At 64.3% G+C, this 56,449-nt stretch carries 57 protein-coding genes and 1 pseudogene (2 of these 58 only partly in view); 22 read left to right on the top strand and 36 right to left on the bottom strand.

Going from position 1 to position 56,449, the window contains the following annotated elements; translation table 11 throughout:
• Both SBP01_RS19535 and SBP01_RS19530 read left to right on the top strand, forming a co-directional pair.
• Positions 1-736, top strand: partial view of a glycosyltransferase family 39 protein gene (locus SBP01_RS19535; RefSeq protein ID WP_320536997.1) — the 3' portion only. 677 nt of this gene lie to the left of the window's left edge; only the last 736 of its 1,413 coding nucleotides appear in the window; its start codon lies off the left edge, out of view; it ends in the stop codon at positions 734-736.
• A gap of 79 nt (positions 737-815) precedes the next feature.
• Positions 816-2,228: a glycosyltransferase family 4 protein gene (locus tag SBP01_RS19530; protein WP_320536996.1), complete on the top strand. Its 1,413-nt coding sequence runs from the start codon at positions 816-818 to the stop codon at positions 2,226-2,228.
• A 48-nt stretch (positions 2,229-2,276) separates the two neighbouring features.
• Here SBP01_RS19530 and SBP01_RS19525 read toward each other — a convergent pair.
• From SBP01_RS19525 to SBP01_RS19450, 16 genes and pseudogenes are all read right to left on the bottom strand, one after another.
• Positions 2,277-2,922 (bottom strand): annotated as a pseudogene (locus SBP01_RS19525) (helix-turn-helix domain-containing protein); the annotation flags it as partial.
• Between the two features lie 128 nt (positions 2,923-3,050).
• Positions 3,051-4,328, bottom strand: a complete 1,278-nt coding sequence (locus SBP01_RS19520; protein ID WP_320536995.1) for a hypothetical protein — start codon at positions 4,326-4,328, stop codon at positions 3,051-3,053.
• A gap of 121 nt (positions 4,329-4,449) precedes the next feature.
• Positions 4,450-5,730, bottom strand: a complete 1,281-nt coding sequence (gene epsE, locus SBP01_RS19515) for an exopolysaccharide biosynthesis GT4 family glycosyltransferase EpsE (protein WP_320536994.1) — start codon at positions 5,728-5,730, stop codon at positions 4,450-4,452.
• On the bottom strand, positions 5,727-6,563 hold the full coding sequence (locus SBP01_RS19510; protein ID WP_320536993.1) for a chain-length determining protein: 837 nt from the start codon (positions 6,561-6,563) through the stop codon (positions 5,727-5,729). Before SBP01_RS19510 ends, epsE begins: the two co-directional genes overlap by 4 nt.
• Positions 6,551-7,885 carry an O-antigen ligase family protein gene (locus SBP01_RS19505; protein ID WP_320536992.1) on the bottom strand — a complete coding sequence of 445 codons (1,335 nt, stop codon included), beginning with the start codon at positions 7,883-7,885 and terminating at the stop codon, positions 6,551-6,553. The genes SBP01_RS19510 and SBP01_RS19505 overlap by 13 nt, the downstream gene beginning before the upstream one ends.
• A 95-nt stretch (positions 7,886-7,980) precedes the next feature.
• Positions 7,981-9,252: a glycosyltransferase family 1 protein gene (locus SBP01_RS19500; RefSeq protein WP_320536991.1), complete on the bottom strand. Its 1,272-nt coding sequence runs from the start codon at positions 9,250-9,252 to the stop codon at positions 7,981-7,983.
• On the bottom strand, positions 9,249-10,163 hold the full coding sequence (locus SBP01_RS19495; RefSeq protein WP_320536990.1) for a DUF6492 family protein: 915 nt from the start codon (positions 10,161-10,163) through the stop codon (positions 9,249-9,251). The genes SBP01_RS19500 and SBP01_RS19495 overlap by 4 nt, the downstream gene beginning before the upstream one ends.
• Positions 10,153-11,130 carry a glycosyltransferase family A protein gene (locus SBP01_RS19490; protein WP_320536989.1) on the bottom strand — a complete coding sequence of 326 codons (978 nt, stop codon included), beginning with the start codon at positions 11,128-11,130 and terminating at the stop codon, positions 10,153-10,155. The genes SBP01_RS19495 and SBP01_RS19490 overlap by 11 nt, the downstream gene beginning before the upstream one ends.
• A gap of 150 nt (positions 11,131-11,280) precedes the next feature.
• Positions 11,281-12,837: an oligosaccharide flippase family protein gene (locus SBP01_RS19485; RefSeq protein ID WP_320536988.1), complete on the bottom strand. Its 1,557-nt coding sequence runs from the start codon at positions 12,835-12,837 to the stop codon at positions 11,281-11,283.
• Positions 12,838-12,840: 3 nt separating this feature from the next.
• Positions 12,841-13,980: a DegT/DnrJ/EryC1/StrS family aminotransferase gene (locus SBP01_RS19480; RefSeq protein ID WP_320536987.1), complete on the bottom strand. Its 1,140-nt coding sequence runs from the start codon at positions 13,978-13,980 to the stop codon at positions 12,841-12,843.
• A complete protein-coding gene (locus tag SBP01_RS19475) occupies positions 13,977-14,636 on the bottom strand; it encodes a NeuD/PglB/VioB family sugar acetyltransferase (RefSeq protein ID WP_320536986.1) in 660 nt (219 codons plus the stop codon). Before SBP01_RS19475 ends, SBP01_RS19480 begins: the two co-directional genes overlap by 4 nt.
• Positions 14,633-15,799: a DegT/DnrJ/EryC1/StrS family aminotransferase gene (locus SBP01_RS19470; protein WP_320536985.1), complete on the bottom strand. Its 1,167-nt coding sequence runs from the start codon at positions 15,797-15,799 to the stop codon at positions 14,633-14,635. Before SBP01_RS19470 ends, SBP01_RS19475 begins: the two co-directional genes overlap by 4 nt.
• Entirely contained in the window at positions 15,796-16,791 is a 996-nt protein-coding gene (locus SBP01_RS19465) for an NAD-dependent epimerase/dehydratase family protein (protein WP_320536984.1), read from the bottom strand. Before SBP01_RS19465 ends, SBP01_RS19470 begins: the two co-directional genes overlap by 4 nt.
• Positions 16,788-17,912, bottom strand: coding sequence for a Gfo/Idh/MocA family oxidoreductase (locus SBP01_RS19460; protein WP_320536983.1), 1,125 nt, complete (start codon positions 17,910-17,912; stop codon positions 16,788-16,790). Before SBP01_RS19460 ends, SBP01_RS19465 begins: the two co-directional genes overlap by 4 nt.
• A gap of 24 nt (positions 17,913-17,936) precedes the next feature.
• Positions 17,937-19,520, bottom strand: a complete 1,584-nt coding sequence (locus SBP01_RS19455; RefSeq protein WP_320536982.1) for a sugar transferase — start codon at positions 19,518-19,520, stop codon at positions 17,937-17,939.
• A gap of 152 nt (positions 19,521-19,672) precedes the next feature.
• The gene (locus SBP01_RS19450) at positions 19,673-22,360 is read right to left on the bottom strand and encodes a helix-turn-helix transcriptional regulator (protein WP_320536981.1); all 2,688 of its coding nucleotides are present in this window, start codon (positions 22,358-22,360) and stop codon (positions 19,673-19,675) included.
• Positions 22,361-22,802: 442 nt separating this feature from the next.
• Here SBP01_RS19450 and rpsF point away from each other — a divergent pair, with 442 nt between their 5' ends.
• The 4 genes from rpsF to rplI all read left to right on the top strand — a co-directional run bounded on the left by rpsF (position 22,803) and on the right by rplI (position 24,608).
• Entirely contained in the window at positions 22,803-23,108 is a 306-nt protein-coding gene (gene rpsF, locus SBP01_RS19445) for a 30S ribosomal protein S6 (protein WP_078107099.1), read from the top strand.
• A gap of 73 nt (positions 23,109-23,181) precedes the next feature.
• Positions 23,182-23,772: a single-stranded DNA-binding protein gene (locus SBP01_RS19440; protein WP_320536980.1), complete on the top strand. Its 591-nt coding sequence runs from the start codon at positions 23,182-23,184 to the stop codon at positions 23,770-23,772.
• A 126-nt stretch (positions 23,773-23,898) separates the two neighbouring features.
• The gene (gene rpsR / locus SBP01_RS19435; protein ID WP_003800144.1) at positions 23,899-24,138 is read left to right on the top strand and encodes a 30S ribosomal protein S18; all 240 of its coding nucleotides are present in this window, start codon (positions 23,899-23,901) and stop codon (positions 24,136-24,138) included.
• 17 nt (positions 24,139-24,155) lie between these two features.
• Complete coding sequence (gene rplI / locus SBP01_RS19430; RefSeq protein ID WP_320536978.1) at positions 24,156-24,608, top strand: 50S ribosomal protein L9; 453 nt, start codon at positions 24,156-24,158, stop codon at positions 24,606-24,608.
• An 81-nt stretch (positions 24,609-24,689) separates the two neighbouring features.
• Here rplI and SBP01_RS19425 read toward each other — a convergent pair whose 3' ends face one another.
• Positions 24,690-25,112, bottom strand: coding sequence for a DUF1801 domain-containing protein (locus tag SBP01_RS19425; protein WP_320536977.1), 423 nt, complete (start codon positions 25,110-25,112; stop codon positions 24,690-24,692).
• A 65-nt stretch (positions 25,113-25,177) separates the two neighbouring features.
• Here SBP01_RS19425 and SBP01_RS19420 point away from each other — a divergent pair, with 65 nt between their 5' ends.
• Together SBP01_RS19420 and SBP01_RS19415 are read left to right on the top strand one after the other, a co-directional pair.
• On the top strand, positions 25,178-26,038 hold the full coding sequence (locus SBP01_RS19420) for a PhzF family phenazine biosynthesis protein (protein WP_320536976.1): 861 nt from the start codon (positions 25,178-25,180) through the stop codon (positions 26,036-26,038).
• An 89-nt stretch (positions 26,039-26,127) separates the two neighbouring features.
• Complete coding sequence (locus SBP01_RS19415) at positions 26,128-26,754, top strand: CE1759 family FMN reductase (RefSeq protein ID WP_320538391.1); 627 nt, start codon at positions 26,128-26,130, stop codon at positions 26,752-26,754.
• Positions 26,755-26,940: 186 nt separating this feature from the next.
• Here the strand turns inward: SBP01_RS19415 and SBP01_RS19410 are convergent, their stop codons facing one another.
• A complete protein-coding gene (locus SBP01_RS19410; protein WP_320536975.1) occupies positions 26,941-27,513 on the bottom strand; it encodes a hypothetical protein in 573 nt (190 codons plus the stop codon).
• A gap of 2 nt (positions 27,514-27,515) precedes the next feature.
• Positions 27,516-27,980: a hypothetical protein gene (locus SBP01_RS19405; RefSeq protein ID WP_320536974.1), complete on the bottom strand. Its 465-nt coding sequence runs from the start codon at positions 27,978-27,980 to the stop codon at positions 27,516-27,518.
• 674 nt (positions 27,981-28,654) lie between these two features.
• On the opposite strand from SBP01_RS19405, the gene dnaB reads away from it, so the two are divergent.
• Positions 28,655-30,037: a replicative DNA helicase gene (gene dnaB, locus SBP01_RS19400; protein WP_255769369.1), complete on the top strand. Its 1,383-nt coding sequence runs from the start codon at positions 28,655-28,657 to the stop codon at positions 30,035-30,037.
• Positions 30,038-30,064: 27 nt separating this feature from the next.
• Here dnaB and SBP01_RS19395 read toward each other — a convergent pair whose 3' ends face one another.
• Both SBP01_RS19395 and SBP01_RS19390 read right to left on the bottom strand, forming a co-directional pair.
• Positions 30,065-31,033, bottom strand: coding sequence for an acyl-CoA thioesterase (locus tag SBP01_RS19395; RefSeq protein WP_320536973.1), 969 nt, complete (start codon positions 31,031-31,033; stop codon positions 30,065-30,067).
• A gap of 238 nt (positions 31,034-31,271) precedes the next feature.
• Positions 31,272-31,706, bottom strand: a complete 435-nt coding sequence (locus SBP01_RS19390) for a DoxX family protein (protein WP_275213021.1) — start codon at positions 31,704-31,706, stop codon at positions 31,272-31,274.
• Between the two features lie 125 nt (positions 31,707-31,831).
• On the opposite strand from SBP01_RS19390, the gene SBP01_RS19385 reads away from it, so the two are divergent.
• From SBP01_RS19385 to SBP01_RS19375, 3 genes are all read left to right on the top strand, one after another.
• Positions 31,832-33,181, top strand: coding sequence for an MATE family efflux transporter (locus SBP01_RS19385; RefSeq protein WP_320536972.1), 1,350 nt, complete (start codon positions 31,832-31,834; stop codon positions 33,179-33,181).
• Positions 33,182-33,206: 25 nt separating this feature from the next.
• Positions 33,207-33,797 (top strand): hypothetical protein, encoded by a 591-nt coding sequence (locus SBP01_RS19380; protein WP_275213023.1) that lies wholly within the window; start codon positions 33,207-33,209, stop codon positions 33,795-33,797.
• A 106-nt stretch (positions 33,798-33,903) separates the two neighbouring features.
• Positions 33,904-34,275, top strand: a complete 372-nt coding sequence (locus tag SBP01_RS19375) for a hypothetical protein (RefSeq protein ID WP_275213025.1) — start codon at positions 33,904-33,906, stop codon at positions 34,273-34,275.
• A gap of 10 nt (positions 34,276-34,285) precedes the next feature.
• Here SBP01_RS19375 and SBP01_RS19370 read toward each other — a convergent pair whose 3' ends face one another.
• Positions 34,286-34,876, bottom strand: coding sequence for a CGNR zinc finger domain-containing protein (locus SBP01_RS19370; RefSeq protein ID WP_320536971.1), 591 nt, complete (start codon positions 34,874-34,876; stop codon positions 34,286-34,288).
• 71 nt (positions 34,877-34,947) lie between these two features.
• Between SBP01_RS19370 and SBP01_RS19365 the strand changes: the two genes are divergently transcribed.
• A complete protein-coding gene (locus tag SBP01_RS19365; protein ID WP_320536970.1) occupies positions 34,948-35,949 on the top strand; it encodes an EamA family transporter in 1,002 nt (333 codons plus the stop codon).
• A gap of 133 nt (positions 35,950-36,082) precedes the next feature.
• On the opposite strand, the gene SBP01_RS19360 is transcribed toward SBP01_RS19365, so the two are convergent.
• Positions 36,083-36,346, bottom strand: coding sequence for a WXG100 family type VII secretion target (locus SBP01_RS19360; RefSeq protein ID WP_320536969.1), 264 nt, complete (start codon positions 36,344-36,346; stop codon positions 36,083-36,085).
• A gap of 215 nt (positions 36,347-36,561) precedes the next feature.
• On the opposite strand from SBP01_RS19360, the gene SBP01_RS19355 reads away from it, so the two are divergent.
• Entirely contained in the window at positions 36,562-36,834 is a 273-nt protein-coding gene (locus SBP01_RS19355) for a DUF2277 domain-containing protein (protein ID WP_275213029.1), read from the top strand.
• 87 nt (positions 36,835-36,921) lie between these two features.
• Here the strand turns inward: SBP01_RS19355 and SBP01_RS19350 are convergent, their stop codons facing one another.
• The 6 genes from SBP01_RS19350 to SBP01_RS19325 form a co-directional block, all read right to left on the bottom strand.
• A complete protein-coding gene (locus tag SBP01_RS19350; RefSeq protein ID WP_320536968.1) occupies positions 36,922-39,336 on the bottom strand; it encodes a heavy metal translocating P-type ATPase in 2,415 nt (804 codons plus the stop codon).
• A gap of 43 nt (positions 39,337-39,379) precedes the next feature.
• Positions 39,380-39,610 (bottom strand): heavy-metal-associated domain-containing protein, encoded by a 231-nt coding sequence (locus SBP01_RS19345; protein ID WP_275213032.1) that lies wholly within the window; start codon positions 39,608-39,610, stop codon positions 39,380-39,382.
• Between the two features lie 77 nt (positions 39,611-39,687).
• Complete coding sequence (locus SBP01_RS19340; RefSeq protein WP_320536967.1) at positions 39,688-40,035, bottom strand: metal-sensitive transcriptional regulator; 348 nt, start codon at positions 40,033-40,035, stop codon at positions 39,688-39,690.
• Between the two features lie 248 nt (positions 40,036-40,283).
• Positions 40,284-40,802, bottom strand: a complete 519-nt coding sequence (locus SBP01_RS19335) for a universal stress protein (protein WP_320536966.1) — start codon at positions 40,800-40,802, stop codon at positions 40,284-40,286.
• A gap of 95 nt (positions 40,803-40,897) precedes the next feature.
• On the bottom strand, positions 40,898-41,665 hold the full coding sequence (locus SBP01_RS19330) for a class F sortase (RefSeq protein WP_320536965.1): 768 nt from the start codon (positions 41,663-41,665) through the stop codon (positions 40,898-40,900).
• 138 nt (positions 41,666-41,803) lie between these two features.
• A complete protein-coding gene (locus SBP01_RS19325; protein ID WP_320536964.1) occupies positions 41,804-42,568 on the bottom strand; it encodes a hypothetical protein in 765 nt (254 codons plus the stop codon).
• A 284-nt stretch (positions 42,569-42,852) separates the two neighbouring features.
• Between SBP01_RS19325 and SBP01_RS19320 the strand changes: the two genes are divergently transcribed.
• From SBP01_RS19320 to SBP01_RS19285, 8 genes are all read left to right on the top strand, one after another.
• A complete protein-coding gene (locus SBP01_RS19320) occupies positions 42,853-43,053 on the top strand; it encodes a hypothetical protein (protein ID WP_275213037.1) in 201 nt (66 codons plus the stop codon).
• A gap of 73 nt (positions 43,054-43,126) precedes the next feature.
• Complete coding sequence (locus tag SBP01_RS19315) at positions 43,127-44,269, top strand: exo-alpha-sialidase (protein WP_320536963.1); 1,143 nt, start codon at positions 43,127-43,129, stop codon at positions 44,267-44,269.
• A gap of 7 nt (positions 44,270-44,276) precedes the next feature.
• Positions 44,277-44,564 (top strand): MoaD/ThiS family protein, encoded by a 288-nt coding sequence (locus SBP01_RS19310; RefSeq protein WP_275213039.1) that lies wholly within the window; start codon positions 44,277-44,279, stop codon positions 44,562-44,564.
• A 187-nt stretch (positions 44,565-44,751) separates the two neighbouring features.
• A complete protein-coding gene (locus SBP01_RS19305) occupies positions 44,752-45,534 on the top strand; it encodes an ABC transporter ATP-binding protein (RefSeq protein WP_275213041.1) in 783 nt (260 codons plus the stop codon).
• The gene (locus tag SBP01_RS19300; protein ID WP_275213042.1) at positions 45,521-46,231 is read left to right on the top strand and encodes an ABC transporter ATP-binding protein; all 711 of its coding nucleotides are present in this window, start codon (positions 45,521-45,523) and stop codon (positions 46,229-46,231) included. Before SBP01_RS19305 ends, SBP01_RS19300 begins: the two co-directional genes overlap by 14 nt.
• 3 nt (positions 46,232-46,234) lie before the next feature.
• Positions 46,235-47,116, top strand: a complete 882-nt coding sequence (locus SBP01_RS19295) for a branched-chain amino acid ABC transporter permease (protein ID WP_275213043.1) — start codon at positions 46,235-46,237, stop codon at positions 47,114-47,116.
• Positions 47,116-48,192 (top strand): branched-chain amino acid ABC transporter permease, encoded by a 1,077-nt coding sequence (locus SBP01_RS19290; RefSeq protein ID WP_320536962.1) that lies wholly within the window; start codon positions 47,116-47,118, stop codon positions 48,190-48,192. Before SBP01_RS19295 ends, SBP01_RS19290 begins: the two co-directional genes overlap by 1 nt.
• The gene (locus SBP01_RS19285) at positions 48,189-49,445 is read left to right on the top strand and encodes an ABC transporter substrate-binding protein (protein WP_275213045.1); all 1,257 of its coding nucleotides are present in this window, start codon (positions 48,189-48,191) and stop codon (positions 49,443-49,445) included. The genes SBP01_RS19290 and SBP01_RS19285 overlap by 4 nt, the downstream gene beginning before the upstream one ends.
• Before the next feature lie 18 nt (positions 49,446-49,463).
• Here SBP01_RS19285 and SBP01_RS19280 read toward each other — a convergent pair whose 3' ends face one another.
• The 7 genes from SBP01_RS19280 to SBP01_RS19250 form a co-directional block, all read right to left on the bottom strand.
• Positions 49,464-50,087 (bottom strand): PadR family transcriptional regulator, encoded by a 624-nt coding sequence (locus tag SBP01_RS19280; RefSeq protein ID WP_320536961.1) that lies wholly within the window; start codon positions 50,085-50,087, stop codon positions 49,464-49,466.
• Positions 50,088-50,152: 65 nt separating this feature from the next.
• A complete protein-coding gene (ligM, locus tag SBP01_RS19275) occupies positions 50,153-51,565 on the bottom strand; it encodes a vanillate/3-O-methylgallate O-demethylase (RefSeq protein WP_275213047.1) in 1,413 nt (470 codons plus the stop codon).
• 95 nt (positions 51,566-51,660) lie between these two features.
• A complete protein-coding gene (gene purU, locus SBP01_RS19270) occupies positions 51,661-52,533 on the bottom strand; it encodes a formyltetrahydrofolate deformylase (protein WP_275213048.1) in 873 nt (290 codons plus the stop codon).
• A 10-nt stretch (positions 52,534-52,543) separates the two neighbouring features.
• Positions 52,544-53,431: a methylenetetrahydrofolate reductase gene (locus SBP01_RS19265; RefSeq protein WP_320536960.1), complete on the bottom strand. Its 888-nt coding sequence runs from the start codon at positions 53,429-53,431 to the stop codon at positions 52,544-52,546.
• A gap of 109 nt (positions 53,432-53,540) precedes the next feature.
• Positions 53,541-55,046, bottom strand: coding sequence for an aldehyde dehydrogenase family protein (locus tag SBP01_RS19260; protein ID WP_320536959.1), 1,506 nt, complete (start codon positions 55,044-55,046; stop codon positions 53,541-53,543).
• Positions 55,047-55,093: 47 nt separating this feature from the next.
• Positions 55,094-56,071, bottom strand: a complete 978-nt coding sequence (locus SBP01_RS19255; RefSeq protein ID WP_320536958.1) for a VOC family protein — start codon at positions 56,069-56,071, stop codon at positions 55,094-55,096.
• A 26-nt stretch (positions 56,072-56,097) separates the two neighbouring features.
• A protein-coding gene (locus tag SBP01_RS19250) for a 4-oxalomesaconate tautomerase (RefSeq protein WP_320536957.1) crosses the window boundary here: on the bottom strand, positions 56,098-56,449 show its final stretch. 728 nt of this gene lie beyond the right edge of the window; only the last 352 of its 1,080 coding nucleotides appear in the window; the start codon falls outside the window, past its right edge; the stop codon is at positions 56,098-56,100.

Raw genomic sequence — 56,449 nt, 5'->3', positions numbered from 1 at the left:
TAGCGTGGTCACACCACTCGAAGCATTGCGCGAGCTTGTAGGTCAGAGCAAGGCAATTTGGTACGTACCAATCGCTTTAGCCGCATGCGTTGGACTTGCGGCATACAGGTGGCTCCAGAGGGGTCGGAGCACGGGCCCCGCGGAGGTTGCGCTGTTTATCTCGTGGTGGGCGGGTCCGCCATTTTTGTTGTGGATCGCATCTGTCACCGTCACACCCGTTTATTCAGCCAGGTACGTGTTCTGGACGCTTCCAGCGATGATTTTACCGGCGGCCCTCTTGATCAGCAGGATGCTTGATCTTCCGAAACTAAGGATCCCCGTGCTCCTGACCGTAGCTTGTCTTATGGTCCTTGCCTTGCCTGGCCAGGTCAGTGCACGCGCCCCAAACGGACACGTGTGGGCACCGCAAGTGTTGACTTCGGTCATTATTGACCAGAGCCGGCCTGGCGACGCCTTGGTAGATCCAGGATTTTTGGCGCTAACAGTCAAGTATCACTTGAACGACCACCATCTGCCAGAACCGCTGGTCGAACGGACAGCCCAACTCGAGGGCAAATTCGTCGACCAACAGGTGCCCCTGGAACAGCAGGCGGAGCGACTCAAGAACTATGAGCGACTATGGGTGTTGGACGAGATCATTAGCGAGCGGCCGTTGCCCGTCGGGTTTTGCCGAAGGGACTCTTGGGAATCAGACTTTGCCATTGCACGGCTAACGCTGGCAGGCAGATGCGATTGACCAGTGTACCCACTGACGTTCGCGGAGTCGGAGGATTCTTATGAGGACTAGGTTCTGGCATACGGCCTGGCACGTGCTGATGGCACGGATATTCCTGCTCGCCCAGCGGAACTCCGACCACTTGCCTAGTTGGGTGAAACGGCGGGTGCGCGAGGTCATGGGTGGATCAATCACCATCGACCTTGATTCCATAGAGGACTGGTCCCGGCCACTTTTACAGGGGCCGAACATAGATCCGCTTAGTTGGCCTAAACCACAGTACGACGAGGCCGGCCCCATCGCCATCGGGCCGCATCGGCTTGATGATAAAGCCACTGACATTCGTTGCCTGCTCGCAACCGAATCTCTTGATGCTGGCGGGATGGACGAGGTCGTAGGATTTTTGGCCCGCGGCTTACCTAAGTTTGGATTTCGCGTCGCTGTCCTGCACACGCCAACTGATAGATTAAGCCCGCCGGGACGGCTCGGGCGACTTCTTCGAGACGAGGGAGTCGAAGTCGTCGATCTCGAGAAGGAAAACTGCGAAACCTGGATCCGCAACTGGGCCCCCGACGTACTGAGCGTTCACGGCGCACCCGAGTGGGTTCTTGAGGCGGCGGTGGCATGTTCAGTTCCGACCATCGAAACGCTCCATGGAATGCACAACCAATTCAACGTTGCCGCCTCTGAGGTTGCCGGACGGCGGGAGAAGCTGACTGGTCTAGTCAGCGTGAGCGAGATGGTCCGCCAGCAGTACCTGTCAATCGACGATAAATGCGACCCAGAGACCATCGTTACCATTCCAAATGGCATCATCGCTCAACACCAGCAAAGGATACCCAGGCAGGATGCGCGTAGGCTGCTGGGACTGGGCGACGAGTATCTTTTCGTCTCGCTATCAAGGCATTGCGTGCAAAAGAATACCTATGGTCTGGCAAGCGCGTTCTCCGAGGTTGCCGAGGCGGTACCGGGGGCGCACCTCCTCATTTCCGGACGACCGGACGACATCGCCTATGCCGGTCAGGTGGCGAGACTCAAGGGCAAAATGCGGCATGGCGCCAGACTGCATCTGCGCGATCACACCCCACATCCTGGCGTTCTGCTCTCGGCAGCCGACGGATTTGTCCTGGATTCCTTTTTCGAAGGGTGGGCGCTCTCCTCGATGGAGTCGCTAACAGCTGGCGTCCCGGTGATTATGAGCGACGTGGGGGGCGCCCGCGAACAGTTAGCCGGACGCCCCGATTGGGGTCTGCTCGTCTCGAACCCGCTGGGCAATCCATTGCGAGTGGATTGGGAGAGCATGACGGCGGCCAGGTTCCGCCGTCAGAGCAATCAGGAGGAACTTGCGGCGGCGATGATCTCCTTTACCCGGGACAACACCTGGGATTTGTCCGGACGAAGCATAAAGTCGCGGGCTGCTGAGAGGTTCGACGGTGATCTGTGCCTTCGGCGGCACGCTTTTGTGCTGAAGACGGCCGCAGCGGGTCAATTAATCGATCTAGGGGACTTGTGAGCGCGGGTGCGAGGTAAAAGCTTGCGCCTCGCCAGGTTCGGCAGCACCGCCGCAGGATTCGAAGTAGGCGTTGGCGTGTTCCCAGAAACCGGCGGCGGTTTCCTTCTTCTTATCGGAGAGGATTTCGGTGTAGGCGAGGCGGGACTGGTCATCGACTGCCTTGTGCAGGAAGGCGTAGCCCGGTCTCCGGTTAGCTTCCGTGGCGGTCGTGTTTTGGTTCCGGCGGCCCTGCCGATGCTCCGATGTCCGTCGCCGTCGGGGATCCGCCCGAGTTTCTTGATGTCCACATGGACCGGGTCGTGGGGGTTTCGGTGTTCGTAGCAGCGGATTACCCTGCGTGGCACGGTCGAGCCACGTGAGCCGGGCCAGTCCGGACCGATTCTGGACAGGACCCGGTGCACCGTGGAGGGCTGGATACCTAGGAGGTAACCGATTCTGGCGGGTCCCCACTGGCGATCCGGATCGCGATGATCCGTCGTTCCCGCCGCCGGGAGGCCCGTTGCGGGGGACTAAGTGGGCGCCTGGAACGGTCCTGCATCCCGTCTTCACCAGGGGCCCGATAACGGGCGGCCCAGCGTGAGGCGGTCGCGACCGACACCTGGAATCGTTCAACCGCGCGGCGAAGCCGCCACCCGTCATCGACCACGCGCTGGGCCAGCCGGAGCCTGCCCTTGGGCGTGAGGAGCGCGTTCATGGGACATTGAAGACCTCCTTGTGGATCGGACTCTAGACAAGCCCCACTCCACTCGGAGGTCTTCTTTGTCACCTATTCACGCCGAGCGTTCCTAACGTCCGTGGACAATACAACTAGCTAGCCGGCACCTACATGGCCACCTTGTAAGTGTGATGAGAGAACTCACTGGAGAAGGTGTCGGTAAAGGCGCCGTTAACAACAGGAAGGGTCCGGGCTTCACCAACTACTTCCACATTTGCACCGGTGATCCCCACCGGAAGCTTGAAGGACTTGACGCCGGGGACCTGCCCTAAACCGATGCCAGCGAAGATGTACGCTGAGCCCTCATAAGTCTTGAGCATGGTATCCGTGGTGGTGTTAAAGCTGTGCCGAAAAGACTGGGTGTTAATGACTGGCGCGAGATCCGTGATGCTTTTGTTGATGGCCCGAATCTTGCTGAGCCGTTCGGCGTCGCATTCCACCAGGGAGTAGAAACCGCAGGACGTGCCGTTGTTGTGCTGGAAGTAAGCCAAGCCCCTCGCCTCGTGAATGATGGCAGACCAAGCGGCCCCCTCCAACTGTTCCACGGAGATAGTCAATGAGCCTTCATCCAGCAGGAGCGGCATCGCCGACTCGACGAAAACCCAATTCGGATGGTTTCCAGCGGGAGCCTGGTAGGCCCGCATGCGTTCCACTAACCATCCGTACGCTGCGGAGGTTGCGGGCTTTGCACCCTGCGGCCAATGCGACGAATGAACTATCTGGTCGTCCACAAACGGGCTGGTGTACGCGTATTTGTCGACGCTGGCAACGTCGACTGCTTCAATCAGCCCTGCCATGGACCCCTGCGCCCAATAGGTGTCCAAGACACCGTTGGAGTAGTTGGCCATGGTGAAACGCCCGTCATTAAGGGCCCGGATTTTGGCCACCTTTGCCTTCTGGTCGGCCAGGTTGGCGGCGGCGTCTGAACCAGAGCAGCCGAGACCGATGTCGCATTCGTCGGAGACGAACCACCCCACTGCGCGGCCGTCATCTCCAACCTCAGCTGGGGACCATTCGCTTTGGGCGAGGACGAAAATTCCGTTTCGGGTGATTGTCGACAGTGCCGAGCCGTCATGTTCAGCGCCCATGTAGGTGTTAATGCCCATCGCCTTCAACTGCGGAGCATGCTCGGGTTTGCCCATAAAGACGGCGATCGGAAAAAACGAAGGGTTGTTCCAGCCGGTCGCAGCCGCTTTGGGAAACCGGTTGAAGTAGGCCGGTCCCCCTTCCCAAGGAATCCTTGGTAGCGCGGCTACGGAATTGTTGGAGCCGTCCACGGAACCCACATCGAGGGCATGGCAGGCGCTAAGCGTCGTCGACAGCACCAGGGCGAAGATGGCCGACTTTACTATGTTCCCGGATGGCTGCCGTTTGGTGGCGGTCATTCGCGGGGCGTGTGCGTGCATATTGTCTCCCTGCTGATATTTCGGACTCGACAAGTCTTCGTATTTGTAAAACAGGATCGAAACGCGAGGGATGGCCCGCCTGGACCCAGTCGGCGGACTCTTATGCGCTGGAAGTCAATTCTGAGCGGACCAACTGCGCCAGCACCTCTGCGCTCCGGTGGTGCCCGAAAGTCGTGCGTGCCCGCTCACGCCCGGCGACACCGAGGGCCGAGCACTTATCAGGGTCCAAGGCCAGCTTTAGGAGAGCACTTGCGAGTGCCGTCGGATCGCCGGGGCGAACAAGCACCCCCGTACCGTCAGGTACAAGCTCCGGAACGCCGCCGGCAGCAGTTGCCACTACTGGAACTGCCATGCTCATCGCCTCCATGATGGCAACTCCGAGCGGCTCGGAATGGCTCGCGAGGGCGAAGGCATGGCAACGCTCTAGTTCTTGCCGTATTCGTCCGGACGGCACGGCGCCGAGGAGGCGCACATGGTGTTCGAGCCCGTTGTCGTCAATCAGTCGCTGAAGTTTGCGATGGTATCCACCCCCGCCGAGCTCATCCTCCCCGGCGATTGTAAGTTCGATGTCGATCCCACCTTGGAGCATCGTAGCGATCGCTGTGAGAAGTACGTCATGTCCCTTGCTGGGATTGAGACGCCCGCACGAGAAGACACGAAAGGCTCCCACACCTGTCCATGCTCTATAGGTGGTTGTCCTGCAGAATTGGCTGGCGTCAACTCCCATTGGGGCAACTGCAACGCGCACAGGGATATCCGGTCCGAAGAACCGCTTAACCTCGCGGTTCAACTCGTCGGTGATAACTATCGAGAAAGCGGCGTTGGCCCATTTGGTTGACTGGTTAGGGCCGTAATCACTAAGGGGTCCATGCAGCGTCAGGCTATAGGGGAGTCCGGACAAAAGATGCGCGTACAAAGCAATGCTTGCGGCGTTGCCGCAGGAATGGACGTGGACATGATGCCAACCGCGCTCCCGCGCAACACCCGAAAGCCGGGCGCCGAGGGCCAGCCACGCCATCTGTCGGGCCATATTGCGGATGAACCGGGGGTGCAGAACCTGGCCGGGATTCTTCCCTGACATCTCTAAAGCAGCCCGGATGATTTCTGCCATGCGGAGGCTGCCTGGCGACCGCAGCTCCCGCGCCATGGCTACAAAATCCGGCAGTGACGAAGGCACGAGGTAGGTGGTTAACGGTTCGGCCTCCCCGCCCCATTCCTGGTTTATGGCATCCTGACGAGGGCGCCGGGTCGACACGACGTCCGGCTGGATGCGCAGTTGATTGAGGACAGCAACTTCACGCCAAAAAAACCCGTGCGTCTGCCCTGGGAATTCAGGGACGACATACCCAATACGGAGAGGATCCCTTGCTTTCTCTGTCATAGTTCAACCTTGGCCATGCGGTGGTTTTGAGGTACCTCTAGGTCTTTAGATTCGTCCGATATGGGTTCTCGATCCAAGTTCAGCGCCGGCAACGTGAGGTCCGGCGATCGTGCCCCGTCTTCCCTGTACGTGGCCACCTTTTGTCCCCGCCGTCGTTTGCTGGGTCGATCTGGTTCATCCGTCAAGAGCTTCCGTCGGTCCTTGTTTACGGCCATTGAACGGGCAATTGATACGGCACCGAACATCATGACGACACCTGCCAGGAAGACTACGATCAGTGCCCGGAGCCGGCTCGAAAACTGCTCCGTGGCCTTAACCGGAGTTGCCACAACGAGGGACGAGAAGAGATAAGCATCATCGGCGCCATTGACCTTTTGAGCGTCGTAAAGGTAGTCCTGCAAGATCTGCCCCAGCGCCTGAGTTGTGGCGATGGATTTAGCGGGTGTTTCGCCCTCCCCAGTGATGTCCACCAGGAAGCCATTGATACCGCCGACGCCCCGGCTGACCGTGTATTCGTCGCTCAAGCCTTGGGAGGTCAATAAGCCGGCAGTCGAGCTGTCATTCAACTTTGTCAGGAGCACCTGAACGATTAGGGAGGGATCTGATGAACGGAGATAAGGGTTCTTGGGATTGAGGTTCCCCAGTTGGGGGTTCTTAAGAACATCATGCTCGGATGGTATGTCCGGATTGATCATGGCGTACGTCGACGAAGACTCGTAGGAACGGGGCGCAAACTGATAGACGTAGACGGCTGCCAGGACTGTCAGCACGATGATCGGGAGCGCAACAATCCTGTGCAGCCATACGGTCCGGAGAACTGCTATCGGGTCCACGGGCCTCCTCCTTCGGGTGGTCGGCCAGCTCCTAGGCGCGGACCGGGTTTGGAAAGAAACTTTGCGTGCTTTTGGGATGCATCCATCCCATTCCTGATCATCAGCCATACAGCACCTCCGAGTCCCACGAAGACGGGGTAAGTGAGGGCGAAGACAGGGAACGACATTGAATCGAAGGTCAGTGAACAGACACCCGCCACCATGGCTCCGGCCCCTATGGCCCCGGCAAGCGACCTAAGCTGTGGATCACGGGTTGCGTGTGCAGCAGTTAAGGTGCTCACGCCAGGCAGGATGAGGTAGACCATTATGGCTGCCAAGCCCACTAATCCCTGGGTCACGGCTGCATTGAGGTATTGGTTGTCGAGGATATGGATTGCTGAATCAGCGATGTAATTTCCGGGTCCAAGCCCCAGCCAAGGACGGTCTGAAACCATCGCTTCCACCCGTGGGAAGTTGTTGGTCCTTGTGGTGATGGACGGGTCGGAATCCGACGACGCCACTGTGCCCGTTAGCGTGCTTACCAAGCCTGGCACGCCGAGAAAGAGAGCTGCCAGTGCAAGAGGAGCTGCCATCAGCGCCCACAGCCGGGGCGTCCGGGGAAGTAGGGGGATGAAGATGACTAGACCGGTCAAGAGCCCGAGTATCCCTGAACGGGAAACCGTCGACGCTATCGCGAAGACCAAGAGGGACGGGCTGAGTAGCCGGAGAAGGATGCTCCCGCGTCGATCGTAGATAACCCGCCAGATTGACAGAGGCAGAAGCATCGCTGAAACGACGGCGAGTTCGATGGAGTGGAACGTGCTCCCCGCAACTCGCAACAGAGCGCCACGGGATTGAAATGGTGTGTCACCTCCGTTGTAATCAAATCCGGGCATGGCGACTTGGAACCACTCCATGGGATTAATCCTGAAGAAGAACTGAACCACCGCAACCAGGCAGCAGAAACTAGCCCCCGCCAACAATGCCCGGACAAGGACCATTGCATCATCCAGAGTGCGAACAACCTCACCGAGCGCAATGATGATGCCTGAGCTTGCCAGAAGCAAAATCATCCAACGGTCCCCGGAAGCGCGGGCGATTTCCGTGCTCCCACCCGTGATGCCGGCGTAGAGGGCAACGTAGGAAGCGCTCGTGGCCAGGAAGAGAATGCCCACTGCCAGTCGGCCCGGGTGCCTCGCTTCAAGGGGATTATGCAGACCAAAAATGCCGCTGCACACCCATAGTCCGCAGACAATGACGGCCAGGATCATCGGAACAGTTCCGGCCGCACCAATGGGTTTGAACACCATCGAGGATGGAAAGACGAAGATGCAAACAGCCATGGCCCGGATAATGAAGGGAACCCCTGTGCTGACCTGGCTGGCGTCGGGTGAGCCGGAATGGCGTCCGCGAACTGACTGGCACGTGGCGTCCGTGCTCATTGTTGTGCCTCCAAAACGCGGTCTTCCGGCGGGCTGGCGGCCCGATTGGCGCAGACGGACTCGATAGTGTCGGTTACCAGCGCGGCCGTGGCAGTCCATCCACGGGCGCCCCGCGCACCCAGCAGGCTGGCGCGTCCTTCGATATCCGGTGCTGTAACGGCAGCCGACAAGGCCCGGGCAATCGCATCAGGGGTTGGTTTCGCCCAAATCACGTGTGGGGACGAAAGCACGGCACGGGAAAACTCGTGATCATTCACGACCGGGACGTTTCCCGCTGCCATCACCTCCTCTGGGATAAGGCTGATGTTGGTGAATGACAGCACCAAACTGGCGATCGTCCTGTTGTAGAGGACGTTGAGGTCGGTTGACGTTACGGAGCCGTGGTTGGTGATCGGAATCGACCAGTTGGAGACCCTGTCGCCCACTACGTGAATCTCGTGCTCCGGGTGTTGTTTGTGGAACTTTTCGAGCGCGAGCCGGGCGAGCAAGTATCCCCGGCGGTCAACCATGCGTTTGGCGTAGAAAACCACTCCTGAACGGGGCGCATCCTCCGAATTCCGGGGCAGCAGGGTGTATTGGACATCGTCACAACCAAAAGGCACGACGACATCGGGGTCAATTTTGATCTCCGCCCGAAGCCTGGCAGCAATCATGTTGCCTAGGGCAATGTTGGTGAAGCCGAACCGATAGGTGTCCTCCGCGAAGGCGTAAAGTGCCCCTCGTGGGTAGAAATATGGCTCGAAGTCCTGGATAAAGTAGAACCTGTTGGCAGTGGCAGGCGCGCGGGAGGCCACCACATGAGCGGCGCCCCATGAACTGGACACGATGGCGTCCATTCCGGCCATGCCGCTGGTAGCACTGCAGATAGTTGCCTTTAGGTTCTTCCAATGTTGTCGAATGACGGCTTCGTGCCGGCTCACATCGTCGGAGTTCTTGTCGTAGAGAAACAACGTACAGTTGTGACCTCGTTGTTCGGCCTCTTCCACCATCCGAAACAAGGTGGTGTGCCCGCCAGAACCGGCTGATGGTGGCGCACAAACCCACCCGATCTGTAATTTCCTACTTGATGTTGAACTCGGCGTCAGTTGGGACAAGGTACTCGAATCCGCCAAATCCTCGGGACGTACCGGCAATTCAGCGGCAGCGAGGTCCACGTACCCGTTGATTTTTCCCACCAATCGCCGGGCGACTGCCGTGGTGACGCCCGACGGGCCACGAGTGATTATTGTCCGCCAAAGGGCGCCGGCGCGGTTCCCGATCATCGTCATGGGGCACCTCCGACTTTGTCCTTGGGTCCTGCGCCGGACAAAGTGTCAGCGAATTCCTGCAAGGCCGTGGCCCGGACATGGTAGGGAATCCCGGATTTTGCTGAAATCATCACGGACTGAACTCCATGGGCCCTCATAAGCAGTTCGCTGATCTCTTTGAGTCCTAGCGGCATTTCTGCCGAGTAGGCAACACTGTTCATCGATGATGCCGTTGCCTGCGGCCCGCCAAGGACGCCGTCAACATAGGCGCCGTAAAGCATCATTTCGGAGAAGTGGAGTTGCGAAGTCAATGCGGTCTGCCAGGGGACCTGTTGGGTGCTCTCCACCCGACGGAGCAGGGACCTTACTATTCCCGGGTCCCATACGCACGGCCAGCAGATGTAGTCAGTGAGGTCTTCAGGCCCCGGCTGTTCCAAACCCAGCAGAGCGTGAGAAGTCTCTAGCCATTGCCGGTGACGGGGAAGGCCAGAATGAACGGCGCCGGGTTTTCGATACATCGCAAGCTTTCCGTCTTGCTGGAATGAAGACAAGTCAGTGGGAGCCACCAGAACCATGTCCGAATCCATGAGCAGTACAGCGTCCGCCTCCAAATTCGCTGCGGCGGCGAGCTTGACCAGCTGCTGCGTGATCCAGCCTCGCACGGGAAGCCAAGGCTGCCGCGTATTAACCCACATATTCACGTGCGGCAGTCTGCGGATGGTGGGGGGAAGGAACTCCCTGTCGTCGTGGATGATCGTCCGGTCATTGGCGAGCATGCGAAATACCGGAAGGTCCTGCCGGGGCACGATGATGTGGTGTCGGACGTCGGGCGGAGTCCACCGGAGGACAGAGCGATTCAGGTCACGGCAGAGTTCGCTATCCGGAGCATAGCTGGGAGTGATCACGGCGAAGTCGTGCATTTCAGATTCCATATCTCCTCCACAGATGCCACCGGAGGCGAGGTCCTAAACTACGTTGGATGGACCCCCGCCGAGCCGCCCAAGTGGTGCTCAAATTAGGGCCGACGGCGAACCCAGCACTGCTTTGGTAGTCCATGTAGGCAGGCGACCAGGCAACCGCCGGATGGAGCCTGAGGGCAAAGGAGACGGCTCTATCGATTTCGGCAGTTGAAACTGCATCGATCCGGCACGATGCCGCCGACCACTCAAGTGCTTCCTCCGCCATCCGACGGTTGGCGACAGCCCTCAATTGATTTATCCGCGCTTCATCGAGCGCACTTCCAGCAAAGAAAGAGTCGTAGGCCTTGACGCGCTCTTCTATATCGGCCAGCACCGTGCCGTAGCTGACCGCCATCATGCTGCTGGAGTGGACGCGGTGGTAAGCCTGATCCACCCCGTTCACCCTTCCCACTCCTGCCACATCCGCGATGCGAAGCCACATTTCCAAGTCTCCGGAATGAGGGAGCCCAGGATCGTAGTAGCCCACCTGGTGCTGGACAGAGGTACGGACTACGGCTTCAGGACTACTGATAATATTCAGCCCCCGCCGGCATTGGGCAGCGATCCAGCTTTCTCCTGGCCACACCGACCAGTTCCTAAGCCGGCCTTGCTCGGGTGCGGGTTCCCTCTCGAACGCCTGAGGATGGCCGTAAACCAGGCCAACGTAAGGGAATGCGTCCATCAGGGATGTTGCGCGGGCCAGCGCACCCGGTGCCAGCAAATCATCAGCCGAGAGCAGTACCACATAGTCTGAATCGACCGCTCGCAGGCCTTCGTTGTATGTGGCGATATGGCCGCGGTTGGTGGCATGCAGAGTGACCTGGACGCGCGGTTCACGTTCAGCGATCGCTTGCGCCACCAACTCACTGCCATCTGTCGAGGCATCATCGAGGATGTGGACGCGAACGGACACGCCTTCCTGCGATACGAGACTGTCCACGCAGGCCTCCAGGTAGCGACCATAGTTGTAGCACGGGACCACCACCAGGACTTCCGGGGTGCGATCGCCTTTGCCTTGCCGGATCCGCCTAAACACGGCCTTGGACTTTCTCTGTCAGCGGATTAGTCGTGGGAAGTGGGAGGATGGCGCTCATGTTGAACTCCTTTTGCCATTGCCCGTTCGTGACTCTGGCTTTTCTTGCCCCTTGTAGCCGCGGGGAAGAAGCCGGGCGGGAAGCAGCGCACCAATGCTGCGGCGGTTGAGGAACATGTACAAGCAAAGGCCAATGACACCGCCAACCGCGATCTTTTGGAAGGGCTCCGATAGACCTAAAGTGGCCGCCCAGGCGATCAGCCCAGTCAACGTCGACGCCAGGGCCGGAGGGGCCAGAGTAGCTAGGAGGGCTGAGACCGTCACACCCGTCAACCGTCGTAAGGCGATGATGTAAACCGGTGAGGTGACCGTGACTATAACCAGTAGGTGGGCGACAGCAGCACCCTCGATCCCGCCCAAGTTGATCCCTGCTGGTAGTCCGGGCAGGAGGACTGTAAGGGCACAGATCTGGACCGTTAGGAGGACCGCAGTGCGCCCAGCCGCGATGATGACGTTCGCAAGAAATAGGCCTATTACAGATGCTGCGCCATACACGGCGAGGATGGACAATGCAGGAGCCGCTGCCCGCCACGACGCACCGTATACGGTTTCCACAATAGGCAACGAGAAGGCGCACAGGAATGCCGCCAATGGAAACGCAACAAGCGCAACGGTCCGCAGACCAACCTTGACGGCCTCAGCCACATCGCCGCCGTCGCGACGAACGGTGGAGATGGCTGGAAGGACCAGCCCGTTCAACATTGAGCCGATGACAGCCGTGGGCCACATAGCGACGCTGAACGCAAGGAAATAGACGCCGAGCTCAGTCGCGCCCAGCATCCTGCCGATGAAGAGGTAGTCGGCGTTAAGCAGCACTTGGCTGAGGAGGTTTGCTCCGGCCAGGGGCAGTCCAAAAACGATCAGCGGCTTGAGTATTTTCAGGTCAAGCCGGGGCAATGCAGGGCGCCCCGTTGCCGACAGGATCACTGCCCCCATCACGACCTGACCCACTATCCGGGACCATGCGAAGGACTCCGGCCCGCTGCCCTGCAGGGCGAGCAACACCAAGGTAGCGCTTCCGGGCACGAAGGCGACCGCCGAAGCCCAAAAGATCACATTCTGCCGAAAGTCCCGGAGCAAGAGTGCCCCCGGCACAGCCAATGGGCCAATCAGGGCAACACCCAGTGCCATGATCTTCATCGAGGGGCCCGCCTCAGCGCTGCCCAAGAGGGTCGCGATGTCGTTAGCGAAGATGAATAACGGAACTGCCATCAGCACACTGCTGACGATCGAGACGGCGGCCACGGTAGGCGCAATCCGCTTGAGATCCAGGTCTGACCGTGCAATCGCGGACGCTGTCCCCAGTTCGGCGAGGCTGACGATTACCGTATGGACGGTCACGGCAAGGGTGAAAATTCCCAACTCGTTGGGTGAGACGATTCTGGCTACGACAGCCATGAGGGCGATGTTACCCAGCCGGAGCAGCACGGTGCTGCCCGCCGTCCACACGGCACCTTTCTTCACTGCCGAGCCCAGGGCGGCTGTGGAGGTGGGGGACGCTGAGACCTCTTGGGGGAGTTCTCGGTCTGCCGTCGTGTTGTATTCGCGGGTCATTTGCTAATCGCCAGCTACTGCGAGGGTCAGCGCCGCAACAACCCGTTCCTGCTGTGCCTCCGTGATGTGCGGAAACAGCGGCAGGGAAAGGATGCGGCCCGCGGCAGCTTCGGCCACGGGGAACGAGCCTGCGCGCATTCCCGCGCCGGCGTAGGCGCCACTGCGGTGCACCGGCACCGGATAGTGGACCCCGGCCTGGATACCCGCGGCGTGCAGGGCGGCGAGCACTGCGTCCCGGTCGGGAACCCGAACAACGTACAGATGCCAGGCATCCACATTGCCGGGAGCTTCCCTTGGAAGCTCAACGGACGGCATGTCCGCGAGCAGAAGCCTGTAGCGTTCAGCAGCTGCCCGCCGCTGACGGTTCCACTCCTGCAACCGTGCCAACTTCGCGCGAAGCACCACCGCCTGGACGGCGTCCAGGCGGGAGTTGAACCCCACCACGTCATGCTCGTACTTCCGCAGGCTCCCGTGGGAACTGAGCGTCCGCACGCGGGCTGCCACGCCGTCGTCGTCCGTTACCACTGCACCCGCGTCGCCGGCAGCCCCCAGGTTCTTCCCGGGGTAAAAGCTCGTTCCGGCCGCCAGCCCCAAGGTTCCCGCGGAACGGCCAAACCTGGTGGCCCCCTGCGACTGCGCGGCGTCCTCGACGATCACGGCGCCGCAGGCCGAGGCAATGGGAATGAGCCGCTCCACGAAAGCTGTCTGGCCGAAAAGGTGCACCGGAACAACGGCCCGCGTCCGCGCCGTGACAGCGGCGGCAACGGCCTCCGGGTCAATCAGCAGGTAGTCAGGATCGACGTCAACGGGCACGGGAACGGCGCCGATCCTGCTGGCCGCCTCCGCCGTGGCGATGAAGGTATTTGCGGGCAGGATGACCTCATCGCCGGCCTCAACACCGGCCGCGCGCAGCGCCAGTTCCAGCGCGTCGGTCCCGTTGGCCACGCCCACACAGTGGCGGGCTCCCAGGAACCCGGCGTACGCCGTCTCGAATTCCGCCACGGCCGGGCCGCCGACGAAGGCCGCCTGGCGGAAAATCTCCGCGAGCCCTGCCATGACCTCCGCGTTCACGTCAGCCTGCTGGGCCACCAAATCCACCAAGGGGACTGCGGCGTCCGTCCGGACCGGCATCCCCGCGCTCACTGCCTGCCCCCGATGCAGAAGGCTTCCCGGTCGATGGGGTGACCCGGGACGCCCACCCAGGTCTCGCCGTCGGGCACGTTGCTGAGCACGGCAGCGCCCATCCCCACGGTGGCGTAGGCACCCACCGAGGTCCGTTCGCGGATGCTCGAATTCATCCCCAGGTAAGCGGCCCGGCCAACCCGGACGCCGCCGCCCAAAGACACACCGGCGGCGAAGGTCGCGAAGTCCGCGACGTCGTCGTCGTGCGTGAAGGTCACGGACGGCATCGCCACCACGTGCGCGCCCAGGGTGACCGAGGCTGTCAGCGTGACATTGCGCAGCAGGATGCTGCCCCGGCCGATCCGGCACCCCTCCGGGTACTGCACGGACGGGTCGATCGCCGTGGCGTACCGGGCCTCGTGCAGGCCCATGATGCTGAGCCGGTCCACCACCATTTCCCGCGCCTTGCCGGAGCCCAGGCAGACCAGGATGAACGCGTGCGTGTACTTGTACGCGTCGTCGATGGTTCCCAGCACGGGCGCCCCGTCAACGGTGACCCCCGCCATCTCCTTGTCATCATCAAGCAGGCCCACGACGTCGTATTGGCCGCTGCCGCGGACCATGGCCAACACTTCGCGGGCCAGGCCGCTGGCGGCAATCAGAATCAGCTCACTCACGTGCCCGCTCCTTGTGCGGCAGCCTTGATCGTGTTGATGATCCGGTTCATGCTCACCGTGTCCAACTCGTGGAATACGGGGAGGATCAGTGTCCGGTCCGTCATGCGCTCGGTCTGCCGCAGCCCCGCGTTGCCGTAGTCGCGGCCGCGGTATGCGGGTTGACGGTGGGCGGCCATGATGCCGCGCCTGGCAGAAATCCCGGCATCCGCAAGGCGGGACAGCAGGCCATCACGGCTGGTTCCAAAAGCGGGCAGCACCTCAACCCAGCAGGACTGGAAGTTGGTGGTTCCGTAGGGGGGATCAGACACGAAGCGCAGGCCCCGAACTCCTGCCAGCCCGGCCACGTACGCCGCGGCTATCTCCCGGCGCCGCTCCACGATCTGGGCCAGCCGCCGCAGTTGCACCATCCCGACGGCGGCCTGCAGGTCGGTCATCCGGTAGTTGAAGCCGATCTCGAGATAGACCTCCGGCGGCGCAAGCAAGGAACCGTGCCGGTCAGTCGCGGAGACGCTCATTGAATGCTCGCGCAGCGTCCGGGCACGCGCGGCCCAGTCTGCCCGCTGCGTGGTGAGCATCCCGCCTTCCCCGGTGGTGAGGATCTTGCGCGGATGGAACGACCACACGGTCACGTCCGCGCCCGTGCCCACAGGCCGCCCTTTATATTGGGAGCCCACGGCACAGGCGGCGTCCTCGATCACGGTGATTTCGTGCCGGTCGCAGAGCTCGCGGATGGGGTCCAGGTCCACCGGCACCCCGCCCTGGTCCACGACGATGACGGCCCGCGTGTCCAGCGTCAGGGCGGCGTGGATGGTCTCGGCAGTCACGTTGCCGGTGGCGGGGTCAACGTCGCAGAAGACCGGATTGGCCCCCACATACGTCACAGCGTTGGCAGTGGCAATGAAGGACAGCGACGGCACCACCACGTCATCCCCCGGCCCGATCCCGGCAACCACCAGTGCGAGGTGCAGGGCCGTGGTGCAGCTGGAGGTCGCGACGGCGTGATGGACCTCCTGCGAGGCCGCGAAGGCCCCCTCAAATTCCTTGACCCGGGGCCCCTGGGCCACCCAGCCGGAGGCCACCACTTCCGCCAGTGCCTGCGCTTCCTCGTCACCGAGCCAGGGCTTCATGACGTTGATCCGGGCAACGGCTGCTTCTGCGGTCATCGGACACCAGCTTTCCTGCTCGCGGCAATTTCCTCCCGCAGCGGCTTCCACCAGCTGACGAGTTCGCGAAGTCCTTCTTCGAGTTCCACCTCTGCTTTGAAGCCCAGGTCCTGCCGGGCAGCCGTGGTGTCCGCAAGCCGGCGCACCACGCTGTTCACCGGCCGGTCCGGGCCGTGCTCCACCGTCAGGTCCGAATCCATGACGCGCAGCAGGGCCTGCGCCATTTCCAGCAGGCTGGTCTCGGTTCCGCTGGCCACGTTGTAGATGCCCTGGCTGACGCTGCTCGCGGCGGCCAACACGTTGGCCCGGGCCACATCCGCGGTGAACACGAAGTCCATGGTCTGCAGGCCATTGCCGAATATCAGCGGCGGTTTGCCGTCCATGATCCGTTCCATCCACCGGACCAGGACTTCGGTGTAGAGGCCGTGGACATCCATCCTGGGCCCGTAGACGTTGAAGTAACGCAGCATCACGTACTCCAGCCCCGCCATGGCGTGGAAGCTCCGGGCCATACCTTCGTTGAACGACTTCGCGGCGCCGTAAAAGGTGTCGTTATTGGCATGGTGGTGGCGTTCAGTGGTGGGAAATTCCTCCGCCATGCCGTAGACCGAGGCGCTGGAAGCCGCGATGAGCTTGTCCACCCGGTGTTCCGCGGCCGCTTCGAGGATGTTGAAGGTCCCGTCCACCATGACTTCAAGGGCCAGCCGCGGTTCCTCGGCGCACTGCGTGATCCGGATGGCCGCCTGATGAAAAACCAGGTCCTTGCCCGTGGTGAGATCGTGAACCAGGTCGCGGTTGCCGATGTCTCCGTGGATGAGTTCAACCCGGCCGCTTTCCAGTGCCTGCTCGAGATTGCCGAGCCGGCCGCGGACAAGATTGTCCAGCACATCAATGCGGTTCACCCCGGCGTCCAGGAGCGCATCCACCAGTGTCGAACCGATGGTTCCTGCGCCGCCGGTCACCAGGACGCGGGCCCCCTGAAGCTCGCTCACAGCGCACGCCCCAGCTGAGCGCCCGCGGCGGCCAGCTCATACCCTGCCACCGGGGCGGCCTGGCCGTCCATGCTGAGGCTGTGCGTCACGGCCTCCAACACGGAGAGGACCCGCAGGCCGGATGCCCCGCCGGTGCGGGCTTCCCGCTTGGTGCGGATGCACGAGGCCAGCTCTTCGACGACCTGGCCCAAGGCCTCCCGTTCGGGAAGCGCCGGGGACCAGGTGTCGCCGAGCCGGTAGGAGATTGCGGACGCCTTTCTTTCTCCGGCCGATTTGGCCTGCCGGTCCAGGCTGACGCCGCGATCGTAAACGCTGAGCCGCTGTTGCGGGTTCAGGTCGTCCCACACCAGGGTCCGCAACGATCCGCCAATCACCATCTGCCGGATTTTGGTTGGACTCAGCCAGTTCACGTTGACGTGGGCAGTGGCGTCGTTGGGCAGCTTGAAATTCAGGTGGCCCACGCAGTCGCGCCCGGTACCCAACGGGTCCGCGCCGAACGCGGAAACTTCCGCAGGGTTCAGGCCGCCGGGGAGCACAAAGTCCAGGATGGCGAGGTCATGCGGGGCAAGGTCCCAAAACACATCCACATCGGGCTGGACGAGTCCAAGGTTGATCCTGATGGAGTCAACGAACAGGATTTCGCCCAGGGAACCTTCCTGCACCAGTTCCTGCATCTTCAGCACCGCGGGCGTGTAGCAGTACGTGTGGTCCGCCATTAGCACCAGGCCGTTCGCCTCGGCCTCGGCCACCATCTCCAGCCCGTGTGCCCGGCTGTCTGCGAGCGGTTTTTCCACCAGCACATGCTTGCCGGCCCGCAGGGCCGTCATCACCGTCCCGTAATGGGTGCGGGCCGGCGTGGCAATCGCGACGGCGTCCACGTCGAGGGTGTCCAGGAGTTCATCCAGGGACTCGACGACGGGAATGTCACCCAGGGATGCGGCCAGCTTCGCTGCCCGCTCGATGTCCAGATCGCAGATGGCCACCAGGTCCCAGTCGGGGCTGGACTGCAGGTTACGGGCGAGGTTCGGTCCCCAGTAGCCGGCTCCGACGACGGCGATCTTCAGTTTCGGCGTGGGCTGCCGGTGGGTGGGGACGTGGAACGGATTGGCGAACGTTCTCATGTCACTTCCTTTCCAGGGGAGTTGTTAGTAGGCCCCGGAGGGCTTGATGACGGCGCGGAAGGTGCGCCAGAGAATCAGCAGGTCCCCGGCAATGGACCAGTTTTCGACGTAGTAGAGATCCAGCCGCACGGCCTCGTCCCAGGCCAGGTCCGAGCGGCCGTTGATCTGCCAGAGGCCGGTGATTCCCGGCTTAATGAGCAGGCGCCGGTGCGTGTGGCGTTCATAGCCGTTGACTTCCCGGTCCAGTGGCGGCCGCGGTCCCACCATGCTCATGTCGCCGAGGACAACGTTCCAAAGCTGGGGGAGCTCATCGAGTGAGTACTTGCGCATCCAGCGGCCGCAGCGCGTCACCCGGGGATCGTCACGCAGCTTGAACAGCACGCCGGCACCCTCGTTGCGCTGGTCCAGCGCGGCCAGGCGTGCCTCGGCGTCCACCACCATGGACCGGAATTTGAACATCCCGAACGGGTGGCCGTCCTTGCCCACCCGGTCCTGACGGAAAAGTACCGGCCCGGGGCTGTCCAACCGGACAATGACGGCCAGCACCAGAAGCAGTGGCGACAGCGCCAGGAGGGCACCGAGCGCCATCACCACATCCACGACCCGTTTCAGCACATGCTTCGCACCTGAGTACTGGGGGATGTCCACATGCATCAGGGGCAGGCCTTCCACCGGCCGCCAATGGATGCGGGGACCCGCAACATTTGTCAGCGTGGCCGCCAGGACCATCTCCGCCGCACATTCCTCAAGTTTCCAGCCGAGCTCACGGATAAATTTGTTACCCCCCGGCAGGGGCCCTGCCACGATGACCGAGTCCGCATCGGACAGACGCACTGTGCGGGCGATGTCATCCGTGGAGGAGAGGATGGGAATTTGGTGTCCGTCCACGCGCAGTTTCCCGCCGCGCCGTGCTCCGGGCAGGCAGACTCCCAAAATTTCGTAGACCGGACCTGATTTTTTGGCCACCTGCTGCACCACGTACCGCACGTCCTCCGGTTCGCCGACGACGACGGCCCGTGAGAGGTGGCGGCCGCGGCCCTTTTCCCTGGTCAGCCGGCGCCGGAAGGCCCAGCGGTTCCCGGTCAGGGCTATCAGCCCAAGCGGCAGGGACACGGTGATGAAGGCGGTCCCGCCGTGCACGGAAAAGACGATGCCGGCGATGGCCATGAGCCCGAAGATCCGCAGCGTCGCCGAGGCAACCCGCTTGAACTCATCAGCTCCGACGCCCAGGACCTTTGAATCCCGCGTCCGGTAGATTTCCAGCGCCAGCAGCCAGAGCAGCGCCACCGTCACGGCCGTGAGGAGGCCGCCTCTGGCGCTTTCCACCCCTGGCACGAACCCCACGCTGGACAGGAGATCGCCGACCCATACGGCGCCTGCCACCACAACAGCATCGGTGGCCCGGAGCAGGGTGATGTGGTTGTGGATCCAGGCCGCCCCCGCTTTGCGGCCGGGCGTTGCCGGGACGGCAATTGGCGGCAGCAGAAACCGGGTTCCTGCGGCTTCTGCTGCCGCCAACCGCGCTGTTGCGTTCCGCTGTGCAGCAACGGAGGCAACGGGCCAGTCAAAACCTGCCCGCCGGGTCGGGGCTACTGGAACTTCCACCATGATGAACCCCTTCCCGGAGTGTGCGTGTTTGCTCTGGCCGTGCTGCAAAATTAGCCCTGAACTGGCGCGTATTTCCGGGAAAAGCCGGGGCGATGTGGGTGCTGGAAGGGAACACTGCGGAAACTGCGGGTACCTGCACAGGGGCAGAAAACCTAGACCACGGGAAGGATGTAGGGTTCCCGGGAGGCGGCTTCCTTGGCGGCTGCAAGGGCGGTCAGCTGGGCACGGGATTCCACGCCGAGTTTGCGGTAGATGGCCGTGAGGCGCACTTCCACGGTCCGGATGGAAACGAAGAGTGTGGCAGCGATTTCCTTGTTGCGCATGCCGCGGGCCACCATCTGGGCGAGGGCGCGTTCGTGGTCGGCGAGCATCAGCAAGGCCGGGTTGCCAGGCGACCGGGCCGGCTCCACCCGTTCGTCAAGAAGGAGCGAATCAACATGCTGCGTCCAGGCGTCGGCCCCCGCTTCATCAAACATCACTTTTGCACGCAGCAGTCCCTCCCTGGCATGCCGCTGCCTGCCCAGGGCGCCCAGCCGCTCCGCAAAGCACAGCAAGGTGCGGGCGCGTTCCAGGGGTGAATCGTGGCCGTTCCTGCTCTCGAGTGCCTGGTTGAACAGCTGTAGTGACTGCTCACCGTCGGCCAGCATCGCGCGGCTGCGGGCAACGGCCGTCAGCAGCCACGGGGACCTCAGCCCAACCGCGCGGCTCTCAAGCCGGTAGAGGGCCTGGGTGGCTTCGCGGTGCCGCCCCAGCCGGATCAGGACCTCCACAAGATCGGCCTCGCAGCGGAGCAGTGTGGGATTGGCGAACCGCGAACCGATCTCCGCGGCCCGGGACAGCTGGGCGCAGGCCTCTGCCAGGTTGCCGCGCATCAGTGCGAAGTGACCCTGGCAGGCAGCCAGCTGCGCTGTGATGGCCGGATGGGTGTCTGCGCCGGCGAAACGGTGGGCATCGGCAACGTAAAGCTGTGCCAGTGCCTCATCGCCAAGTGAATGCGCCCGCCACACCCGGAAAACGTGCCGCATCCCGCGGTGGTATTTGGTCTCCGGCTCAGTGAGCTCGAGGTCCTCGATCAGCCGGATGGCCATGCGGACGTTCCCCGCCCGGATTTCGTTGTCCACGGCGAGGTACGCCGCCGTCTCGCGCCAGTTGATGTTGCTGGCCCCGACGGAACTGTGCACCATCGTGAAAGCTTCCCGGGCAAGTTCATGGTGTTCCGCGTAGGTCAGGGCACGGGCCTGCACCAACAGGCTGGCCACGGTGCCGCCGACGTCGTGTTTGCGTTCATGACGCTCGGTGTTCCCCCGGATAGCCTCGATCAGGAGTTTGGCGCGCTCGGCTACAGCCAGGCAGTCGGTGCTGGCGGCCTCGCGGAACTCGTCGGCCTCGTGGAGCAGGCTGACGGCGTCGTCCAGCTCCCACCGTTCGGCGTAATGGAGTGAACTGACGGACAACAGGGTGGCCGCATAGGCCGGATCGTGCTGGCCGAACTCCTTGACCAGGCGCAGCACCATGCTTGATCGCACCGCGGCCCCCTGAATGAACTGAATTCCAAAGGCCAGCCCGGTGAGCCGGAGGATCAGGGCCGGGTTGCGGGTCACCCGCCGGGCCCAGTCCAGGTATCGCTGGGCGTAGACGAATTCTCCCCGGTTAAAGAGCAACTCGGCCACGGTGGTGAGCCGCGCCGCCGTCTCCGCTTCCCAGGGATTGATGGTGAGCGCACGTTCGATGTACTCCACGGCGAAGGTAACTTCGCCGGCGCGAATCAGGTCCACGGCGTACCGCAGGAGGCCGAAAGGGGTCTGGCGTTCCAGCGCGCTGAAGCTCAGATGCCACCGCCGGGCGTAGGGGTCGGACTCACCTGCGGCCTCCGCTAATGCCCTGTGGGCGGCGGTGCGTACCGACGGCGTCATGGCGGCGAAAACATAGCCACGCAGGAGCTGGTCCTGAATGCGCAGGTGCGGACCGGAGCGGATCACCATGCCGTTTGCCAGGAGCTCATCCATGCCGGTCCAGAGCTCGCCGTGCACCTTTTCCAGGGTGGCGATGTCGCTGCGGCAGGACAGTGACATCAGGTCGAGGGCTTGCCGGGCGGCGGGAGTGAGGGCGCCCGCCATCGCGGCGAACTCCGATTCGAAGCTTCCTTTGCAGGGCAGCGGAATGGGAAGTGCGTACTTCCCTTCGGCGTGGCGTTCCAGAAGGCACGTGTAAAGCTCGACGGCGGCGAGCGGATTTCCCTGGGTGGCTGCGGCAACCGCGTGAAGCGCCGTCGTCGCCGTCTGCCGCGCGGGAATCGATTCCAGCATCCGGACAGTGTCGTTGTAGTTCAGGGCCTTCAGATGCAGGGCCGGGAGGCTGCCGAACGGGCTGTCGGGCAGCTCTTCACGGATGCTGGCGATCAGCGCTATGTCCGTTCCGGCCAGGCGGCGGGCAAGGAAGCCAATAACGGCCTGGCTGCCGGGGTCCAACTGGTCCGCATCGTCGATAACCACGATGGTTCGTGACGAGGAGCGCTGATGCAGCCCATTAAGGAGCAACGTCGCCACCGTGGCAACGTCCATGGTGCCGGCCGAATTCCGCAGCAGCTCATCGGCGAACCGCCCCAGGATCGGATCATCGATTCCGTTCAGGAGCGCTGTGAGGCCGGAGAGGGGCCAATCGGATTCTGATGCGCTTGCCCGCAGGAAAACAGTCCGATGTTCGGAAAGCCGCGGGATCTCGGACAACAGCGCCGACTTGCCCGTTCCCCTCCGCCCCACCACCATGAGGGCTGATTCCTTCGGGCCCCGGATCACCGCGAGGATCCGGTCCAGCTCCTTGTTCCGGCCAATTAACGACATGAAGTCCCCGTTCATTAAAGAAGGAGACCTGCAGCCTGCTGCACTTCACTGCGACAAAACCCGCCCAGCCGGCTGCCTGACTGATGGGGCCAACAACACGGTTACCCAGCCGATGGATGTCAATGTAGCCCGGCGTTTAGGGGTGCACCACAGTACTTGTTGACGCAACGGACTGAGTACCGCTACCTAGGAGTACTCAGTCGCCCGTGCGTCGTCCGTGGCGGAGTTTTCCACATACCCGGACTGCGGCTTCCGCACCGCCGTCCTGGCATTTAGCCTTGAGTCAAGCGCGAATCGCCTATCCGGTCCAAATGCACTAAGATAGTGAAGTCTGTGCTGCGCCCTGCCTCCGTTCCGTTGGCCGGGCTGGCATGGCATCGCAAATGAACCTCCTGTTACGGAAATGCCGTAACCGCTTAGCCCAAAGGAGGTGGGTTCACATATGCGTCCTTACGAATTGATGGTAATCATCGACCCCGAGGTCGAAGAGCGTACCGTTGAGCCGTCGCTTCAGAAGTTCCTGAACGTCATCACGACCGATGGTGGAACCATCGAGAAGGTTGACATCTGGGGCCGTCGCCGGCTGGCTTACGAAATCAAGAAGAAGTCTGAAGGTATCTACGCAGTGGTGAACTTCACCGCCAAGCCGGAAACCGCCAAGGAACTTGACCGCCAGCTGTCTCTTAACGAGACCATCATGCGCACCAAGATCACCCGCCCCGAAGAGCAGAAGGTTGTTGCTGAGTAATTTCAGCTCCGATCTTCATTCTTCACCCCACAGGATCGAACTCTTCATCCAAGATCGAACAAGGAGGCAGTAGATGGCAGGCGAGACCACCATTACGGTCATCGGTAATCTCACCAATGACCCGGAATTGCGGTTCACACCGTCAGGTTCGGCAGTAGCGAACTTCACCATCGCTTCCACCCCACGCACCTTTGACCGCCAGTCCAATGAGTGGAAGGACGGGGAAACCCTGTTCCTCCGCGCTGCGGTGTGGCGTGAAGCAGCCGAAAACGTCGCCGAATCCCTGACCAAGGGCATGCGCGTGATCGTTTCCGGCCGCTTGAAGAGCCGTTCCTATGAAACAAAAGAAGGCGAAAAGCGCACCGTCATTGAGCTCGAAGTCGATGAAATCGGCCCGAGCCTGCGCTATGCCAACGCCAAGGTCAACCGCACCCAGCGCTCCGGCGGTGGAGGTGCCGGAAACGGCGCCCAGGGTGGCTTCGGCGGCGGCAACAGCGGCGGCGGCTTCGGAGGAGGCAACTCTGGTGGAAACCAGGGCGGCAACTCCGGCGGAAACTGGGGCGGCGGCAACCAGCAGGCTGCACAGGAAGATCCTTGGGCAACGCCCGGAGTCTCCAATGCAGGCGGCTGGGGCAACGGCCCCGATTCCGAACCTCCCTTCTAAACCAAACTCCAGGCCCGACGCCGGGGGACCGCCCGGGTGCCGCAACGCACCAGGTGACTGCCGCCGTCGGACCACCACCATCCCGTGGATCAACATCCACGGGCTCCAAAGAATAGGAGCTCCACGATGGCTAAGGCTGAACTCCGTAAGCCCAAACCAAAGTCCAACCCCTTGAAGGCCGCTGACATCACTGTCATCGACTACAAGGACGTAGCATTGCTGCGCAAGTTCATCTCCGACCGCGGAAAGATCCGCGCCCGTCGCGTCACTGGCGTCACGGTGCAGGAACAGCGCAAGATCGCCCAGGCAATCAAGAACGCCCGCGAAGTTGCTCTGCTGCCCTACTCCGGCGCTGGCCGCGGCTAAGGAAGGGACTGACTAACATGGCAAAGCTCATTCTGACCCACGAAGTAACCGGTCTCGGTGCCGCTGGCGACGTTGTCGAGGTCAAGGACGGTTACGCACGTAACTACCTGCTGCCCCGCAACTTCGCCCTGACCTGGTCGAAGGGTGGCGAGAAGCAGGTTGAGTCCATCAAGGCTGCCCGCGCCGCCCGCGAGCACGCTTCCCTGGAAGATGCTCAGAAGCAGGCCGCTGCACTCTCCTCCAAGCCGGTCAAGCTCGTTGTCAAGGCTGGCGAGACCGGACGCCTGTTCGGCACCGTCAAGCAGGCCGACGTAGCCGACGCTGTTGAGGCCGCTGGCCTTGGCAAGATCGACAAGCGCAAGGTTGAACTGCCGGCACACATCAAGTCGGTTGGTTCCTACCAGGCCAACGTCCGTCTCCACGAGGACGTTGCCGCTGTGATCGAACTCGACGTAGTGGCGGGCAAGTAGCCTTTCCGGCGACCCGTTCCTGAACTGCACGTAAACCCCCGTCACCGCACTCCGGTGGCGGGGGTTTCCTGTGTGCCCGCCTCAGGGGCTGTGGAGGACCGTGGTGGCGTGCCGGTAGCCTGCGCGGATCAGTTCGGCCAGCACAGCCTCATCGATATCGTCGAGCTTGTTCACGTACAGGCAGCCCGCGCCCGTCCTATGCTTTCCCAGCCGGGCCAGCAGTGCCGCAGCCTCGGGCGCGGAAGTCAGCCCGTACAGCGAGAGGCTCGCCTTCCTGGGGGAGAAGCCCACCGCCGCGGCGTCGCCCTCCCGGCCGGTCGCGTACTTGTAGTGGTACTGTCCGAATCCCACGATGGTGGGCCCCCACATCTCGGGCTCCTCGCCAGTGATTGCCTGCATGAGTCCCAGCAGCAGCAGACCGTCCCGGTGCCGGACAGGATGCTCCACTGCGGCGAGGAACCCCTCCACCGACGCGTGGGTTGGCCGGGTCTTGTTCTCAGTCATGAGGGAAGTCTGGCAGAGCGGGCCCACCTGTCAGCGCCGCCGCTCCGGGGTGATAGCCTGCGGCGGTGAGCCAAAATCCTTCCCCAGCGCCCCGCCGTCGTCCATTCACCCAGTTGGATGTGTTTACGGACGAACCGTACCGGGGCAATCCGTTGGCGGTGGTTGTTGAAGCCGCGGACCTCACTGCCGGGCAGATGCAGCAATTCGCCAACTGGACGAACCTTTCAGAGACCACGTTCCTGCTGCCGCCCGCACATCCGGCTGCCGACTACCGGGTCCGCATCTTCACTGCCCACGAGGAGTTTCCTTTCGCGGGCCATCCCACGCTGGGTTCGGCGCAGGCGTGGCTGGATGCCGGTGGCATCCCGAAGCAGGACGGCGTGATCGTCCAGGAGTGCGGGGCGGGCCTGGTGCGCGTCAGGCGCGACGGCGGACGGCTGGCGTTCGCCGCACCGCCATTGACGCGCTCAGGGGCGGTGGACGAGGCGGACATGGCACGGATCGCCGACGGACTCCGCCTGCCCCGCCAGGCACTGCTGGACGGCTCCTGGCTGGTCAACGGTCCGGACTGGATAGGCGTGCTTCTGGCCTCCGCCGGGCAGGTGCTGGGCATCAAACCGGACTTCGCAGCTTTGGGGGACCTGAAGGTCGGCGTGATCGGGCCCCATGCGCCGGAGGCGGAGGCGGACTTCGAGGTCCGCACGTTCATTCCCGGTGACGCAGCGGTGGAGGATCCGGTGACGGGGAGCTTCAACGCCGGCGCCGCCCAGTGGCTGATCGGCACTGGCCGCGCACCGTCGTCGTACGTGGCCGCGCAGGGTACGGCGCTGGGCCGGACTGGACGGATCCACGTGGAGGCCGTGGACGGCGACATCTGGGTGGGCGGCACATCCGTTGCGCGCATCAGTGGAACAGTACTGATCTAGCCCGGCGGAATAAAAGCGAGAAGCCTCAGGTTACCCAGATACATGCAAACACATGTAGCATTGTTTGTACCGAACCTGAGGAGTCCATGGTGGAAACCCGCCGCATTACCGTTCTGTCCGCCGGCCTGGGTGTGCCGTCCTCCAGCAGACTGCTTGCCGATCAGCTCGCCGCTGCCGCAGAGCACGAGCTCAAGGACGCCGGCTATCAGGTGAAGGTGGACGTGGTTGAGCTTCGCGATCTCGCGGTGGACATTGCCAACAACTTCGTTACCGGGTACGCGGCCCCACGCCTTGCCGATGTCATCGCCGGCGTGGAAGCCTCGGACGGCATCATCGCAGTGAGCCCCGTCTTCAGCGCGTCCTTCAGCGGCCTGTTCAAATCCTTCATCGACGTCCTGGACCCCAAGTCCCTGGAGGGCAAGGCCGCCCTGCTGGGTGCCACCGGCGGCACAGACCGCCACCAGATGGTCCTGGAGTACGCCATGCGGCCGCTGTTCAGCTACCTCCGCACCCGCCAGACCGCCACGGCCGTATTTGCCGGACCCCAGGACTGGGGAAACACCGACGACGGCGGCTCGCCGCTCTCGGACCGGGTGCAGCGGGCAGCATCAGAGTTCGCCGCGCTCCTGAAGGGTGCGCAGCCGGGCCGGAAACCGGCTGTGGCCGAGTCCCTGCCGTTTGAGCAGCTCCTGGCGGGCATTTCCGCCGGGCGGTAGCACCTGTTCCGCCTCGTCCGGCATGAGGGCAGCCAATCGGGGCAACGCGGCGCGGCACCGCCCCGCCGGCAACCCGCGGGGCAAAGGGGCGCGGCACCGCCCCGCCGGCAACTCGCGGGGCAACGGGTCGCCGGCGACGTCGCGCCCAATAATGCGGGCGGGTCCGGGGAATTGCGGCTCCTCCGTCTAATCGTCGAGGAGGGCGATGAACTCGCGGGCCTGCTTCATTGAGATATCGGAGTGTTTGGTGAGCGCCGTTGCCGCGCCCTCGATGTCCCCGCTTCGCGCCAGCGTCCGGATCCGTCCGTAGATTTCGTCGTTGAGCATGTTGCTGCTGACCTCGCGCGTGACGTCGCCCTTGCTGGCGATGGCCCGGTAGCGGTAAGGGAAGCGCTGGGGTGTGTCGTCGTCGGCCTCAAGGTCTTCCTCGGCCTGCGCTTGCGGGCCGCGGTAAGGCTGGGGGTGGGCGGCCAGCGCTCCTACGGCGTCCCGCGAAGCCCTCAGGCCGTCCCCTGTGGCCTCGTAGTAGAACTTGATGGCCGCCATGGCCTGACCCTGTGCGATGAGGGCATACAGCGTCCGGTGCTGTTCCTCGTTCAGCTTGGCGGCGGCCACGCGGGCCAGTTCGGACGCATCCGGAGCGGGTGCTGTGGCGGCTTCCCTGGCGGCTGCCTGGCGCCTGCCGATTGCGCGGGCTGCCAAGGCGACGCCGCCGGCCACAACCGCGAGGATAATAACGGGGATCACGAGCGATTCCATTTCTAAAGCCGATCTACGTACTTCTTGGCGGTGGCCAGGTCGGTGTGGGTTGTTTGGCGCAGAAGCTTGATGGCCTGGAGCTTGTGCCCGTCACGGGCCATCGTCTGGAGCTGCATAACAAGCTGCGGATCGAACAGGCCACCGGGGAGCAAATGGCCGTGCGCTCCGGTGCCGGCTCCGGTACCGGACCCGGTGCGGGCCTGCAGTGCGGCACGGGCGTGGTCCGCCTGCTGCGACTGCTGCTGTTCGTTCTGGCTTGGTCGGGTATTCGCTTCCAGCCGGGCGCGTACGGCGGTAGCCAGCCGCACCTGTTCCGCATAGTGGGCGGCGGAGCGCCTGGCGAGGTCCTGCTGGTACTTTTCGGCTTCCGAGATTCCGGTATCGCGCGGCCTGAGGGCCGTTGTGAGCGTCCACAGGACTGCCACCAGGATTCCGGCCGGCAGTAACACCATCAGTATGTCGCCCATGCTTAGAGCTTATGCCAGATGGCCGTTATCCACAGCACATTCCTGAAGCTCCATACAGCGCCTGCGCCCCAAGGTCAAAACCTGAGCCTTGTGTAATTTTCCTCACCGGTGCGGGCTGGCGTCGAGCTCCGATACCACCCAAATAGGCCGTGATTTCCACCGGCCGGCACCTCAGGCTGTGGATTAGCCTTTCCCCAAAGAATTTTTTCGTCCACATCCACCCGGAAGTGTTTCCTCAGGTCAGAGGCGTATAAGGCTGCAAAGTTTTTTTGTTTCCACAGGTTCATGCACAGACTGTGCACAAGCTATGCCCTGTAGTGCACAGGTTATCCACAGGCTGCGGGGACGGTGGGCTTGGAGGCTGGGTCGCTGGCGGCTACCGTTGCGGGATACCTGTTGTTGGGGAGTGAAAAGAACGCGCCGCCAGCCGGTGGCACCGCTGCCAAGGGGTTCCTTTCCCGGGCCGGCACCTTCTGTGGATAACCTGTGGATTGTGGGGATAACTTCTGCGCGCCCGCGGGCTGACTCGCCGGTGGAGCGGCGCGGTCCACGTTTGTCAGTGGCCGCTGATACACCTGAAGGTACGCCATGCTGTTGAGGTTTAACAGCCCGGCTCCGCAGGACAAGATGACTTACGTGCCGCCTGCTGCGGCACACAATGGAGGACGGCAGCTTTGTCAGTAACGCACCTGGATTCAATCGAGGGTACCCGAGGGTCGGAGACGAGCCGGAAGCCTCCCCAGGACATACCGGCAGAACAGTCCGTGCTGGGCGGCATGATGCTCTCCAAGGACGCCATTGCTGACGTTGTGGAGATCCTCCGCGGCCAGGACTTCTACCGGCCCGCGCACGAGACCATTTATGAAGCGATCATTGACCTCTACGGCCGGGGTGAGCCTGCCGACGCCGTGACGGTTTCGGACGAACTGACCAAGCGTGCCGAGATTAACAGGATCGGCGGCCCGGCCTACCTGCACGAACTCATTCAGACCGTACCCACGGCCGCCAACGCCGGATACTACGCCGAGATTGTGGCCGAACGCGCCGTCCTGCGCCGGTTGGTCAACGCCGGCACCAAGATTGTCCAGCTGGGTTACGGCTCCGACGGCGAGGTGGAGGACCTGGTCAACCAGGCCCAGGCCGAGGTCTACGCCGTCGCCGAGCGACGCACCGCCGAGGACTATGTTGTCCTCAAGGACGTCATGGAATCCACGGTTGACGAGATCGAGGCCTCCGGGCACCGGGGCGAAGGAATGACGGGGGTGCCCACCGGCTTTTACGAGCTGGACGAGCTCACCCACGGCCTGCACCCTGGCCAGATGATCGTCATTGCCGCCCGCCCCGCCGTGGGTAAGTCCACGTTCGCCCTGGACTTCGCCCGGTCCGCAGCCATCAAAAACAACCTGGCAACGGTCATGTTCTCGCTCGAAATGGGCCGGAATGAGATCGCCATGCGTCTCCTGTCCGCCGAGGCCACCATCGGCCTCCAGGACCTCCGCAAGGGCACCATCAAGGACGAGCAGTGGTCCAAGATCGCCACCACCATGGGCCGGATGAACGACGCCCCGCTCTTCATTGACGACAGTCCCAACATGTCCCTGATGGAAATCAGGGCAAAATGCCGGCGGCTCAAGCAGCAGCACGACCTCAAGCTGGTCATCCTTGACTACCTGCAGCTCATGAGCTCGGGCAAGAAAGTTGAGTCGCGCCAGCAGGAAGTCTCGGAATTCTCCCGTGCCCTCAAGCTCTTGGCCAAGGAACTGCAGGTGCCCGTTATCGCCCTGTCGCAGCTCAACCGTGGCTCCGAACAGCGCCAGGACAAGCGGCCCATGGTCTCGGACCTCCGCGAATCGGGCTCCATTGAGCAGGACGCGGACATGGTGATCCTCCTGCACCGCGAAGACGTCTATGACAAGGAGTCGCCGCGGGCCGGCGAGGCTGACATCCTGATCGCCAAGCATCGTAACGGTCCCACCAAGGACATCGTGGTGGCCTTCCAGGGCCACTACTCGCGCTTTGCCAACATGGCCGCCGACGCCGGAGGCGGGGGCTTCTAGGGTCCGGTCACCGGACCGGGCAGGGGTTCAGCCCTGCTGCAGCAGGTGGTTGGGCAGCCGGTTTCCGGGCGCTTTCCCGCGGATCTCCAGCAATTCGCGGGCATGGGCGTGCAGGCGTTTGTCCTCTTCCGTGACCGGCACCCACGGCGGGACGGGCACCGAGTTTCCCTCGGCGTCGCGCGCCACCATCACGGTGAGGCAGTACGTGGTGAGGTTCAGTGCGCCGCCCTTCGGATCGCCCGAACGCACGTGGACGGCGATGTGCATGCCTTTGGTCCCTGTGTAGACCAGCCGGGCCTCAACCTCCACGACATGTCCGATCAGGAGGGGCCGGTAGAAGCGCACGCCGCCGGAGAAGACCGCCACAGTGTCCATCCCGCAGTACCGCGAGGCGCAGACGTAGGCCGCTTCATCGATCCATTTCATGACGATGCCGCCATGGACCTTCCCTCCCCAGTTCACGTCGGTGGGGGCCGCCATGAACCGCAGCGTCACACGTTCGGCCGTTCCGGCGTCGGTATATTCCTGGGCGTTCATGGCTTCGACGATCTGTTCGCGGATCCTGATCCGGGCGAGTGCGTGATCGCGCTCTTGGATCTCAGCCGGGGTGACCGGCTCGAAGTGCTTCACGGGGACGGGCTTGCCGTCGTCGCCCACGGCCACGAAGATCACCATGCACTGGCTCCGCATGGTGGCAGGGCCGCCCTTGGGATCGCCGGAGGAAACCACGGTCCGGATGTGCATGGAGGAGCGGCCGGTGTAGACGATGGTCGCTTCCACCTCCACCATGTCGCCGCTGTTGACCGGGTCGGCGAAGTGGATGTTGCCCACGTACGCGGTGACGCAGTAGGACTTGGCCCATCCCACCGCGGCGGCATAGGCGGCCTTGTCCACCCATTCCAGGACGGTGCCGGCATCCACTGACCCGCTGTGGCCCACATCAGTGGGTGCCGCCAGGAAGCGCAGGGTGACGGAATTTGCCGCGGTCTCAGTCATGCTGCCCACCTTAGAGCGTGCCCCCGGTCCGCCGCACTTATGACGCCTGAGCCGCCCGCGGACCCTCCCCCCGCAGACGCTCCGCGGACCCTCCCCCCCACGCCACGCCAGGCCGGACGCTCTCTCACTTAATGCGCTTAAAGACGGGATGCTCTCTCACTTTCTTGAAGAAAGTGAGAGAGCATCCCGGGAAAACCCACATTAAGTGAGAGAGCGTTTTTGGGGCGGGGGTGGGTGCTTAGGCGAGGACCGCCAGCTTGTTGTTCATGCGGCCGAACAGGGCCCGGTCCACGGAGATGCGGCCGGCGCCGGTGAGGGCGAGGGCCAGGGCTGCTGCGCCCAGGAGGAGGACGAGTTCGTAGCCGCCCTTGTCGGCGTAGACGCCTGCGCCGGCGTGTACCAGGACGAGGGCACCGAGCATGTCCAGGGCCAGCAGGGCACCCACAACGCGGGTGAGGATGCCCAGGATGAGGGCGATGCCGCCGGCAAGTTCGAGGACGGCCACGAGGGGTGCTGCCAGGTCGGCTGCGGGAACACCCATCTGGCTGAAGGCAGCCTGGGTGCCGGCGATGGTCCACTCGTTGAACTTCTGCCAGCCGTGGGCAGCGAAGAGGAAGCCGAGGGCGACGCGCAAAATGGTCAGGGCGGAGGTGGTGAGGCGTGACTGGTTCATGTTTCGAGTGTCCCCGATGATTGGTTGAAGTGTCAACTAATTACCGGCTTTTGTGTTCCAGCTCATGACACGGGGCGTCACGGAAGCCGGGCCAGAACAGTCGCCGCCCCGGTTAAGCTGGCACTGTGCCGAACCGAACTTCCGCTGCTGCGGTACGCCCCGCCAGCCCTTCCCGGGACATTCTCCGGCTGGCCGTCCCGGCGTTTGGCGCGCTGATTGCCGAACCGCTCTTCCTGCTCGCGGATTCGGCCATTGTGGGACATCTCGGTGTTGCCCAGCTGGCTGGCGTGGGGCTCGCCTCCGCGGTGCTGCACACCGCCGTCGGCCTGATGATCTTCCTCGCCTACTCCACCACCCCTGCGGTGGCCCGGGCAATGGGCCACGGCCAGCTGGGCAAGGCCCTCGCCGCCGGGCGCGACGGCGTCTGGCTGGCTTTCCTGCTGGGCGTGGTCCTGGCGGTGGCAGGCTTCTGGGCGGCCGAACCATTGCTCACCCTGATGGGCGCCGCCGGCCACGTCCGGACCTTTGCCGTGGACTACTTGCGCTGGTCCATGCCCGGGCTGGTGGCGACGCTGCTGATTTTCGCCGGAACAGGGGTCCTGCGCGGGCTGCAGGACACCAGGACCCCGCTGGTCGTGGCCACGGCCGGCTTTACCCTCAACATCGTCCTGAACCTGTGGCTGGTCTATGGCCTTGGCTTGTCGGTGGCCGGCTCGGCGATCGGCACCAGTGCGGCGCAGTGGGCCATGGCTGCCGTCTACCTGGTGATGGTCCAGCGGAATGCGGCCAGGCACGGCGTCAGCCTGATGCCTGACTGGCGCGGGATCCGGGCACTGACCCGCGTGGGGTCCTGGTTGATGCTGCGCACCCTCAGCCTGCGCATCGCCATCCTGGCCACGGTTTTGGTGGTCACGGAACAGGGGGCCGTCAACCTGGCGGCCCACCAGCTGGCCATGACCATTTTCTCGTTCCTCGCCTTTGCCCTTGATGCCCTCGCCATCGCGGCGCAGGCCCTGATCGGCAAGGAGTTGGGGGCGTCCAACCCTGCAGGCGCCCGGCGGCTGACGCGGACGATGGTCTGCTGGGGCATCGGGTTCGGGGCTGTCACCGGTGCGCTGCTCGCCGTCGCCGCGCCGTGGGCGGGGGCGCTGTTCACCCCCGACGCCGGCGTCCAGTCCGCCCTGACGTACGCCTTATGGATCCTGGCGGCCGGCCAGCCCATCGCCGGCTACGTTTTTGTCCTCGACGGGGTGCTGATCGGGGCCGGCGACGCCCGGTACCTGGCCGTGGCCGGGCTGGTGAACCTCGCCGCGTATGTCCCGCTCCTGCTGGCTGTTGCCACTGGCGGCGGGACCTCACCGGCAAGGCTCGCATGGTTGTGGGCCGCATTCGCCATCGGCTACATGGCCGCCCGCGCCGTGACTCTTGGCCTCCGTGCCCGATCGGACCGCTGGATGGTGCTGGGTTCGCCATAGGACCTGATCCCACTAAACTGGACCGGTGAACCAACCACTGACTCCTGCAGCCACGGCCGCAGGCACCGCCCAGCAGGCTGACCTGTGGAAGCCGGTATTGCTCCGCGCCCTGGCAGCACTCGCCTTCGGTGCCCTGACGATTTTCTGGCCTTCACCCTCAATCCAGGGCATGGGCTGGGCGGGCGGTCTGTACCTGCTGGCCACCGGACTCCTGGTGCTTTGGGGTATCCCCAAGGCGGGCGACGCGCGGAACGGGATGCCCGGCAGGATCGTCTCCGCAGCCGGCGCCGTCCTGACGGGGGCGGGCGCCGCGCTGGTACTGCTGCACGGGAGCGGGGTGTTCGGCGTGGTCGCCGCCCTGGGCCTCGGCCTGGCCGGCGCGGCGGAGTTGTATTGCGGCCTCCGGTGCCGGGCCCGGCATGTGCTGGCCCGCGACTGGATCGCCTCCGGCGTCATAGGCCTCGGCACTGCCGCGGCCCTGCCCTTCTTCATCAGCCTCGGACCCCATGCCCTGCTCGGTGTTGCCGGCGGCGGGGCCATCATCTCCGGTGTGTTGTGGGTCCTGTCCGGGCTGACCCTGAGGCACGATGCCCGGAGCGCCGCCCGGAAGCCGTAAACTAGAAGAAGACCGTTCTACCCAGCGTAGAAAAAATGCGGGGCGGGACAATCCGGAACATTCAAAACCAGCAGGCCGATTCGGCCCGGCTGTAGGAGGAAATATCGTGGCAGACCAGCAACCAGGCAAACCGCGCAAGCTGCGGACCTCGGTGAAGGGGCCGCTGATGTTCTCCGCGTTCTGGGCCGTCCTCGCCTTCGTTTCGGTGTTGATCTTCGCCTCCGGCGGCAGCGCCAAGACCCCCCGGTTCGATCTTGCCTTCACCGGCGCGGGCATCGCGTTCATCGTCACACTGGTCATAGCGGCCATGCTCTCCATGAGCTATAAGGAGAACGCCGAGCACCTGGGCAAGGGCTCCGGGGTCAACCTCAGCTCCGCCAAGAATCCCTCGCACGGGTTTGGCGGGAACGGCCAGGGCCACGCGGACGGCCCTTCGGAAACGCCCGACGCCGACGGCCCGGGTACCAGCCGCTCCTAGCCGGCCGGTCCTAGCCCACCGTCCCGCGTCCGGCCGTCCCGCGTCCGGCGGTCCCGCGTTCGGCGGTCGCCTGGCGCGCCCGATAGGCAGCAACGTGGGCCCGGTTGGCGCAGTTGCCGGTGTCGCAGTATCGCTTGGACCGGTTTCGGCTCAAATCCAGCACCACGGCATCACAGTCGTCCGCCGCGCAGACAAGCAGGCGGTCCATCTCCTTGCTTCGGATGACGTCCACGAGGGCCATGGCGGCCTCGGTCCCCATCCTGTCGGCCAGCGGTGCCTCCCGGGTGGTGGCGTGCAGGTGCCAGTCCCACCCGTCGTGTTTTGTCAGTTGCGGGAGTGCATTGGCCTCGCGCAGCAGCCGGTTCACCCCGGCCACCGCCGTGTCCTCGTCTGCCGTCCACAGCGCACTCAGCCGGCTGCGCAGTTCGCGAACGCTCGCCACTTCGGCGTGGTCACGGGTGCGGGATCCGCTGAAGCGCTCCACGTCAAGGAAGTGGTCCAGATCGGCCACGGTAGCCAGGGATTCGCGCCCGTTTGCGGCCGTGTTGATCAGGTTGACCACCGTGCGCAGGGCAACCTCGGTGTCAGGAGCAAATACCATCTTGACTCCTTACCAAAGCCGGGCGTAATGTCAGGACCATAACCCCACTTTACTCCTGACAGGAGGCGCCGGTGTCTGCCGCCCTCAATCCCGCCGCCGCGCGCGGGTTCCTCGGCTCCGGCCTGGGAATTGCGCTGTTCTCCTCTGCCGTGTTCGGCCTTTCCGGTTCCTTTGCCAAGGCTCTTCTGGAGTCCGGATGGTCCCCCGGGGCCGCCGTGACCGCCCGCTTGACCGGCGCCGCGCTGATCCTGGCACTTCCCGCGGCCCTGGCCTTGCAGGGCCGGTGGCACCAACTCAGGGACAACTGGGTCACCATAGCCCTCTTCGGCCTGATCGGCGTGGCAGCCTGCCAACTCTTCTATTTCAACGCCGTTGCCCGCCTGTCGGTCGGCGTGGCGCTGCTGCTTGAGTACCTCGCCCCGGTCCTCATTGTGCTGTGGCTCTGGATTGCCAGCCGCAAACGTCCGCGGATCCTGACTTTCGGCGGAACTGTGCTCTCCCTCGCGGGCCTGGTGCTGGTGCTGGACCTTGCCGGTGCCGTCAAAATCGACGTGGTGGGGGTCCTCTGGGGCCTGGCCGCCGCAGTCTGCCTGGCCATCTATTTCTTCATCACGGCGAAGGAGAACGATTCGCTGCCGCCCATCGTCCTGGCATCGGCCGGACTGCTGGTGGGTGCCGTGGTGATGTGGCTGGCCGGCGCCACGGGACTCCTGCCCATGGCGTTCAGTACCGGGGATACCCGGCTGGGCCCCTGGATTGCGCCGTGGTGGGCGGCCCTGGCCGGGCTGGTCATACTCGCCACTGTCCTGGCCTATGTTTCCGGCATCATGGCTGCCCGCGCGCTCGGCTCCAAGGTGGCGTCCTTCGTCTCGCTGACCGAGGTGCTGTTCGCCGTGATCTGGGCCTGGCTGCTTCTGGGCGAGCTGCCGGGCCCTGTTCAGTTGCTGGGCGGTGTGCTTATCGTCGCGGGCGTGGTTTTGGTCCGGCTGGATGAACTGCGCGCCGGGGCGGCCGCCCTCGCTGGCACGGCCGCACCGCTGGATCACGCGAACGACGTCGAACCCGTTCCCTGAGTGCCGGGGCGTTTAGCAGGTGCCACGCACCCGGGGCTGCGCATCTGGCAGCGGTGCACCCCCAACGCAATCCGCCGATTAAAGTACGGGGGCCCGGACGGTTCGTCCGGGCCCCCTTGCAGGCAGAGCGGGTTTAGCGGGAAGCCTGATCCTGCTCATTGGCGTTCCTGGTGGCCTTCTGGCCGGCATCCTTGAGCGCCTGGATGACCTGGTTCAGCGCACTCGTGTGCGTGCCGGACCATTCGCCGCGGAAGTGGTCCGCGTCCGGGCCCTTCCACTGGGTGCTGTCCAGCATGCGGGTCAGGTTGCTCCGCTCCTGCTCGATCGTGGAAGCACCGGCCTGCAGCTTCGTGCCAAGAGTCCTGAGCTGCTCTACATCTGCGCCCCAAATAGCCATCAGTTTCTCCTCATAAAGTCATTGGATCCGATCCGGATCGGCATCCCCAGCGGCCCCCGGCTCATCCGGGAGATCCATTGCCCCCAACCTATCCCGGCCCCGCAAACCCCGTCGATGGGCACCGCTGCCCATGCAGCCCTCACCACGGGAGTGCCTCCCGGGGCGGCCCGCGGCAGGGGGTCGATTCCGGGCGTTCCAGAGCCTAGCATGACCGTATGTGCCGGAATATTCGAACCCTCCATAACTATGAACCGCACGCCACGTCCGAGGAAGTGCACGCGGCCGCCCTGCAGTACGTGCGCAAGGTCAGCGGGAGCACCAAGCCGTCCAAGGCCAATGAGGAAGCCTTCGAAGCGGCAGTGCATGAAATCGCGCATGTCACGCAGCACCTGCTGGACTCGCTGGTGACACATGCGCCCGCCAAGGACCGGGACGAGGAGGCGGCCAAGGCCAAGGCCCGCTCCGCCATCCGCTTCGGTACCGCCTGAGCGGAGCCTCCCGTCATCTAGGTAGCGCTAACTGTCGTTTTGAAGCGTCAAAACGACAGTTAGCGCTACCTGGTTGGGCCGGTGCTCCTATTTGCCGAAGCTGCGCAGCCGCAGCGAGTTCGCCACCACCAGGACCGAGCTCGCCGCCATCGCACCACCGGCCAGCATCGGGTTCAACAGGCCCAGGGCAGCCACCGGAATGCCGATGGCGTTGTAGAAAAAGGCCCAGAACAGGTTGGTTTTGATGGTGGCCAGGGTCCGCCGGGAGAGTTCGATCGCCTGGGCGACCTGGCCGAGGTCATCGCCCATGACGGTGAGGTCTGCCGCTTCAATCGCCACGTCGGTGCCTGAGCCCATGGCGATGCCAAGATCGGCCTGCGCCAGGGCGGCGGCGTCGTTCACGCCGTCCCCGGCCATGGCCACCGTGGCACCCCCGGCCTGGAGCTTTTTTACCGCCTCGACCTTTCCGGCCGGCAGCACGGCGGCGTGAACGTCACCGGGGGAGATCCCGACGGCGGCAGCCACCTGTGCGGCCACGGCGGCGTTGTCTCCGGTCAGCAGGATAGGCCTCAGCCCCAGCCCCTTCAGCCGTTCAATGGCCGCCGCCGAGCCCGGCTTGATCGTGTCCTGCAGGCTGATGATGCCGGCCGGAACCCCGTCCACCGCAACCCAGATGGCCGTGGCGCCGCCCGCCTCCGCAGCATCCAGTGTTTCCTGCTGCAACGCGGTGATGCTGACGCCGTTCTCCCTCAGCCAGCCCGTGCGGCCCGCCAGGATGACGCGGCCCCCCACGGTTCCGGCCACTCCGCCGCCGGGCGCCGAACGGAAGTGTTCGACGGCGGGCAACCGGCCGCCGTCGTACGTGGCCTGCACCTGCTGGGCTGCTGCCGCGATGGCGCGGGCGATGGGGTGCTCCGACGCGGCCTCGACAGCACCGGCGAGGCGCAGCACGTCACGCTCCAGGTGGCCCTCAAACGCCGCGGTCCCCGCCACGGAGAGCTTCCCGCTGGTGATGGTGCCGGTCTTGTCCAGCAGGATGGTGTCCACGGTTCGGGTGTCTTCGAGGACCTGCGGGCCCTTGATCAGGATGCCCAGCTGGGCCCCGCGACCGGTGCCGGTGAGGAGGCCCACGGGAGTGGCGAGGCCCAGTGCGCAGGGACAGGCGATGACCAGGACCGTGACCGCGGCGGTGAACGCGGCCCGAAGTTCGGCAGGATCAACTGCCGGGCCGCTGGCCACGAGCCACAGCCCAAACGTGACCACGGCGATGACCAGCACCAGGGGGACAAAGACCCCGCTGATCCGGTCGGCCAGCCGCGCGATGGGCGCCTTTCCGGTCTGGGCCTGGGACACCAGCCGCGCCATCTGGGCAAGGGTCGTCTCGGAGCCGACCCGGGTAGCCCGGACCAGCAGGCGTCCCGAGGTGTTGATTGTGGCGCCGGTGACCTTGCTTTCGGGCCCAACCTCTACCGGGACGGATTCGCCGGTCAGCAGGGACGCGTCGACGGCGGAGCTGCCTTCGAGAACGACGCCGTCGGTGGCGATTTTCTCGCCGGGGCGGACCACCACAACGTCCCCCACGCGGAGCTGATCGGCGGGGATTTGGTGTTCGGTGCCGTCCTGGAGGACTGTGGCGTCCTTGGCGCCGAGGTTCAACAGTGCCTTCAGGGCATCGCCGGCCTTTTCTTTGGCGTTGGCTTCGAGGAACCGGCCCAGGAGCAGGAAGGAGGTGACCACCGCGGCGACTTCAAAGTACAGGCCGCCGGATTCCATGCCTTCCATGCCAGGGTGCTCAGTCAGGCGCGGGTCAAGCGCCAGCTGCCAGACGCTGAAAAGGTACGCGGCCGCGACCCCGATGGAGACGAGGGTGTCCATGGTGGAGGCAAAATGGTGTGCGTTGACGGCGGCGGCGCGGTGGAACGGCCAGGCCGCCCAGCTCACCACGGGAAGGGCCAGCACTCCCGCCACCCAGCCCCAGTTCGGGAACTGCAGGGCCGGGACCATCGAGATCAGGAACACCGGAACCGTCAGGACTGCCGCCACAATCAGCCGCGGCCTGAGTTTGGCAGCGGCTCCTCCATTGGCCCCATGGTCCCGTTGCGCACCGCCTTCGGACACATGCTCCGCGTGCTCGGTCGTTCCTCCCTCAGACGCACGCTTCCGCATGTCACCGGAGTCGGTGCTCTGGCCATCCGGGGAACTGGTGTACCCGTCTTCCGGACCACCGTGACCACCGTGACCACCCAGATCGTGCGGATCTTGGTGAGTGGGGGCGGGGGGCTGGCGGAGGGTGGCTTTGTAGCCAGTGGCGTTCACGGTGTCCACGATCTGCTGGTCCGTGATGCCTGCCGGAGCCGTGACGTGGGCGGATTCCAGGGGGAGATTCACGGAGGCTTCCACGCCGTCGAGCTTGCGGAGTTTCCGTTCCACGCGGTTCACGCACGAGGCACAGGTCATGCCCTCGATGTCCAGTTCAACCACCCGGTTACCCGCTTGGCTCATTAAGTCCTCTGTGTGCACGGTGCGTGGCCCGCCTTCTGAGTAGTTACGCTTCGTTTGCCACAACCAGGTAGCCGGCTTCGGCCACCGCTTCGCCGATCTCGGCCGGCGACAATTCCTGGCTGGAGGTAATGGTGACAGTGGAGATGCCCCCGGCGTTGAGGTCCACGGCGACCTCTTCAACACCGGCGAGGGATTCAATTTCTTCGGTGACGGAGGAAATGCAGTGGCCGCAGGTCATGCCGGACACGCTGACAGTGGTGGAGACGGTGCTCATGGTTGCTCCTTTAAAGGGGGCCGGCAGGTTGGCCTGGCCCCGGGTTGGGTGGGTCTGGTTGGGCGGTGGCTGGAGGGTCACCGCAGGAGGCGGCCGATTGCTTCCGCTGCCTCCTTGACCTTGGCGTCGATCGCTTCAGCCCGCAAGTCAGGATCGGGTTCGGCGGCCGCGCCCACGACGCAGTGGCCGATGTGTTCCTCGACAAGGCCCAGGCTGACGGCGTGCAGCGCCTTGGTGACAGCGGAAACCTGAGTCAGGATGTCGATGCAGTATTTGTCCTCATCCACCATCCGGGCAATGCCGCGGACTTGCCCCTCGATCCGCTTGAGCCTTCGCAAATAGGCGTCCTTGTTGGCGGTGTAGCCATGCGGCGGCGCGGGCTGGGCATCAGCCTGCAAGGGGACGGTTGCCTGGGAAGATTCCATGAGTCCAACCTATACCCCAAGGGGGTATGCCACAAGTACCCGGTGGGGGTATGAGTTCCTCAGTTCCGGACACAAAAAAGCTCCGGAGTGCGTTATTGGGGGATACGCACTCCGGAGCAGCCTTTGGGCAGATCTGTCCGGCCCCCTGGCCGGATCTCTCTGCTCGGTCCAGCTTACTTGCCAGTATGGCTGTCCGCCACCACCTCGAATAACTACTTTCGCTTTATTTTCCAGGCCGCTTCAACACGCTATTCACGGTCCTCGTGTGCCGCCCGGCGGTAGGGGACAACCAGCACGGGCCGGCTTTGGTGATGGGTCAGCCAGAGCCCTACGGAGCCGTTAAGCATCTCGGAAATCCGGTGGGACAGGCCGCGTTCCGAGGTGCCCACGATGATCATGGGCGCGTCGGTTTCGGCGGCGAGGCGGGCGAGGGCGCGCGCGGGGTCGCCCGTGAGGGTTCGCAGTGTCCATTCCACCTGCACGCCGTTTGCCCTGCTGTGTGCCACGCTGCGTTCAATGTCGGCCCTAATGCCTGTGGTCACAGCCCGGACGTCGTCGTCGTCCTCCCCGGGATGGAGTGAGAGGCGGTGCGCCGACCGGGCGGGATCCCACTCCACCAGGTAGCTGGCTTCGTCAACATAGGCGCACAGCAAAGGCACCGAAAGCCGTGCCGCAAGGTTAGCCGCGGTGGTCAGCACTTCCGGGTGCTGGTTGGGCAGTACCCCCACCAGGAGCGGGGGCGGTCCACTGAAGGGTTCGGGAGTCATAACCCCATTTTGTGCCGGACGGCGGTCCTTGAACAGGGCCGGGAGTTCGGACTGGACGAGTGCGGGCCGGCGTGTACCCCGTCGTCGCCAGCCAGTCAGCCGGCCGCAGGAGAGGCCGAAACCACCACGTTCTTCCCCCAGGGATCCTCGGTGTAGCAGCTGATCAGCACAACGCGATTGGGCACTATATCCCAGATGGGGCTGTCCTTAAGGCTGGCCTTGAGGTAGGTGGTGACAGAGTCAACGCGGTAGCGGATGGTGCCGGTGGCCGTGACGACGTCGAACCCGTCTCCTGTGTTTGCCCGGGAGCTGAGGTGGTTGAACGGGGCATCCCGGTCCTCCCAGCTGTGCCCGATGATGTACGTGGTATTGCCGGAGCCGCTGCCCGGAACTCCGAAAGGTGTCAGCCAATAGCCGTCCATGGTGGACGGGGGCACAACAGTCCGGCTGGCAGCCGCGGCGGCATCCGGTTCGAGCGGATGGACCTCGGTGTCGATGGCCGCCGCCTGGTACCGGACCCGCAGGGGTGCGGAAGCATCGGGCAGCACCGGTCCGGCGACGGGCGTCGCTGATGGGGCGACGGACAAGGGTGCCGCCGTGGACGCCTGTTCCGCGGGTTGCGAGGGCATGGGAACGGACGACGGCGGCGCTACCGAAGGTGCCGCAATTTCGGCCGCGCGGACGCCGGACCCCCCGTGGTTGCCGACGTCCGGCGGGCTAAGTAACGGGCCGCCGAATGTCAGCGACAGGAAACCCAGGACACCGCACAGGAGAATAGCCAGGTCCCCCCTGTTCAGGCGGTTCCAACGGGACGCGCGCACCACGCGTCCGCGGGCGGTGTGCCTGGCGGGCGGCTTCGACATGGGGCCCTTTCCGCGCCGCTGGCCGGTGCTGGTGTTGATCGGTGCTGGTGCCGGGTGAGGCTGATAGGGAATGCGGCGAGGGCGCCCCGCCGGGACTGACGGGGCGCCCTCACCGGTATGGCTGGCGACTCGGGCGGGTCAGCCCGCCGTCGGCGATTCGGTGCGGGACTTGCGCCGGACGGAGACCACGGCCCCCGCACCAAGCAGGACGCCCAGCCCGGCCAGCCAGGTGGTGCTTCCACCGGTTCCTGTGACGGACGTCTGCGCGTTGTAGCCCTGATTGGTGCCGCGGCTGACGACGGCCGCCGGTACCTTGGCGACCGCACGCTGAGGGACGGCCGCCTGGCCCGCAGGCTTTTCCGCGGCCGGGGCGGGCGTGACCGGGGTTTCCGTTAACACCGCCGGCTTTTCCACCGTCGGCTGCTCCTCGGTGGTCGGCTGTTCCGCCGTCGGCTGCTCCTCGGTGGGAGGTTGTTCCACCGGCGGCTGTTCCTCTGTGGGTGGCTGTTCAGCCGGCGGTTCTTCCTCCGTGGGTGGTTGTTCGGCCGGCGGCTCTTCTTCGGTGGGTGGTTGTTCCGCCGGCGGTTCTTCCTCCGTGGGTGGCTTCTCCTCAACGGGCGCGGTGGCTGTGCAGTACTTGGCAAAGTTGGCCATTCCTGCAGTCGTCCAGTTATGGCCGTCCGTCAGCACGGAATTAGGCGCCACGATGTCTGCCGTTTCGAGCCTGTGGCTGCTCAGGGCGTTAATGCTGATGAAGGTGGCTATGTAGGGGTTGGTGGCACTGCTTGTGGCATGGCAGACGAGGACCTTTTTGGTGTTGTCGTCTGTGCCGGCAAAGGCCGGTGCGGAGGCGGTGAGCAGTGCCAGCCCTGCGACCCCCAAGATTGGTAGGGCTCGGTTCATGATTTTTTCCCCAGACTGTAGTGAAGCTGGTCATGACGGGGGAGCGGCAGCTTCCTTGTTCCCCAGATGCATGGTCAGCTTGCTTGTGATGTCAGGCTAGGCTCCGAACGGGGACGGGTCCTGAGTAGCAGGTACTCGACTTAAGGGGCGATTGACCTGCGGCGATACCTGCCCCTACCCGAAAATGACAGCACACTACCGGGTGCAGTGCGGTGCGCACGGACCCTTGAACGGCGACTTGCCCGCGCCTACCGTTGATGCATAGGAAAGGTGCGTGACGGGGCATGGAAATTTACATGTGGTGGCTGGACGTAAACCTCGACACCAAGGAATGGCTGCGGGAAAACCTGCGGGCGGGGGAATTGCCGCTGCCGGTCCTGCAGGGCATCGCCGAAGCAGGAGGACCGCATCCCGGGAATCCCGTGGAGGTCCTCACCGCGGCGGACTGGGATTTCATCGAGACGCAGTCCGAATTTGTCGACTGACCGTTCCCCGCGCCGGCCGGGTTATTCCACATAGCCGGGAAAACCGTTGCGGCCTTCCGGCCGGGATGGTTGCATGGGGTGCATGGCAACCGCAGAGAGTTTTGTCCTGGCGATCGGCACCAAAAAAGGCCTCTGGCTGGCCACGAGCCCGGACCGGCAGCGCTGGTCCTTCTCCGGTCCGCACTTCCTGATGAGCGAAATACCCAGCATCGGCATAGACACCCGGGCCGGCAGGACCCGGATCATGGTGGGCGTCAGATCCGAGCACTGGGGCCCCACGGTGGCTCACTCCGATGACCTTGGTGCCACGTGGTCCGAACCCGAAAAGGGTGCCATCACCTTTCCCGAAGATACCGGCGCGGCCGTGGAAAGGATCTGGCAGATCTATCCGGACGCGGAGGCCCGGCCCGGCGTGGTGTGGGCAGGGGCCGAGCCCATTTCGGTGTGGAAATCCACCGACGGCGGCGAGCACTTCGAGCTTAATCGCGGGCTCTGGGACCATCCCCACCGCAGCGAGTGGGGTGCCGGCTACGGCGGCGCCGCCGCACACTCCATCCTTGTCAATCCTGCAGGGGACACGGTCCATATCGCCATGAGCACGGGAGGCGTGTACCGCTCGCTCGACGGCGGCACCTCCTGGGAGCCCCGCAATAAGGGGATCTCGGCCTACTTCATGCCGGATCCCAACCCGGAATTTGGTCAGTGCGTGCACAAGATCGCGGCGGATGCCGCCGTCGAAGGCCGCCTCTACGCTCAGAACCATCACGGTGTGTACCGCACCGACGATAACGGCGAAAACTGGAACTCCATCGCCGAAGGGCTTCCGGCCGACTTCGGCTTTGTGATGCTGACGCACCCCCGCCGGGAAGGAACCGCCTGGGTGGTGCCGTTGAAGGCCGACGGCGAGCGGATCCCGCCGGAGGGCAAGCTTGCGGTCCACCGGACGGACGACGCCGGCGCCACGTGGAAACGCCTGGATTCCGGGCTGCCCGCCCACGAATACAACAGCGTGCTGCGGGACGCCGCCTCGGTGGATTCCGCTGAACCGGCCGGCGTTTATTTCGGGACACGCGGCGGGACGGTCTACGCCAGCGCTGATGAAGGCGAAACGTTCACCGAGGTGGCATCGCACCTGCCGGACGTCCTGTGCGTCCGCGCGGCCAGGATCCCTGGTGCCCTTCCGGTTCAGGAAACGGCAGCTGCCCAGGGTGCCTGAGGTCAGGATGCCTGAGATCAGGGTGCTGCTGCCCAGCGTCCTCCACCCGCTGGCCGGCGGACAGTCCATCCTGACCGCCCCCGCCGAGGGCTCCATGACGGTGGGGGAGTTGCTCGAACGGGTGACTGGAAACTATCCGGTCCTCGCCCGGCGGCTTCGGGACGAAACCGGTGCCCTGCGCCGCTTTGTGAACATTTACGTAAACGGCGACGAAGTGCGGCGCCTCCGTGGCCTGGACACCGAAGTGGCTCCGGGCGAGGAGGTGCTGGTCATCCAGTCCGTGGCCGGTGGTTAGGCGCCGGTAGGGGTCAACCGGGCGGCATTCTGTTCCACCCCGCCGGGGACTTCCTTCCACCCGGTCAAGGGGAAACCAAACTCGTTCCAAAATCGTTGACAATTTCGTTTTCGATCCGTACCGTCGGTGTCGTGCGGACGTGACGGACGCGTCCATCCCGGGCAACGATGCGACAGGAAGGTGGAGGGTGGCCGCAAGCCTGAGCCTCACGGACGTCAACCTCCACTTCGGCGGGGTCAAGGTGCTGCAGGACGTCAGCATGAACGTGGCGCCGGGCGTCATCTTCGGCCTCGTGGGCCCCAACGGCGCCGGCAAGACCTCCCTCTTCAATTGCATCAGTGGCCATTACAAGCCAAGCTCGGGTTCCATCACCATTGACGGCACTGAAGTCCTCGGCAGCGCCCCGTCCCGGCTGTCGCGCCTGGGGCTGGCGCGGACTTTTCAGCATCCTGCCCTCCAGCTGCACTCCACGGTCCTTGAGAACGTTCTGCTCGGCGGCCACACGCGGCTTCCGGGCGGCCCTCTCCCATGGGCATTGAGGCTGCCCTTCACTGCACGCGCTGAGGACGAAATGCGCTCGGAAGCGCTCGAACTCCTGGATCGTGCCGGACTCGGCTGGGCAGCCGGCAAGCCCGCCGATGAACTTTCCCACGGGCTCCATAAGGGCATCGAGTTATGGCGGGCCCTGCTCTCCAAACCCTCGCTGTTGCTTCTTGATGAGCCGGCGGCTGGCCTCTCGCACGCGGAGGTAGAGCAACTCATCAGCACCGTGAAGCGTGTCCGGGATGAGCAGGACATCACCATTGTCATTGTCGAGCACCACATGGGACTCATCTCGGCTCTCACCGATCAGGTGGTGGTCCTGGATCACGGCCGCAAGCTGATGGAGGGCACCGCGGCCCAGGCGCAGTCGGACCCCCGCGTCATCGAGGCCTACATCGGGAAGGACGCAGCGGATGACGCTGCTTGAACTCTCCGACGTGACTGCATCCTACGGGCCTGTGCAGGTCCTGGACGGAGTCTCCCTCAGCGTGCCCGAGGGTGGATCTGTCGGTATCCTCGGCGCGAACGGAGCGGGCAAGACCACCACGCTGCGCGCCATCAGCGGCACGGTGCGGACGGGCGGACGGATCACCTTCGACGGCCGGGATATCCGCGGCTTCCGCCCCGACCAGGTCGCCGCCCTGGGGATCGCCCATGTGCCGGAAGGCCGCGGAACACTCGGCCAGCTGTCGGTGCGGGAAAACCTGATGGTGGGCGCCTACCTCCGCAAGGGGAAGCAGAAGATCGCCGCCGACGTCGACTATTGCCTCGATCTGTTCCCTCAGCTCCGGGACCGCATCGGTTCGCGGGCTGCGGCGCTTTCCGGGGGCGAGCAGCAGATGCTCGCCGTGGCGCGCGCGTTCATGGCCAAACCCAAGCTGTTGCTTCTTGACGAAGCATCCCTCGGGCTGGCGCCAAGCACGGCGAAGACGGTCTATGAGGCCATCCGCCGGCTGCGTCTTGACTCGGGAATCGCCATGGTGGTGGTAGAGCAGAATGCCAACCTGGCCTTCTCGCTTGTGGACACGGCCACCGTGCTGGAAACCGGCCGCAACGTACTGACCGGTTCCTCGGCCGAACTCAAGGGCATGGACGAGATCCGCCGCGCCTACCTGGGGGGCTGAACCATGGGAACCTTCATCCAGCTCGTAGTGGACGGCCTGGCCACCGGCTCTGTCTACGCTGCCCTGGCCCTGGCCATCGTGCTGGTTAACCAGGCAACCGGCCTGATCAACTTCGCCCAGGGCGGCATGGCTGTCTTCTCCGCCTATATTGCCTACGCCTTTGTGCGGGTGGGACTGCCGCTCATTGTGGCGATCCTCCTTGCGCTGGTGATTTCGTTCTTCATCGGCGCCCTGGTGGAACGCTTCCTGGTCCGCCGGTTCGAACGGGGGGACCCTGACACGGCCGTGGTGGTGACCATTGGCCTCCTGACCCTGGTCACGGGCATCGCCGCAGTTCTCTGGAGCTACAACAACCTTCCCTTCCCGTCACTTTTCCCGCTGACCAGCGTGGACATCCTCGGCGCGGTGGTAAGCGTCCGGTCACTTGCCACCACCGTGACCATCCTCGTCATCATGGGGGTGCTCCAGGTGCTCTTCCTCCGCACCAAGCTGGGGCTCGCGCTCCGGGCAGTCGCCGACAATCCCGGCTCCGCGGCGTTCTCCGGTCTTCCAGTAGGACGGCTCCTGATGATCGGCTGGGGCCTCGCAGCCGCCCTTGGCTGCATTGCCGGCGTGCTGGTGGCCCCGCAGCTGACCCTGACGCCGGGCATGCTGGACACCGCGCTCGTCTACGCGCTCGCCGCTGTCATCCTCGGGGGCCTGAGCAGCCCGATCGGCTGCGTGGTGGCCGCTTCTGCCATCGGCGTGCTGGAGAACCTCGTCGCCGTCTACGTACCCCTCGTGGGGCACGACCTCAAAATCGCGGTGCCTTTTGCACTGATCTTTATCATCCTCATCCTCCGTCCCCAAGGCCTGTTCGGGCGAAAAGTCGTGGTGCGGGTCTGATGAGCAACCCTTCTTCCCTTGTTCGCAACAAATTCGGCCGCACCGCCCTCATCGCGCTGGTTGCGGTGGTGTTGCTTGCCGCCCCGCTTTTCCTTCCGCCGTTCGCCAACCAGACGCTGGTGCGCATCGGTGTCTACGCTGTCGCGGTACTGGGACTGAACATCGTCATGGGCTACACCGGCCAGGTCAACCTCGGACAGATTTTCTTCGTCGGGCTGGGCGCCTACGTCACCGCCTACGGCGTCAACCAGGGATGGAACATCGTCCTTGTCTTCCTGGCTGCCTGTGCCATCGCCGGCATCGTCGGGCTGCTGGTGGCCCTGGCGGCCGCCCGGCTGGGCGGCCTCGCGATTGCGATGGTCACCATCGCGCTGCCCATCGTCGGTGTCCCGCTGGCCAAGCGGCTTGAGGAATTCACCGGCGGCTCCCAGGGCATCTCCGCCCGCTTTTCGGACGCCCCCGACTGGTCGGGCCTCTACAGCGACCAGTGGCAGTTCTACATCATCCTTCTGGTGACCGTCATCGCCTTCCTGTTGGCCCGCAACCTGGTGCGTGGCAAATACGGCCGGGCCTTCGGCGTCGTGCGCGAAAACGAAGCCGTGGCCGCGTCAATGGGAGTCTCGCCGTACCGCACCAAGGTACTGGCATTCACCATCGCTTCCATCTATGGCGGGGCGAGCGGTTTCCTGTATCTGGCAGCCGTGCAGTACACCTCACCGGAAACCCTCAGCTTCGGCCACTCCATCAGCCTTCTTGCGGCGATGGTGATCGGCGGCGCGGGAAGCATCGTCGGTTCGCTGATCGGCGGGGCCTACTACGTCTTCGTTCCGCAGCTCACCAACGCCATTGACCCAAGCTTCACCACGCTCAGCCAGGGCGCCATCCTCCTCGCCGTGTTGTTCCTGTTGCCCGAAGGGCTGGTCAGCCTGCCACGGGTGATCCGCAGGCTCACCCGCCGGGGCAGTACCCGATCCATCCCGGGGACCGATCCCCCCAAGACCGCTTCGCCGCCCCGGCCAGTCACGGAGGCGGCCCCGGAGGAACTCGAACCAACTGAGAGGCAAGATCGATCATGAAACTGAGAAAAAAGTCAGGCGGGGTCCTCGGCGTCGTCGCGATGGTATCGATCGCCGCGCTTTCCCTTACCGGGTGCACCCGCACGGCGCCGGGGGAGGGCGGCGGCGCACAAGCGGCTCCGGGAGTCACGGACACTGCAATCACGCTCGGCGTCACCACTCCGCTCAGCGGCGCGACGGCGGGGCCGGGTACCTGCACCGTGGCAGGCGTTACCGCCTACTTCGGCTCCGTGAATGCCGCCGGCGGCGTGAAGTTCGGCGACGGTAAGACGCGGACGGTCAACATCAAGGCGTACGACGACGGCTACGATCCGCAGAAGTCTTTGGCGAACTTCCAGCAAATGGTGTCCGACAACGTCTTCGCCGTGACGGCCGGCCTTGGCACACCGACCAACCGGGCCTTCCGTGACGCCGCCATCAGCGCCAAGGTCCCGCAGGTGCTCGTGATGACCGGCGACCCGCTGTTCAGCGACCGGAAGCAAAGCCCCTGGCAACTCGGGTTTGTGCCGATCTACCAGAATGAGGGTGCGGCGTTCGGCAAACTGCTGGCCCAGTCGAAGGGACAGCACAAAGTGGCCATCCTGTCGCAGAACGACGATTACGGCAAGGGCTACGTAGCGGGCTTTAAGGAAGCCACCAAGGGTGCCGCCAATATCTCCGTTGTCGGGGAACAGACTTATGAGGCCACCGATACATCCGTGGATGCCCAGCTCACCCAGCTGGCGTCGTCGGGCGCGGACGTCTTCTTCAACGCCATGTCGATCACCCCACTGATGATCGCTTCGCTGCAGAAGGCGCAGCAAATCGGGTGGAAGCCGAGCTGGTTCCTTCCCTCCAACACCTCAAGCCCGACGGCGATCCTGGAACCGGGCGGTGCCGGCGCCTACCCGGGCGTTTACACGGTGTCGTTCGCGAAAGCCCCGCAGAGCCCGACGTTCGCCAAGGACCCCGACGTCGTTAAATTCCTTGCGGACCTCAAGCAGTACGGCAACTACCCCGACGTGCCGGCGTTCCCGCACTGCATGTGGAGCTACATGGTGGGAGCCACGCTGGAGCAGGCCTTCAAGGATATGAAGGAGCCCACCCGCGACAGCTTTATGACCTCGCTGCGGAACATCAAGGGCCTGAAGGCGCCGCTGATGCTCGAAGGAACCGCGGTGGACACCACTACCGATGGCCAGCCGGCCGTCTCCTCGGTGCTCGTGCAAAAGTACAACGGCAAGGGCTACGCCACTGCTGAGAACTTCGGATAACTGCGGGGAAGGCAGGGATCAGACGTGGGCGGAGTTCGGGTCAGACCGGACTCCGCTGCCTGCGTGTTGCAGCTCGTCGATGAGCCGGAGACCGCGTTTGGCCCAGGCGATCTCGCCCCGGGCCCTGTCCACCAGGCCTTCGTAGGTGAACCGTTTGAAGGCGATGGTCCGTTCACGGTCCTCCGGTTCGGTGACCGCCAGGCGCCGCACCAGCATCGGGTTGGCGACCTCATCGATCCGTAGGAGTTCGCCCTCCCACTGCGCCAGTTCACGTTCCCACTGATTGATGTGGGCACGGAAAAAATCGCGGGCGGCGTCCGGGGCGGCGGCCTCAAGGTACGCGGCCCGGAGGTGGGCAGGATCGCGGACCCGCGCGTACTCCAGCGGCGTGTGCATCCAGGTGAGGAACGCCTGCTCGCCGGCATCCGTCACGTGGTAAACCCGCCGGGTGGCGCGCTGGCCCCGCGGCTGTTCTTCACCCTCGATGAGGTGCTCGGCCTCCATCTTGCGCAGCTCGGGATAAATCTGGGAGTCCGGCGCATGCCACACGTGACCCACCGACAGGGAGAACTGTTTCTGCAGTTCATAACCTGAGAGCGGCCCCACCCGAAGCAGCGCCAGAAGCGCGTATCGCAGGCTCATGGAGGATCCCTTCGGTGGCCGTTGCTGTCAGGGACGGACCCGCCCCTGACAGCACGGCTTCCAGCCTAGGCTGACTTGTAGTTGGTGCGCCAGCCGCCGTGGTACGTGGCGCGTGCCACTGAAGAGTATGGCACCGGGCTGACCACTGCCCGCACTTCCGTTTGGACGTGGGGTTCGACGGCGGCCTTGGACGTTCCGCCGTCCGGCTCGCCCCACACCACCTTCAGTTCGGTCCCTTCGGGCACGTCGGGATCGATGGTGGCCAGGGAGAGGGCCCGCCGTTCGTTGGCGCTGTAGCCGGTGAACATGGAGTATCCGACGACGGTGCCGTCCGCGTCGACCACGGAGTCGTAGTTCGCGGATCCGTAATTTGCCAGCGGCAGGTCAAAGAACTTGTAGCTGGGTCCTTCAACGTTGAAGAGCGACGCGAAAATCGAGGTCACATCCCCGCCGTCCCAGGCGAGCGTGACCTTCTTGCGCTGGGCGGCCACGTCCATCTTTTCCAGTGCGTCACGGCCGATGAAGTCATGGTCAAACTTCACGAACGAGCCGTAGCCGAGCTCCCAGGGGGTGAGGTAGTAGTCCTCGATGTTCCCGGACACGAAGGACCCCGCGAGCGTCCCGGTAGCCTCGTAGCCGTCGGCGGGAAGCCATTCCCTGTAGCCGCGCTCGGCCTCGCCGCTGTAGATGGCCGGCAACGGCGAGGGGATCCAGCCGGACTCCAAAGTGTTGGAAGGATAGGCGCGGGATCCGACGGGGACCAGCCCGAACTCGGCACCGGCCTCGACGATCGCGTCACGGATGCGGCCATGGTCAGCATACGGACCCCAGACTTCAAGGCCCGGCGCCCCGGCCATGCCGTGGCGGAGGGTGCGCACGGTGGTGCCTGCGATTGTCATGGTGGACATGTTGAAGAATTTGAGCTGTTCGAGCGGGCCGCCGTTCAGCTTTTCGATCACCTGCCAGGCGTTCGGTCCCTGGATCTGGAACCGGTAGTACTGGCGGGTGACCTTCTCGCCGTACGGCCGGGACGGCGAACGCCGGTCCACCGTGATATCAAGGTTCCCGTAGCCGCCCGTTTCGCCGTGGTAGAGCAGCCAGTTCGCCGCCGGCGCCCGCCCCACGTAGACGTACTCGTCCTCACCTTCGCGGAACAGGATGCCGTCGCCGATCACATGTCCGGACGCAGTGGTGGGCACATACTGCTTGGCCTTATTGACGGGGAACACGGCAGTGGAATTGATTGCCGTGGACGAGATGAGCTTGATGGCGTCCGAGCCCTTCATGAACAGGTTGTCCATGTGGTGCGACTGGTCATACAGCACCGCAGTCTGGCGCCAGGCGGTCTGCTCCTTGATCCAGTTCTGGAAGTCGGCCGGGACCACCGGGTAGATGTAGGAGCCGATCTGGGAGTTGCGGAGCAGGTCAACTGCGCCGCGGGATGAATCGAGTACTTCCTGCAGATTCCTGGGTGCCACGATGAACCTCTTATCTGTGTCGATTTATCTGTGTCGATGGTCGGTGTGTCTGACTAGTGGGTTTTGTTTGGTCAGGCTGATCCGCCGGCGGCGGATCAGAAAACGATGGTCTGGTTGCCGTGCCGGATGACACGGTCTTCGGCGTGCCACTGCACGGCCCGCGAGAGCACGGCCCGCTCGACATATGCTCCGCGGGCCTGAAGATCGGTGGCCGAGTGGGCGTGGCTCACGCGGGCCACATCCTGTTCGATGATGGGGCCCTCATCGAGGTCCCTGGTCACGTAGTGCGCGGTGGCGCCGATCAGTTTTACGCCCCGCTGCTTCGCCTTCCGGTACGGGGCCGCGCCGATGAACGCCGGCAGGAAGGAGTGATGGATGTTGATCAGCGGCACCCCGGCCCGGTCGAGGAAATCCGGCGACAGGATCTGCATGTAGCGGGCAAGCACCACAAAATCCACATTGCCCGCAAGCAGCTTCAGGATCTCGGACTCCGGGTGTGACTTGTCGGCGTCGCCCGAGGGCACGTGGAAGAAGGGCACCCCGAAGGAGCGGACATCTTCAGCGGTATTGGTGTGGTTGGAGATCACCATCGGGATGGTCACCGGCAGCTCGCCCCGGCGGTGCCGCCAGAGCAGCTCGAGCAGGCAGTGATCGGACGTCGAGACCAGGATGGCCATGCGCTTGGGCACGGATTGGTCGGTGAGCTTCCAGGCCATTCCCAACGGGTTCAGGGTTTTCTCCAGATCATCCTTTATCCCGGGCATTGCCACCGCGAGGTCGGGCCGGGAGAACACCACCCGCTGAAAGAAGTCGCCGCCCGTGGGATCTGACGAATACTGGTCGAGCGAGATGATGTTTCCGTTGTTGCGGGTGACCAGTGCGGCGACCGCCGCGACGATTCCCGGCTGGTCCGGCCCGTGGACTATCAGGCAGGCCTGGTCACGTTTGGCCTCGGTGTGTACAGCCACTGCTGCCGCCTCACTCCTCACCGGGGTTGAACCGGCGGACCCAGCCCGCGGTTTCCGCGAGGCCTCCGAAGGTGTAAAAATGCAGTCCGATCTGTCCGCCCAGCCCGGGGCCCGCGGCGTGTTCGGCAAGCACGGCGGCAAGGTCGTTGACGAAGTTGTCCGGTCCCGCAACCCCCATCAGGTTGGTGAGGGAGAAGCCGTATTTCTTAACGATCATGGCATTCGCGCCGATGCCGAAGCGGCGTGCGAAGCCCAGGAGCCGCTTGACCCCGGCCGGTCCGGGGGTGCCGATGCGGATGGGCGCCTTGATGCCCCTGGCCCGGACGGCGTCGACCCACTCGGCAACGGGAGCGCTGTCGAAGGCGAACTGGGTCACGATCAGAGGGTCAAAGCCGTGCTCCTCGAGGGCGGCGGACTTCTCTTCCAGGGCCCGCCACAGGGTGTCCGTGGAGATGTCCGGGTGGCCTTCGGGGTAGCCGGCGATCCCGACTTCGCGGACCCCGAACTGCTGCAGGATTCCGCTGTTGATCACGGCCAGCGAATCCGGGTAAGGACCTTCAGGCCGGGTGGGATCGCCGCCGATGACGAACACGTGTCCGGTGGCGTCCACTTCCTGCAGGCGGCCGAGGAACTCCTCAAGCTGCTGCCGGGACTTCAGGCGGCGGGCCGAGATATGCGGGACGGGCACGAACCCGAGTTCGCGGACTGCCTTCGCTGCGGCCACACGCATGTCCAGGTCTTCGTTGCCGAGGAAGGTCACGTTGATCCTCGTCCCGAGGGGGATGAGGGGCCTGGCCTCGATGAGCGCCGGGATGTCCTTCCCGGTCATCTCGAGGGAAAAATCCTTCATGAGTTCGAGCGATGCTGCACGGTTGGTCGCGTGCGAGATTTTGGTCACGATCGCAAATCCTTTCGGCGGGGCGCGACAGTGCGCCTGCCCACCACTTTACCTATGCGCATAGGGAATGTATATAGGTAAAGTGGTGGGGCCTGGGATGCTTCCGGAACTAGCCCGCCGGGGGCGCTGCGGGCGGGCCTTCGGGCTCGAGGTGGGCGATCGAACGGGTGTCCTGGAACGCACGGACGCCCTCGATTCCCTGTTCCCGGCCCATGCCGGACTGCTTCATCCCGCCAAAGGGCGCCCGCAGGTCCAGCCGGGTGGCGCCGTGATCGTTGACCCAGACGTAGCCGCAGACCAGCCGCCCGCCCACCCGGTTGGCCTTGTCCGGATCGGCCGTCCACACCGAGCCGCAAAGCCCCGACCACGAATCGTTCGCTGACCGGATGGCCTCGTCCTCGTTGTCGAACGGGATGAGCGGGATGACCGGGCCAAACTGCTCCTGGGTGACAACGCGCAGTGACGGGTCGGGGTCGATCACGAGGGCGGGGCGCAGGAAGTTGCCGCCTGCCAGCTCCGGATCGGTTGGCAGCGTCCCGAACTCCCGGACGTCTGCGCCTGCCGCCTTCGCCTCCTCGATGATCTCGCTGACGAACGCCTTCTGGGCCGGAGAGTGCAGCGGGCCCATCGTGGTGCCCTCCGCCAGGCCGTAACCGATGACCGCCCGGTCCAGCCGCTCCGAGAGTCCGCGGACCATCTCGTCCAGACGGGAGCGGTGGACGTAGATCCGCTTGGCATTCATGCAGATCTGCCCGGTGGTGTCGAAGACCGCGGCGTACAGGCGGTCCAGGTGCGTGTCGTCCAGGACCGCGTCCTCGAGGACGACGGCGGGGTCGTTTCCGCCGAGCTCCAGCGTTACCCGGGTCAGCGACTTCGATGCCATTTCCATGATCCGTTTGCCGCCCGCCACACTGCCCGTGAAGCAGACCTTGGCCACATCCGGGCTGGTAATCAGGGCGGACATGTCAGCGTCCTTGCCGGTGACGACGTTCAACACTCCCGCCGGCAGCTTCTCGGCAATCCTCTGGACCACACGGGTGGTGGCAAGCGGCGTGGTGGGCGGCGGCTTCACGATCGCGGTGTTCCCGGCGAGGAGTGCGTGCGGCAGGGACGCCGCGAGGATGGCGATGGGCCAGTTGAACGGCACGATGATGGTTACGACGCCGAGCGGCTGATACGCGACGGTGGTGGAGACGGGAACCCCGGGTGCCGGCGGGAGCACCTTGGTCGCGTCCACGTCGTCGGCCAGCGCGAGGGCAAGGTTCCAGCGGATCTCGAAGACGAGGGAGTCCACCCAGGCCTCCATCCGGATCTTTCCGTTCTCCTGCGAAAGGATGGCGGCATCCTCATCGCGAAAATCGGCGATGCCCTCCAACGCCACGCGCATCTGCTCGGCACGTTCCCTCGCGCTGAGCGCGGACCAGGAAGGATAGGCCGCCTTTGCGGCCGCGATCGCATCGTCGACGTCGCCGGGCCCGGCCGCTGCCGCGTGTCCAACGATGACACCCGGCTTGCCTGGATCCGCGACTTCCAGGGTCCCGGCGGCATGCCGTTCCGCGCCCCCGATAAAGAGCCCCGTTGCTACCGGGGCCGCAGTGTTCATTGTGTCGGTCATGGCTTAGGCACCTCTCTGTGCAGTATTGCCGGATAACTTCATTGTGGTCACTGGACGTTCGGGGTTCCATGAGTGTGGAACGTTTCGATGGTCTTCATGCCCCAGGCCTGGCCTTTCTTGCGTTCCTCCTGGGTCCACTCCACCACGGGCGAATCGGGGTCCAGCAGGAGCCGGGCGCCGGCGTTGGCGAGTTCAATCCGGTTCCCGCCAGGCTCCCAGACGTACAGGAAGAAGGTCTGGTTGATGGCATGTTTGTGCGGCCCCGACTCGATGTGGATGCCGTTCTCCAGGAAGATGTCCGCCGCCTTCAGGATGTCCTCCCGGGTGTCCGGGGCGAAGGCGACGTGATGGAGCCGGTTGCCGTGCTTGAGCCAGTCATCCGAGTAGACAATGTCGTAGGACTTGTTGTTGAAGTGGAACCACCACGCGGCGTACCCGCCGTCGTCGAGCTTGATCCGCTCACTTTCGCGTCCCCGCAGTGCCGAGGCGACGAACTCGCCGTTGGCCACCACGTCCTTGGCCAGGAAATTGATGTGGTCCAGCCTTCGGGCGTTGACGCCGCGGCCGGGGAACGCGGAGGCCTGGTTCTTCAGCGCGGGTTTGTCATCGGTGGCTACGTAACGCTCGGTTTCGTAGTAGATCGCCAGATCGTGCCCGTCAGGGTCGCGGAACGCGTACGTGGGACCGGTACCCACTTCCCCGTCAATCCAGCCCACGCCCAGTCCGGTCGCCTCGATTGCCCCGACCCTGCGCTCAAGAGCCTCCTGGCTGGTGGTCCGGAACGATGTCCGCCCCACCCCGGCGTCTGCCGCTTCAGTGAGCTTCACCGTGTAGAGCTGGTATTCATCCCACGTGCGCAGATATACCGATCGGTTCCCGGCCCCGGACGTCCCGGCCTCTCCGGATTCCGCCACGACCCGCATGGCCAGCAGGTCACGGAAGAACCACAGGCTCTTCTCGAAGGTGGGCGTCAGCAGCTCCACGTTCCCCAGGTGGGCGACGTCGAACGAGGTGAACTCGGTCATGGACTTGTCCTCTCTCGGGGTGGGTATTAGAGACGCGGGCGCGGGAAAACGCGTCCGTCGAAGATTTTCCGCGCCGTGCGAAGGGCGGCCGAACGGGTGACCCTGAAGCCGGCGCCGGCCCTTTCCACCCCGACCTCAACATCGAAGTGGCCGGTTGGATGTTCAATCCGGAAGGGCTTTCCTGCCGGCGGCAGTACGGCGAGTTCATGGCCCACGGATCCCTCGGCCAGGACTCCGGCGCCCACCGTGAGGGCGCCGAGCACCCCGATCGAGGTGTGCACCCGCACCGGCAGAAAACTCCGGGTGGCGATCGCACCACCGGCACGCGGCGCGGCCAGCAGCACCAGTTTCGGCACGGTGGCGCCGGTGACATCGCCC

Source organism: Pseudarthrobacter sp. IC2-21, from assembly GCF_034048115.1.
Classification (GTDB): Bacteria; Actinomycetota; Actinomycetes; order Actinomycetales; family Micrococcaceae; genus Arthrobacter; species Arthrobacter naphthalenicus.
The sequence above is the reverse complement of the archived record's forward strand: the minus strand, read 5'-3'. Positions and strand labels throughout refer to the sequence as shown.

Coding starts and splice junctions, on each gene's coding strand:
- SBP01_RS19530 (WP_320536996.1), top strand. CDS start 816: ATGGCACGGATATTCCTGCTCGCCCAGCGGAACTCCGACCACTTGCCT.
- SBP01_RS19520 (WP_320536995.1), bottom strand. CDS start 4,328: ATGACCGCCACCAAACGGCAGCCATCCGGGAACATAGTAAAGTCGGCC.
- epsE (WP_320536994.1), bottom strand. CDS start 5,730: ATGACAGAGAAAGCAAGGGATCCTCTCCGTATTGGGTATGTCGTCCCT.
- SBP01_RS19505 (WP_320536992.1), bottom strand. CDS start 7,885: ATGGCTGTTTGCATCTTCGTCTTTCCATCCTCGATGGTGTTCAAACCC.
- SBP01_RS19500 (WP_320536991.1), bottom strand. CDS start 9,252: ATGACGATGATCGGGAACCGCGCCGGCGCCCTTTGGCGGACAATAATC.
- SBP01_RS19495 (WP_320536990.1), bottom strand. CDS start 10,163: ATGGAATCTGAAATGCACGACTTCGCCGTGATCACTCCCAGCTATGCT.
- SBP01_RS19485 (WP_320536988.1), bottom strand. CDS start 12,837: ATGACCCGCGAATACAACACGACGGCAGACCGAGAACTCCCCCAAGAG.
- SBP01_RS19470 (WP_320536985.1), bottom strand. CDS start 15,799: ATGACCGCAGAAGCAGCCGTTGCCCGGATCAACGTCATGAAGCCCTGG.
- SBP01_RS19460 (WP_320536983.1), bottom strand. CDS start 17,912: ATGAGAACGTTCGCCAATCCGTTCCACGTCCCCACCCACCGGCAGCCC.
- SBP01_RS19455 (WP_320536982.1), bottom strand. CDS start 19,520: ATGGTGGAAGTTCCAGTAGCCCCGACCCGGCGGGCAGGTTTTGACTGG.
- SBP01_RS19450 (WP_320536981.1), bottom strand. CDS start 22,360: ATGTCGTTAATTGGCCGGAACAAGGAGCTGGACCGGATCCTCGCGGTG.
- rpsF (WP_078107099.1), top strand. CDS start 22,803: ATGCGTCCTTACGAATTGATGGTAATCATCGACCCCGAGGTCGAAGAG.
- SBP01_RS19440 (WP_320536980.1), top strand. CDS start 23,182: ATGGCAGGCGAGACCACCATTACGGTCATCGGTAATCTCACCAATGAC.
- rpsR (WP_003800144.1), top strand. CDS start 23,899: ATGGCTAAGGCTGAACTCCGTAAGCCCAAACCAAAGTCCAACCCCTTG.
- rplI (WP_320536978.1), top strand. CDS start 24,156: ATGGCAAAGCTCATTCTGACCCACGAAGTAACCGGTCTCGGTGCCGCT.
- SBP01_RS19425 (WP_320536977.1), bottom strand. CDS start 25,112: ATGACTGAGAACAAGACCCGGCCAACCCACGCGTCGGTGGAGGGGTTC.
- SBP01_RS19410 (WP_320536975.1), bottom strand. CDS start 27,513: ATGGAATCGCTCGTGATCCCCGTTATTATCCTCGCGGTTGTGGCCGGC.
- SBP01_RS19405 (WP_320536974.1), bottom strand. CDS start 27,980: ATGGGCGACATACTGATGGTGTTACTGCCGGCCGGAATCCTGGTGGCA.
- SBP01_RS19395 (WP_320536973.1), bottom strand. CDS start 31,033: ATGACTGAGACCGCGGCAAATTCCGTCACCCTGCGCTTCCTGGCGGCA.
- SBP01_RS19390 (WP_275213021.1), bottom strand. CDS start 31,706: ATGAACCAGTCACGCCTCACCACCTCCGCCCTGACCATTTTGCGCGTC.
- SBP01_RS19370 (WP_320536971.1), bottom strand. CDS start 34,876: ATGGTATTTGCTCCTGACACCGAGGTTGCCCTGCGCACGGTGGTCAAC.
- SBP01_RS19360 (WP_320536969.1), bottom strand. CDS start 36,346: ATGGCTATTTGGGGCGCAGATGTAGAGCAGCTCAGGACTCTTGGCACG.
- SBP01_RS19355 (WP_275213029.1), top strand. CDS start 36,562: ATGTGCCGGAATATTCGAACCCTCCATAACTATGAACCGCACGCCACG.
- SBP01_RS19350 (WP_320536968.1), bottom strand. CDS start 39,336: ATGAGCCAAGCGGGTAACCGGGTGGTTGAACTGGACATCGAGGGCATG.
- SBP01_RS19345 (WP_275213032.1), bottom strand. CDS start 39,610: ATGAGCACCGTCTCCACCACTGTCAGCGTGTCCGGCATGACCTGCGGC.
- SBP01_RS19340 (WP_320536967.1), bottom strand. CDS start 40,035: ATGGAATCTTCCCAGGCAACCGTCCCCTTGCAGGCTGATGCCCAGCCC.
- SBP01_RS19335 (WP_320536966.1), bottom strand. CDS start 40,802: ATGACTCCCGAACCCTTCAGTGGACCGCCCCCGCTCCTGGTGGGGGTA.
- SBP01_RS19330 (WP_320536965.1), bottom strand. CDS start 41,665: ATGTCGAAGCCGCCCGCCAGGCACACCGCCCGCGGACGCGTGGTGCGC.
- SBP01_RS19325 (WP_320536964.1), bottom strand. CDS start 42,568: ATGAACCGAGCCCTACCAATCTTGGGGGTCGCAGGGCTGGCACTGCTC.
- SBP01_RS19320 (WP_275213037.1), top strand. CDS start 42,853: ATGGAAATTTACATGTGGTGGCTGGACGTAAACCTCGACACCAAGGAA.
- SBP01_RS19315 (WP_320536963.1), top strand. CDS start 43,127: ATGGGGTGCATGGCAACCGCAGAGAGTTTTGTCCTGGCGATCGGCACC.
- SBP01_RS19310 (WP_275213039.1), top strand. CDS start 44,277: ATGCCTGAGATCAGGGTGCTGCTGCCCAGCGTCCTCCACCCGCTGGCC.
- SBP01_RS19300 (WP_275213042.1), top strand. CDS start 45,521: ATGACGCTGCTTGAACTCTCCGACGTGACTGCATCCTACGGGCCTGTG.
- SBP01_RS19295 (WP_275213043.1), top strand. CDS start 46,235: ATGGGAACCTTCATCCAGCTCGTAGTGGACGGCCTGGCCACCGGCTCT.
- SBP01_RS19290 (WP_320536962.1), top strand. CDS start 47,116: ATGAGCAACCCTTCTTCCCTTGTTCGCAACAAATTCGGCCGCACCGCC.
- SBP01_RS19285 (WP_275213045.1), top strand. CDS start 48,189: ATGAAACTGAGAAAAAAGTCAGGCGGGGTCCTCGGCGTCGTCGCGATG.
- SBP01_RS19280 (WP_320536961.1), bottom strand. CDS start 50,087: ATGAGCCTGCGATACGCGCTTCTGGCGCTGCTTCGGGTGGGGCCGCTC.
- SBP01_RS19260 (WP_320536959.1), bottom strand. CDS start 55,046: ATGACCGACACAATGAACACTGCGGCCCCGGTAGCAACGGGGCTCTTT.
- SBP01_RS19255 (WP_320536958.1), bottom strand. CDS start 56,071: ATGACCGAGTTCACCTCGTTCGACGTCGCCCACCTGGGGAACGTGGAG.